At 69.5% G+C, this 56,233-nt stretch carries 52 protein-coding genes (1 of these 52 cut by a window edge); 18 read left to right on the plus strand and 34 right to left on the minus strand.

Annotation, left to right across the window (positions count from 1 at the left end; all coding sequences use genetic code 11):
• Positions 1-132: 132 nt before the first annotated feature.
• Positions 133-1,242, minus strand: coding sequence for a THUMP domain-containing class I SAM-dependent RNA methyltransferase (locus GF068_RS40205; RefSeq protein WP_153824856.1), 1,110 nt, complete (start codon positions 1,240-1,242; stop codon positions 133-135).
• A 142-nt stretch (positions 1,243-1,384) separates the two neighbouring features.
• On the opposite strand from GF068_RS40205, the gene GF068_RS40210 reads away from it, so the two are divergent.
• Genes GF068_RS40210 through GF068_RS40220 form a run of 3 tightly spaced genes read left to right on the plus strand, consistent with a single transcriptional unit; the run spans position 1,385 to position 3,860 of the window.
• Positions 1,385-1,903: a peptidylprolyl isomerase gene (locus tag GF068_RS40210; RefSeq protein WP_153824857.1), complete on the plus strand. Its 519-nt coding sequence runs from the start codon at positions 1,385-1,387 to the stop codon at positions 1,901-1,903.
• The gene (locus tag GF068_RS40215; protein ID WP_153824858.1) at positions 1,903-2,832 is read left to right on the plus strand and encodes a hypothetical protein; all 930 of its coding nucleotides are present in this window, start codon (positions 1,903-1,905) and stop codon (positions 2,830-2,832) included. The genes GF068_RS40210 and GF068_RS40215 overlap by 1 nt, the downstream gene beginning before the upstream one ends.
• A 26-nt stretch (positions 2,833-2,858) precedes the next feature.
• Positions 2,859-3,860 (plus strand): dipeptidase, encoded by a 1,002-nt coding sequence (locus tag GF068_RS40220; RefSeq protein WP_153824859.1) that lies wholly within the window; start codon positions 2,859-2,861, stop codon positions 3,858-3,860.
• Between the two features lie 56 nt (positions 3,861-3,916).
• Here the strand turns inward: GF068_RS40220 and GF068_RS40225 are convergent, their stop codons facing one another.
• The 4 genes from GF068_RS40225 to nudC form a co-directional block, all read right to left on the minus strand.
• A complete protein-coding gene (locus tag GF068_RS40225) occupies positions 3,917-5,239 on the minus strand; it encodes a DUF1552 domain-containing protein (protein ID WP_338046769.1) in 1,323 nt (440 codons plus the stop codon).
• Positions 5,236-7,290 carry a DUF1592 domain-containing protein gene (locus tag GF068_RS40230; RefSeq protein WP_153824860.1) on the minus strand — a complete coding sequence of 685 codons (2,055 nt, stop codon included), beginning with the start codon at positions 7,288-7,290 and terminating at the stop codon, positions 5,236-5,238. Before GF068_RS40230 ends, GF068_RS40225 begins: the two co-directional genes overlap by 4 nt.
• A 120-nt stretch (positions 7,291-7,410) precedes the next feature.
• A complete protein-coding gene (locus tag GF068_RS40235) occupies positions 7,411-8,889 on the minus strand; it encodes a hypothetical protein (protein ID WP_153824861.1) in 1,479 nt (492 codons plus the stop codon).
• A gap of 202 nt (positions 8,890-9,091) precedes the next feature.
• Positions 9,092-9,937 carry an NAD(+) diphosphatase gene (nudC, locus tag GF068_RS40240; RefSeq protein ID WP_153824862.1) on the minus strand — a complete coding sequence of 282 codons (846 nt, stop codon included), beginning with the start codon at positions 9,935-9,937 and terminating at the stop codon, positions 9,092-9,094.
• Positions 9,938-10,048: 111 nt separating this feature from the next.
• On the opposite strand from nudC, the gene GF068_RS40245 reads away from it, so the two are divergent.
• Complete coding sequence (locus GF068_RS40245; protein WP_153824863.1) at positions 10,049-11,530, plus strand: sensor histidine kinase; 1,482 nt, start codon at positions 10,049-10,051, stop codon at positions 11,528-11,530.
• Between the two features lie 8 nt (positions 11,531-11,538).
• On the opposite strand, the gene GF068_RS40250 is transcribed toward GF068_RS40245, so the two are convergent.
• Genes GF068_RS40250 through GF068_RS40265 form a run of 4 tightly spaced genes read right to left on the minus strand, consistent with a single transcriptional unit; the run spans position 11,539 to position 15,786 of the window.
• Positions 11,539-12,255 (minus strand): SDR family NAD(P)-dependent oxidoreductase, encoded by a 717-nt coding sequence (locus GF068_RS40250; protein WP_153824864.1) that lies wholly within the window; start codon positions 12,253-12,255, stop codon positions 11,539-11,541.
• Positions 12,252-13,559, minus strand: a complete 1,308-nt coding sequence (locus GF068_RS40255) for an aminotransferase class III-fold pyridoxal phosphate-dependent enzyme (protein ID WP_170319975.1) — start codon at positions 13,557-13,559, stop codon at positions 12,252-12,254. Before GF068_RS40255 ends, GF068_RS40250 begins: the two co-directional genes overlap by 4 nt.
• Entirely contained in the window at positions 13,559-14,302 is a 744-nt protein-coding gene (locus GF068_RS40260; protein ID WP_153824866.1) for an SDR family NAD(P)-dependent oxidoreductase, read from the minus strand. The genes GF068_RS40255 and GF068_RS40260 overlap by 1 nt, the downstream gene beginning before the upstream one ends.
• On the minus strand, positions 14,299-15,786 hold the full coding sequence (locus GF068_RS40265; protein ID WP_153824867.1) for a radical SAM protein: 1,488 nt from the start codon (positions 15,784-15,786) through the stop codon (positions 14,299-14,301). Before GF068_RS40265 ends, GF068_RS40260 begins: the two co-directional genes overlap by 4 nt.
• A 53-nt stretch (positions 15,787-15,839) precedes the next feature.
• Between GF068_RS40265 and GF068_RS40270 the strand changes: the two genes are divergently transcribed.
• The 3 genes from GF068_RS40270 to GF068_RS40280 are packed head-to-tail and all read left to right on the plus strand — an operon-like array spanning position 15,840 to position 18,252.
• A complete protein-coding gene (locus tag GF068_RS40270) occupies positions 15,840-16,610 on the plus strand; it encodes an ABC transporter ATP-binding protein (protein ID WP_153824868.1) in 771 nt (256 codons plus the stop codon).
• Positions 16,607-17,638: an ABC transporter permease gene (locus GF068_RS40275; RefSeq protein ID WP_153824869.1), complete on the plus strand. Its 1,032-nt coding sequence runs from the start codon at positions 16,607-16,609 to the stop codon at positions 17,636-17,638. The genes GF068_RS40270 and GF068_RS40275 overlap by 4 nt, the downstream gene beginning before the upstream one ends.
• On the plus strand, positions 17,635-18,252 hold the full coding sequence (locus GF068_RS40280) for a hypothetical protein (protein ID WP_153824870.1): 618 nt from the start codon (positions 17,635-17,637) through the stop codon (positions 18,250-18,252). The genes GF068_RS40275 and GF068_RS40280 overlap by 4 nt, the downstream gene beginning before the upstream one ends.
• 3 nt (positions 18,253-18,255) lie before the next feature.
• On the opposite strand, the gene GF068_RS40285 is transcribed toward GF068_RS40280, so the two are convergent.
• The 9 genes from GF068_RS40285 to GF068_RS40325 are packed head-to-tail and all read right to left on the minus strand — an operon-like array spanning position 18,256 to position 27,284.
• Positions 18,256-19,389: an alpha-hydroxy acid oxidase gene (locus tag GF068_RS40285; protein WP_153824871.1), complete on the minus strand. Its 1,134-nt coding sequence runs from the start codon at positions 19,387-19,389 to the stop codon at positions 18,256-18,258.
• 29 nt (positions 19,390-19,418) lie between these two features.
• A complete protein-coding gene (locus GF068_RS40290; protein ID WP_153824872.1) occupies positions 19,419-21,101 on the minus strand; it encodes a hypothetical protein in 1,683 nt (560 codons plus the stop codon).
• Entirely contained in the window at positions 21,098-22,354 is a 1,257-nt protein-coding gene (locus tag GF068_RS40295; RefSeq protein ID WP_153824873.1) for a hypothetical protein, read from the minus strand. The genes GF068_RS40290 and GF068_RS40295 overlap by 4 nt, the downstream gene beginning before the upstream one ends.
• A 26-nt stretch (positions 22,355-22,380) precedes the next feature.
• Complete coding sequence (gene cysC, locus GF068_RS40300) at positions 22,381-24,072, minus strand: adenylyl-sulfate kinase (protein ID WP_153824874.1); 1,692 nt, start codon at positions 24,070-24,072, stop codon at positions 22,381-22,383.
• The gene (locus GF068_RS40305; protein WP_153824875.1) at positions 24,065-24,613 is read right to left on the minus strand and encodes a M67 family metallopeptidase; all 549 of its coding nucleotides are present in this window, start codon (positions 24,611-24,613) and stop codon (positions 24,065-24,067) included. The genes cysC and GF068_RS40305 overlap by 8 nt, the downstream gene beginning before the upstream one ends.
• Complete coding sequence (locus GF068_RS40310; protein ID WP_153824876.1) at positions 24,607-25,557, minus strand: PLP-dependent cysteine synthase family protein; 951 nt, start codon at positions 25,555-25,557, stop codon at positions 24,607-24,609. The genes GF068_RS40305 and GF068_RS40310 overlap by 7 nt, the downstream gene beginning before the upstream one ends.
• A gap of 10 nt (positions 25,558-25,567) precedes the next feature.
• Positions 25,568-25,837: a MoaD/ThiS family protein gene (locus tag GF068_RS40315; protein WP_153824877.1), complete on the minus strand. Its 270-nt coding sequence runs from the start codon at positions 25,835-25,837 to the stop codon at positions 25,568-25,570.
• Between the two features lie 27 nt (positions 25,838-25,864).
• A complete protein-coding gene (gene cysK, locus GF068_RS40320; protein ID WP_153824878.1) occupies positions 25,865-26,830 on the minus strand; it encodes a cysteine synthase A in 966 nt (321 codons plus the stop codon).
• A gap of 7 nt (positions 26,831-26,837) precedes the next feature.
• Complete coding sequence (locus tag GF068_RS40325) at positions 26,838-27,284, minus strand: Rrf2 family transcriptional regulator (RefSeq protein WP_206079660.1); 447 nt, start codon at positions 27,282-27,284, stop codon at positions 26,838-26,840.
• 64 nt (positions 27,285-27,348) lie between these two features.
• Here GF068_RS40325 and GF068_RS40330 point away from each other — a divergent pair, with 64 nt between their 5' ends.
• The 7 genes from GF068_RS40330 to GF068_RS40360 all read left to right on the plus strand — a co-directional run bounded on the left by GF068_RS40330 (position 27,349) and on the right by GF068_RS40360 (position 32,465).
• Entirely contained in the window at positions 27,349-27,603 is a 255-nt protein-coding gene (locus GF068_RS40330) for a hypothetical protein (protein WP_153824879.1), read from the plus strand.
• A 173-nt stretch (positions 27,604-27,776) separates the two neighbouring features.
• The gene (locus tag GF068_RS40335) at positions 27,777-28,316 is read left to right on the plus strand and encodes a hypothetical protein (protein ID WP_153824880.1); all 540 of its coding nucleotides are present in this window, start codon (positions 27,777-27,779) and stop codon (positions 28,314-28,316) included.
• Positions 28,317-28,462: 146 nt separating this feature from the next.
• The gene (locus tag GF068_RS40340; RefSeq protein WP_153824881.1) at positions 28,463-28,921 is read left to right on the plus strand and encodes a DUF6978 family protein; all 459 of its coding nucleotides are present in this window, start codon (positions 28,463-28,465) and stop codon (positions 28,919-28,921) included.
• Positions 28,918-29,694: a DUF1828 domain-containing protein gene (locus tag GF068_RS40345; protein WP_153824882.1), complete on the plus strand. Its 777-nt coding sequence runs from the start codon at positions 28,918-28,920 to the stop codon at positions 29,692-29,694. The genes GF068_RS40340 and GF068_RS40345 overlap by 4 nt, the downstream gene beginning before the upstream one ends.
• 132 nt (positions 29,695-29,826) lie before the next feature.
• Positions 29,827-30,300, plus strand: coding sequence for an NUDIX domain-containing protein (locus GF068_RS40350; RefSeq protein ID WP_338046770.1), 474 nt, complete (start codon positions 29,827-29,829; stop codon positions 30,298-30,300).
• Between the two features lie 48 nt (positions 30,301-30,348).
• A complete protein-coding gene (locus GF068_RS40355) occupies positions 30,349-32,040 on the plus strand; it encodes an acyl-CoA dehydrogenase family protein (protein WP_153824883.1) in 1,692 nt (563 codons plus the stop codon).
• A gap of 98 nt (positions 32,041-32,138) precedes the next feature.
• A complete protein-coding gene (locus GF068_RS40360; RefSeq protein WP_153824884.1) occupies positions 32,139-32,465 on the plus strand; it encodes a hypothetical protein in 327 nt (108 codons plus the stop codon).
• A gap of 7 nt (positions 32,466-32,472) precedes the next feature.
• Here the strand turns inward: GF068_RS40360 and GF068_RS40365 are convergent, their stop codons facing one another.
• From GF068_RS40365 to GF068_RS40400, 8 genes are all read right to left on the minus strand, one after another.
• A complete protein-coding gene (locus GF068_RS40365; RefSeq protein WP_153824885.1) occupies positions 32,473-33,408 on the minus strand; it encodes an RpnC/YadD family protein in 936 nt (311 codons plus the stop codon).
• Between the two features lie 98 nt (positions 33,409-33,506).
• The gene (locus GF068_RS40370; RefSeq protein WP_153824886.1) at positions 33,507-35,024 is read right to left on the minus strand and encodes an ATP-binding protein; all 1,518 of its coding nucleotides are present in this window, start codon (positions 35,022-35,024) and stop codon (positions 33,507-33,509) included.
• Positions 35,025-35,067: 43 nt separating this feature from the next.
• Positions 35,068-36,480: an inorganic phosphate transporter gene (locus GF068_RS40375; protein WP_153824887.1), complete on the minus strand. Its 1,413-nt coding sequence runs from the start codon at positions 36,478-36,480 to the stop codon at positions 35,068-35,070.
• 230 nt (positions 36,481-36,710) lie between these two features.
• Entirely contained in the window at positions 36,711-37,640 is a 930-nt protein-coding gene (locus GF068_RS40380; protein WP_153824888.1) for a DUF4397 domain-containing protein, read from the minus strand.
• A 119-nt stretch (positions 37,641-37,759) separates the two neighbouring features.
• On the minus strand, positions 37,760-38,725 hold the full coding sequence (locus GF068_RS40385; RefSeq protein WP_153824889.1) for a tetratricopeptide repeat protein: 966 nt from the start codon (positions 38,723-38,725) through the stop codon (positions 37,760-37,762).
• A gap of 13 nt (positions 38,726-38,738) precedes the next feature.
• Positions 38,739-40,547 (minus strand): DUF885 domain-containing protein, encoded by a 1,809-nt coding sequence (locus GF068_RS40390; RefSeq protein WP_153824890.1) that lies wholly within the window; start codon positions 40,545-40,547, stop codon positions 38,739-38,741.
• A gap of 92 nt (positions 40,548-40,639) precedes the next feature.
• Positions 40,640-41,845, minus strand: coding sequence for a hypothetical protein (locus GF068_RS40395; protein WP_153824891.1), 1,206 nt, complete (start codon positions 41,843-41,845; stop codon positions 40,640-40,642).
• Between the two features lie 158 nt (positions 41,846-42,003).
• Positions 42,004-43,461 (minus strand): sigma-54-dependent transcriptional regulator, encoded by a 1,458-nt coding sequence (locus GF068_RS40400; protein ID WP_153824892.1) that lies wholly within the window; start codon positions 43,459-43,461, stop codon positions 42,004-42,006.
• A 228-nt stretch (positions 43,462-43,689) separates the two neighbouring features.
• On the opposite strand from GF068_RS40400, the gene frr reads away from it, so the two are divergent.
• Both frr and GF068_RS40410 read left to right on the plus strand, forming a co-directional pair.
• Entirely contained in the window at positions 43,690-44,247 is a 558-nt protein-coding gene (frr, locus tag GF068_RS40405) for a ribosome recycling factor (RefSeq protein ID WP_153824893.1), read from the plus strand.
• Positions 44,248-44,439: 192 nt separating this feature from the next.
• Positions 44,440-45,288: a Stp1/IreP family PP2C-type Ser/Thr phosphatase gene (locus GF068_RS40410; protein WP_153824894.1), complete on the plus strand. Its 849-nt coding sequence runs from the start codon at positions 44,440-44,442 to the stop codon at positions 45,286-45,288.
• A gap of 111 nt (positions 45,289-45,399) precedes the next feature.
• Here the strand turns inward: GF068_RS40410 and GF068_RS40415 are convergent, their stop codons facing one another.
• The 4 genes from GF068_RS40415 to GF068_RS40430 are packed head-to-tail and all read right to left on the minus strand — an operon-like array spanning position 45,400 to position 50,296.
• Positions 45,400-45,945 carry a hypothetical protein gene (locus GF068_RS40415; protein ID WP_153824895.1) on the minus strand — a complete coding sequence of 182 codons (546 nt, stop codon included), beginning with the start codon at positions 45,943-45,945 and terminating at the stop codon, positions 45,400-45,402.
• Between the two features lie 58 nt (positions 45,946-46,003).
• On the minus strand, positions 46,004-47,170 hold the full coding sequence (locus GF068_RS40420) for a cystathionine gamma-synthase (RefSeq protein WP_153824896.1): 1,167 nt from the start codon (positions 47,168-47,170) through the stop codon (positions 46,004-46,006).
• A 17-nt stretch (positions 47,171-47,187) separates the two neighbouring features.
• On the minus strand, positions 47,188-48,045 hold the full coding sequence (locus GF068_RS40425; RefSeq protein ID WP_338046771.1) for a protein kinase domain-containing protein: 858 nt from the start codon (positions 48,043-48,045) through the stop codon (positions 47,188-47,190).
• Positions 48,046-48,064: 19 nt separating this feature from the next.
• Positions 48,065-50,296, minus strand: a complete 2,232-nt coding sequence (locus tag GF068_RS40430; RefSeq protein ID WP_153824897.1) for a DVUA0089 family protein — start codon at positions 50,294-50,296, stop codon at positions 48,065-48,067.
• Between the two features lie 133 nt (positions 50,297-50,429).
• On the opposite strand from GF068_RS40430, the gene GF068_RS40435 reads away from it, so the two are divergent.
• Together GF068_RS40435 and GF068_RS40440 are read left to right on the plus strand one after the other, a co-directional pair.
• On the plus strand, positions 50,430-50,822 hold the full coding sequence (locus tag GF068_RS40435; protein WP_170319976.1) for a sigma-70 domain-containing protein: 393 nt from the start codon (positions 50,430-50,432) through the stop codon (positions 50,820-50,822).
• Positions 50,823-50,839: 17 nt separating this feature from the next.
• Positions 50,840-51,310 carry an LptA/OstA family protein gene (locus tag GF068_RS40440; protein WP_153824899.1) on the plus strand — a complete coding sequence of 157 codons (471 nt, stop codon included), beginning with the start codon at positions 50,840-50,842 and terminating at the stop codon, positions 51,308-51,310.
• Positions 51,311-51,319: 9 nt separating this feature from the next.
• Here GF068_RS40440 and GF068_RS40445 read toward each other — a convergent pair whose 3' ends face one another.
• From GF068_RS40445 to GF068_RS40460, 4 genes are all read right to left on the minus strand, one after another.
• Positions 51,320-52,141 (minus strand): hypothetical protein, encoded by an 822-nt coding sequence (locus GF068_RS40445; RefSeq protein ID WP_153824900.1) that lies wholly within the window; start codon positions 52,139-52,141, stop codon positions 51,320-51,322.
• Between the two features lie 101 nt (positions 52,142-52,242).
• A complete protein-coding gene (locus GF068_RS40450; RefSeq protein WP_153824901.1) occupies positions 52,243-53,646 on the minus strand; it encodes a hypothetical protein in 1,404 nt (467 codons plus the stop codon).
• 507 nt (positions 53,647-54,153) lie between these two features.
• Positions 54,154-54,867 (minus strand): hypothetical protein, encoded by a 714-nt coding sequence (locus tag GF068_RS40455; protein ID WP_153824902.1) that lies wholly within the window; start codon positions 54,865-54,867, stop codon positions 54,154-54,156.
• Between the two features lie 143 nt (positions 54,868-55,010).
• On the minus strand, positions 55,011-56,233 hold the 3' end of the coding sequence (locus tag GF068_RS40460; RefSeq protein ID WP_206079661.1) for a DNA methyltransferase. 1,651 nt of this gene lie beyond the right edge of the window; 1,223 of the gene's 2,874 nt are visible here — the last part of the coding sequence; its start codon lies beyond the right edge, outside the window; it ends in the stop codon at positions 55,011-55,013.

Consider the following 56,233-nt stretch of genomic DNA (forward strand, 5'->3'; position numbering starts at 1 on the left):
CCTTCACGGGCGTGGGTGGTGGGTCCTGCTGTTCGAGGGCCCGCAGGGCCCGAGTTCGGGGGGACCACCCACGCCCGTGAAGGCCCGGCCCGGCGCCGATCCCCCGCCCAGCAGCCGCCCCATCCCGCCCTTTCACCGAATCGAATACGAAAACAACCTGCACTCGATCGGCCCATTCCAGACCGTGTGCTCCATCATCGGCCGGATCCGCATCGCCCGCGGGATCTCCGGCGTCCCCGCCAGGATCACCACCGTGTGCCCTGACAACCTCCGAAACGCCTCCGCCATCCCCCGGTAAAGCTCCTCGCCCCCGGCCAGCCGCTCCCCGTACGGCGGGTTCGTCACGATGAAGCCCGCCGGCTCCGTCGCCTCCACGTCCCGCACCTCCGCGCGCGAGAAATGCAGCCGCACCCCTGCCGCCTTCGCGTTTTGCTTCGCCGTCTCGATCGCCTGCGCCGACACGTCGCTCCCCGCGATGAACGGCCCCTCGCTCTTCATGCGCGCTCGCGCCGCCTCGCGCATCTCTGCGATTCGCCGCTTCCGCGTCTCGTCGTGGCTCGGCCACCGCTCGAAGCCGTGCCGCGGCCGGAGCAGCCCCGGCGCCACGTCGCGCGCCCAGAGCGCCGCCTCGATCGGGATCGTCCCCGAGCCGCACATCGGGTCCACGAGCGGAGTCGCGCGGTCCCAGCCCGCGAGGCGCAGCATCGCCGCGGCCAGCGTCTCCTTGAGCGGCGCCTCCTCGATGCGCTTGCGGTAGCCACGCCGGTGCAAGGACTCCCCCGCGAGATCCACGTACAGGGTCGCTCGATCCCGCACCACGTGCACGAACACCCCGAGATCCGGGTCGTCGAGATCCACGTTCGACCGCGCGCCGTACTGCCTGCGTTGCTCGTCGACGATCGCGTCCTTCGTCTTCTGCGCGATGTACTGCGTGTGCGTGAGGCGGCTGTCCTTGCAGGCGGCGCGCACCGCGAGCGTGCGCTTCGGCTCCAGGTAGTAGCTGAGATCCACGGCCTTCACGCCCTCGTAGAGCGCGTCCTCGTTCGGCGCCTCGAACTCGGCGAGCTGCGCGAGGATACGCACCGCGATGCGTGACTCCAGGCACGCCCGCATGCCCTCCTCGATCGGCCCTTCGAAGTGCACGCCGCCTCGGTCCGCGCGCACCTCGCGGAAGCGCGCCTCGCGTAACTCGTCGCGCAGCGCGCCCTCCGTGCCCGCCGCCGCGGTCGCGAAGAAACGCATCGGTTCGCCCCGGTTCTTCCGCTCGGTTCGCATGTCGTCGGTCCGGGGCGTACGCTTGTGGAGACCAACACGCAAGGGGTTGTTCGTGTCGCCCTCGTCGCCCCTTGCCGAACTCGCCCGAGAGGGCCTACGCTTCGCGCTCATGGCAAACCCGACTGCGCTCCTCGAGACCTCCCTCGGCAACATCAAGGTCGAGCTCCTCGTCGACAAGATGCCGATCACGGCCAATAACTTCATCAAGCTCGCGAAGAGCGGTTTTTACGATGGTCTGCATTTCCATCGCGTGATCAACAACTTCATGATCCAGTTCGGCTGCCCGCACAGCCGCGACCCGAAGAGCCCGCGCGCGGGCACGGGCGACGGGCCTGACGGCACGATCAAGGACGAGCACCCCGCGGACGCCAGGATCTCGAACGAGCCCGGCACCCTCTCGATGGCGAACACCGGCGAGCCCAACAGCGGCTCCTGCCAGTTCTTCATCAACACCGTGCACAACCATTACCTCGACTGGTTCACGCCCGGGCCCTCGAAGCACCCCGTCTTCGCCCGCGTCATCGAGGGCATGGACGTCGTGCGCAAGATCGAGACGACGCGCACCGACCGCGACGATCGCCCCGTCACGCCCGTCCGCATGAACCGCGTCACCGTCGACGGGGTTTGATGTCCGAGGCCGCTCGCCCGTTCGCCCTCCTCGCGGCGTCGTTCGTGCTGGCCCTCGGCTGCGGCGCGAGCCGCCCGACCTTGGCGCCTGCCGTCGAGCTCGCCGCGGGGCCTCGGGCCGCGCCGCCCGAGGCCGATGGCGAGGGAGAGATCCTCGTCTGGGGCACGGTGAACGGCAGGACGCGGACGACGTTTCGCGTGGCGGGCGACGGGCAGGTGCTCGGCGAGCAGTCGGGCGTCGTCCTCGCGACGAGCCGCGGCGAGCTCGTCTGGCGTGAGCGCGAGCAGGAGGTGAAGCTCGGCGGCTGCGAGGGGGGCGCGCCGGAGGAGGCCCTCGAGCCCGGCAAGGTGACGCAGGCCTGGCTCGCGCCGCGTGACGCGCAGGCGCGGCAGGTGGTCGTCGATCCGAGCAGCGACGGCGACGGCATGGCGGAGCTCTCGCACGGCGTGGAGCTGCTCGGCAGCGTCGGGCCGTACCTCTTCGTGCACGAGAGCGTGTACATCTTCGCGTGCGGCGCGCACGGCAACTCCGTGTCGAGTTTCACCTTGTGGGACGCGGAGGCCGGAAAGCCGCTCGATCTCCTGCTCGAGCTGCCGAACAAGGAAGCCCTCGCGAGGCGCGCCGAGCCGATGCTCGACGAGGGCGACCAGGATCCGGAGGAGGCGCGCAAGCAGGAGGATCTGCCGGAGCTCGTGCAGATCATGCCCGTGTATGGCCTGCGGGGCGGGCTCCGCGTGGACGCGCAGTTCATGCGCGGCGATTGTTATGCGTGCAGCGACGGCCTCTGGAGCTCGTACACGCGCAGCGCCGTCCTTCCGAGTGATGGGATGCCCGAGAGGTTCGCGCCGTGGTCGACCCCGCCCGTCGCGCTGGTGAAGTTCCTGCAATCACGCGCGGGCTTCGTGCTCGGCGGTTGGTCGCGGCGCTAGCGATTTTTTGCTAGGCTCGGCGCGCCATGCACGGCTCCCCCGAAGCGCGCGCGCTCCACGACCTCTACCCCGCGATCGATTTGCATGCCGACAGCCTGATGTGGTCGCGCTGGGTGAACTACGACCTGCACGCTCGCCACGAGCCGCCGCTTCCGTTCGCCGCGCTCGGCGGGCACGTCGACGTGCCGCGCATGAAAGAGGGCGGGATGGGGGCGCAGTTTTTTGGCCTCGTCTCGCTGCCGATCGGCCAGCGGCACGGGCTCGCGCGGGTCATCGACGAGCAGATCGACGCGCTCGAGGGGCAGATCTCGCGCGCCCCGCACCGCATCATCAAGGTGCGCACGGCCGCCGAGATCGAGGCGGCGCGCGCGCGCGGGCAGGTCGGCGCGCTGCTCGGCATCGAGGGCGGGCACGCGCTCGAAGGTTCACTCGACAAACTCGCTCATTTTGCGCGACGTGGGGTGCGTTATCTCAGCCTCTGCCATTTCAGCCGGAATGAGCTCTGTTATCCCGCGTATGGCCGCGGGCGGCAGGACGACGCGGGGCTCACGCAGTTCGGCCGCGAGGTCGTCGCGGCTTGCGAGGATCTCGGCGTCGTCGTCGACCTCGCGCACATCAATCGCGCGGGGTTCCTCGAGGCCTGCGCGATGGCGAAGCGCCCGCCGATCGTCAGCCATACGGGCGTCATTGGCGCCTTCGAGCACTGGCGCAACGTGGACGACGCGCAGCTCCGCGCCATCGCCGACAAGGGCGGCGTCGTGGGCGTCATCTTTTGCCCGCAGTTCCTCGGCGGGGACGGGCTCGCGCCCGTCGTGAAGCACCTGAAGCACATCATCGACGTATGCGGCGAGGATACGCCCGCGCTCGGGTCGGACTGGGACGGCTTCATCGTCCCGACCCGGGATCTCTGCGACGCCGCGCGATTGCCATTGCTCACGGACGCGCTGCTCGCCTCGGGGATGCGGCCCGAGGCGATCGGGAAGATCCTGCGGGGCAATGTGATGCGGGTGCTCGCGGACGTGCCGTGAGGGGCGGGAGGCGCGGGCGACGGGGGGGATTCGCCGCCCGCGCCTCCGGAGGACGATCACAGGTTCGGCAGCGGGCCCGTGCCGTTGTCGCCGAACGTGGTCGTCGGGACGCCGACGCCGTTCAGCATTGAAATGAAGAGGTTCGCGAGCGGCGTATCGTCGGGATAGACGACGTGCCTGCCGGGCTCGAAGACCCCGCCGAGGCTGCCGCCGACGAGGACCGGCAGGTTCGTGTGCCTGTGGGCATTGCCGTCCTCGATCTCGCTGGAGAAAAAGACGGCGGAGGTGTCGAGCGCGCTCAGCCCGTTGCCCTCGTCGATCGCCTGGAGCTTGCCGAGCAGGTAGCCGAATTGCTCGACCTCCCACCGGTCGATCGTCGTGAGCTTCTCGAAATTCTCGGGGATGTTCTGGTGGTGCGAGATCTCGTGGTGCCCCTCGTTCACCAGGAGGAACGGATAACTCCGGCCGCTGCCGGCGTTGCCGAGCATGAAGCTCACGACGCGCGTGGCGTCGCATTGCACGGCGAGCGCGATGAGGTCGAGCATCATCTTCACGTGCTCGGGGTAGGGCAGGTCGCCGGGCGGGCGGTCCATCGGCGTGCATTGCGGGCCGCTGCCCGTCTTCTGGATCTTCTTCTCGAGCTCGCCGATGCCCGTCATGTATTCGTCGAGCTTGCGCCGGTCCGTCGTGCCGAGCTTGCCGGAGAGCGAGTTCGCCTCCTCGAGCACGTAATCGAGGACGCTCGTGCGGTAGAGCTGCTGCCGCGCCTGCTCCTCGGCCGTGGCCTTGGGGTCGAAGCCGCCGAAGAGGATGTCCCAGACGACCTGCGGGTTCACCGCCTTCGGCAAGGGTTGCGTCTCCGAGGCCCAGGAGATGTTGCGCGCGTAAGCGCAGCTATACCCCGAGTCGCAATCGCCCGCGGAGGAGCCGCCGTCGATGCCGAGCTGGAGCGAGGGGATCCGCGTGAACTGGCCGAGGTGCGCCGCGGCGACCTGGTCCATCGAGATGCCGTTCTTGATGTTCGCGCCCTCGGTCTTCACGACGTGGCGGCAGGTGAGAAAACCCGCCGTGCCCGCCGCGTGATCCCCGGGCCCGTCCGGCCGCGCGGGCGTGTTTGCCAGGCCCGTGAGCACGAGCAGTTTGTCCCGGATCGGGCCGAGCGGCTCGAGGATGGTGGGTAGCTGGTAATCGGCGCCCTCCGCCTGCGGCGTCCAGGCCGGCATGTGGATACCGTTTGGCACGTAAAACGTGATGATGCGCTTGAGGTCGCTCGGCTCGGCCTTCGCGTCCTTCGAGGAGAACATCTCGAGCGCCGGCAGGGCGAGGAGCGCGCCGGCTCCGCCGAGGAAGGCGCGTCGTGACAGCTTGAAACGTTTCACTTTGCACCTCCCGGCGCCTCTCCGCGCCGCATCCGGAACGGCTCGCTCGTCGCGACGAGCTTGATCAGTTCGGCGAACGTCTCTCCGCGGTCGCCGAGCTCCTTCGTCATGTGCTCGAGGTCGTCCGCGTCGGCCGCCTCGTGGCCGCGGCCGAGCGCGTAGGTGAGCATCTGCTCGGAGACGCAATGCAAGAAGCGCGGGTCCTCGGCGAGGATGCCGCTGAGCTCCGCGAGCCCGTCGAACGTCTTGCCGCCGGGCAGGACGCCGCTCGAATCGACGGGGAAGCCGAGGTCCACCGTGCGGAACGAGCCGATGCCGTCGAAGTTCTCGAAGCCGAAGCCGAGGTTGTCCATCTCCTCGTGGCAGCCGGCGCAGATCGGGTTCGCGCGGTGGATCTCGAGGCGCTGCCGGATCGAGCCCGTGGGCACCTCCTCGGTGACGAGCCCCTCGACGCCCGGGGGCGGCGCGTCGGGCTCGGTGCAGAGCATCTGCGTCATGATCCATTTGCCGCGCTTCACGGGCGAGGTGCGCGTCGGGAAGGACGTGACCGTGAGGATGGAGCCCTGCGCGAGCAGGCCCTTCCGGTTCGGATCCTGGAGCGTGACCCGGACGAAGCCCTCCCCCTGGAAATCCTTGATCTCGTAATGCGTCGCCAGCGCCTGGTCGATGTACGTGAAATCGGCGGTGAGCATCCGGGGGATCGGCAGGTCGCTCCGCAAGAACTCCTCGAAGAAGAGGCGGGTCTCCTGCCGCATCGACTCGCGCAGCGTGGCGTTCCACTTGGGGAAGGCGTGATAATCGGGCTGGTGATCGTCGAGGGCCCGGGTGAAGAGCCATTGCCCGGCGAAGTTGTCGACGAGCGCCTCGGCCTTCGGGTCCGCGAGCATGCGCTCGACCTGCGCCTCGATCTCGGCCGGATCTTGCAATTTGCCCTCCCGCGCGGCCGCGAAGAGCTCCTCGTCGGGCATGCTGCTCCAGAGGAAATAGGAGAGCCGCGAGGCGAGCTCGAAATCGTTCAGCGGGTGCGCGGGGGCGTCGGCGTTGGGGTCGGGATCGAGCTCGGGGCGGAACAGGAAATGGGGCGAGGTGAGGATGGCGCGCAGCGCGATCTCGATGCCGTCGGAGGGGGTTTGTCCCTGCGCCTCCGCGAGCGCGACCACGCCCACGAGCTTGTCGATCTCGGCCTCGCCGACGGGCCGGCGGAAGGCCCGCTCGGCGAATTTCTGGAGGATCTCCCGTACGCACGTGGCGCCGCTCGTGGGATCGCAGACCACGATACGCTCGCGGATCGGGTTTTTCCCGACGACCCCGAGCGGGCCCTCGATCTCGATCCAGTCGACGTGGAGGTTCCGGTCCGCGCCCAGGTCGGGATCGTAATAATCGTTCGTGAACTCGACCGAGACCACCTGCGTGCCGGCGTTGGCGCTGGCCTCGGCCTCGACGACCACGGCATTGGCGCTCGTCGCGCTGACGTCGAAGCTCCCGGCGATGGCGCCGCCGACGACGAGGTTCATCTTCACGGGATCGGGGCCCGCTTGATCACCCCAGACGCGCGCGGCGATTCGATACGTCCCCGTGGAGGGGAACTCGTGCGTGAGCGGCAATTCGCCGCCGCTCCACAGGTTCCAGTCGTCGCCGGAGGCCTGGCCGACCTGGCCGGTGAGCGTCTCCGCCTCGACCCGCAGCGTCGTGGAGGGCGAGGGGAGGTGCATCGCCTCGCGGGCCAGATCCTCGGCCGCGCGCGCATAAAGTTCGGCCTGGAGCGGCGAGATCGAGAGCACGTCCGCGATGTTGTCGAAGCCGTATCCGCGATCGTCGGCGGGGAAATCGTCCGCGGGCCGCAGCGTCGTGCCGAGCAGGTCGCGGACCGTATTGTTGTACTCGGCGCGGTTCAGCCGGTGCATCGTGACGCGCCCCGGATCCGTTCCGGGCGTGGCGGCGTCGTCGGAGCATCCAAATGCGGCCGGCGCGAGGACGGCCACGAGGACGAGCGGTGGAATGGGGAATCCGCGCCGTTTGTGGCGCGGCTCTCTGGGAATCGAACGAGGCATCGTCTTCCTCCTGGTCAAGGAGGTTACCGGATGCCGCCGATCGGATGGGCAGGAAATGGGGAGACGGGCGGCGAAATCAGCCTCGCCGGTGGAATCTTTCGGCGAGGGCCGACGTGGGGTTCACTCGAGCGGGGCGAGGCTCAGCGAGCAGTAGTAATACGTGCCGGTGTTGGACGGATCCTGGGAATCGGTCTTGACCTGCATCTTGACCTGGGTCGCGCCCGCCGTGATGAGCGCGCCGTCGATCCAGAGGGCGTGGTCCTGGCCCTCGGCGCCGCTGCCGTTCTTCAGGAACTGATCATTGCCGTCGAGCAACGAGACCTGCAGGCCGCGGAGGCCCGAGCCGCTGCGCTCCGCCGTGCAATACGCGCTCGCGAGGCCCATGCCCTCCGGGACGGGCACGACGAAGGTGTCGACGTCGCCGGCCGCGAGGTCGCCCGTGATGGCCGTGACGCGGCCGGTCATGTCCTCCGTCGGCGTGAGCTCGAGGCCCTGGGCGGCGCTGTCGTTCGGCTCGGTCTCCACGAGGTTCGAGCCCGCCTGGACGTGCGAGAAGAAATAAAAATCGTTCGCGCCGCCCGTGATGCCGTCGGGCCGCGCGAGGGTGATGAGGTAACTCTTGCCCTTCCCGCAGGGCATCGTGAGGCTCGGCAGCTCCGGATAACCAAACGAGACGTCGAGGACCGTCATATCGGTCCGGGCGAGCACGACGTTCGGCGCGCTCGCGTCGGCCACGCTCACGAGGACGCCGTTCGTCGCGGTCGAGCCGCTCCCGTCGGGGCCGGCGGGGGCCCAGAAATCGAAGATGCAGAGCGCGCGGCTGCCCGGATCGACGGGGAAATCACCCGCCACGGTGAATTCGTAGACGTCCTTGTCCGAGACCGCGGAGAAGGTGCCCCAGCCAATCGACTGGTAACCGGAGATGGGGCCGCCATTGGGGAAGGAGACGGTCTTGACGGTCGTGGATTGCGCGGGCGTCTCGTTCGGCTCGCCGTCGACCGTGATCAGCGGCGCGTCCGGGTTGAGCTCGAACACGCTCACGTTGTAATCGACGTTCGTGATGTTCTCGGCCGGCGCGCAGAAATCGGGGCCGAAGACGGTGCCGCACTCGGAGACCTCGAGGCAATACGTGCCGCTCTCGGGGACGAGGTAAAGCAGCTCGCTGTCGTTGCTGCCCGACATGTCGTCGTTCTGGGCGATCTGCGTCTTCCCGTCGGCCGAAAAGAGCGTGATGACCGTATCGGGGTACGTCTCGTTGTACGGATCCTCCTCGGGCTTGCTCGTCGCGCCGAGATAAATCGCCTGGCCCTTCGTGAGCTCCACCTTGTAGTAATCCCTGTCGGACGCGACCGGGTCGAGCTTCGACGGGACATCCATCCCCAGGAGATCGAGCACCTCCGCGGTATCGCAGCTCGTGTTCCCGTCGGCGTCGGGGCCGCCGCCGCCGCTGCCGCCATTTCCGCCCGCGCCGCCGCTGCCGCCTTGCGCGCCGCTGCCCGCCGTGCCTCCGGGATCGTCACCGCACCCGATCCCCATGGAGCTCACGGCCACGAGGGAGAGCGTCGAGAGCAAGAGTCCGAAGAGATGCCTGGATCGCATGGTGCCTCCGCCAATCGAGACCAAGGAATGTGCGAGCCGAACATGGGGTCGCACGGGTCCACCAGAACATTCCTACAACCACGCCGAGCCGCCATCAAGACCGGCATTGGTGGTCAGGAGAGCGACCAGAGAGCGATCACACGAATGCAGTGCATTATGGAGGCGGGACGTACGTCGCGACGCGCGTCGGTATGCCCGAGCGTCAGGGCCGGCGCGCGAGCCATTCGTCGATGAGCCTGCGCGCAATGCTCATCGGCGGCGGGAGCTTGGGCAAGGCCCCGCGGTCGAACCACGCGGCGTCCTCGAGCTCGGTCCGGTCGACGACGAGCTCGCCGCCCGTGCGTCGCGCGAAGAACCCGATCATGATCTGGTGCGGAAAAGGCCAGGGCTGGCTATCGAAATATCGGATATCGTCGATCTCGATGCCCGTCTCCTCGCGGGTCTCGCGCCTGGCGCAGGCCTCGAGCGTCTCGCCGGGCTCGACGAACCCCGCGACGAGGCCGTACATGCCCGGAGGAAAACGAGGCTGGCGCGTCATCAAGATACGCGGGCCGTCCTCGACGAGGACGATGATGGCGGGCGTGACGTGCGGGAAATGCTGGTGCGCGCAGCCGGTGCAGCGCTTCGAACGACGCCCCTCTTCGATCACGAGCGGCGCGCCGCACGTGCCGCAGAACTGGTGCGTCCGATCCCAGTATTGCACCTGGAACGCCGTGCCCGCGGCGGCCTCGAAGTCCGGATCGAGGCGGCCGTGCAGGCGGCGCAGCGAGACGTACACAAAGCCGGGCGGGACGGGCGCGTCTCTCGCGAGCTCGGCCGATCGGCACGGGACGGCGTCGAGCCAGCCGAGCGGCTGGACGCGCACGGGATCGAGGCCGAGCGCGCCGAGGCTCTCGAGGGCGGGCACGTCGTAAGGAAACGGCGGCGCGGGCGCGTCGCTCTCCGCGAGGCGAACGAGCAGCTCGTCGCCGCGAAACGCGAACCAGAGGCCGAGCGGAGGCGCGCCGCGGAGCGCGGGGTCGCCGCGGAAACGAGGTGTCTTGTTCATGCGCGAGGAGCCCTCGGGCCCCATCGTAGCAAGGTCGCGCTTTCCCGCGGGCGCGACGAGGTCGTCCGTCGATGCGGTTGGCACTCGGTCCCGCCGGATCATGTTCGTCCCATGGGTGACGTTCGTGATTCACGAGGGAACCGGAGACGACCGCTGCGGCTGAGCCAGCTCCTCTCGCTGGGCGTCGCCGCGTTGTCGTTCCTCGTCGTCCTTTCGGCGTTGTCGCTGATTTTTTTGACCACGATCCTCCACCAGACCACGGTGCGCCTCGACAATGCCATCGCGGGGGCCGGGCTCGCGCGGGACGTGGAGCTCGAGCTCCTCGATTATGGGCGCCTGGCCCAGCACGCCGCCGAGCGGGAAGGGGACGCGCAGGACGAGGAGCGAGCGGCCGTGTATCGCTCCGTCCGCGAGCGGCTGGTCGAGGCCGAGGCGCACATCGGGACCGATACGGAGAGGGCGGTTTTGCATGAGCTCTCCCGGCGGCTCGAGACGTATTTCGGCGCGCGGGACAGGCTGGAGCGGGCCGGCGTGCCGCTCGGCCTGGCGCTCCGGCAGACCCAGGTCGATTTCGGCGAGATGATGTCGAAGGCCGGCGAGCTCGTCACGATCAACCACGCGGACGCGGCCGCGGCGCGTGATCGCGCGGGGTACTGGGACGAGGTGGCGAACGTGATGAGCCTCGTGGTCGTCGCCGGGCTCGTCGTGTTCGTCATCGGCCTCGCGCAAGGGGCGCGCTCGCAGATCTACGTCCCGCTCTCCGCGCTCCGGGACGCCATCGAGCGATTCGCGAGCGGCGACGAGCGTTCGCGCGCCCCCGCCATCGGGCCCGTCGAGATCCGCGAGCTCGCGGAGGAGTTCAATGACATGGCCGCGTCGATCGCCCGGAAACGCGAGGAGCAAATCGCCGTGCTGGCGGCCGTCGCGCACGACCTCCGCAATCCGCTCGCGGCCATCAAATTGTCCTCGGCCGCGCTCGGGCGAGGCGCGCCTCTCACGGATCCGCGGGTGCTCCGCACGCTCGCGGTCGTCGATCGGCAGATCGATCGCCTGAGTCGAATGACCGACGATCTCCTGCAGGCGACGCGGATCCAGGCCGGCCAGCTCGAGCTGGCCAGGAAGCCCTCGGATCTCGGAAAGATCCTGCGCGAATCCGTCGATCTGTATGCCTCGACGTCGCCGAATCACCGCCTCTCGCTCTCGGTCCCCGAGGGATCGCTCGTATGCAATGTCGACGAGGCGCGGGTCGCTCAGGTCCTCGACAACCTGATCAGCAATGCGATCAAGTATTCACCCACCGGCGGCGAGATCCGGATCGTGGCGCGCCCCGAGGGGGAAGAGGTGGTCGTGGCCATCTCGGACCAGGGCGTCGGAATGGCGGCCGAGGACCTGCGCCACATCTTCGAGCCGTTCCATCGCGCGGCCTCCACGCGGAAGGTGGTGCACGGGGTCGGGCTCGGGCTCTCGGTCGCGAGGAAGATCGTCCACGCCCACGGCGGGCGCATCGACGTGGAGAGCCGGCTCGGGGAGGGCACGACGTTCCACGTGCGCCTGCCCATGTGGAGGCACGAAGCCGCGCAGCGCTCTGCTTGAAGGACGGCTCAGATGCCCCCGTTCGCGCTGATCACCTTGCCATTCATGTAGGTATTGTGCAGGGCGATCCAGGTGATCGTCCTCGCCGCCTCCTCGGGCGCGCCGAGGCGCCGGAGCGCGCTGAAGCTCTTGTATTCGTCGGCGAGCTTCGGATCGAGCTCCTTGCCGATGCCGGCGTCGAGCAGGCCGAGGGCCACGCCGTTCACGCGCACGCCGCGCGGGCCGAGGTCCTTCGCCGCGGCCATGACGAGCGCGGCGACGAGCCCTTGCGAGGCGGCGAAGACCGCGGGGACGGGGAGGGATTGCGCGCGGTCGAGCGCGGAGACGAAGACGAGGTCGCCGCCGCGGCCCGAGAGCCGCCGGCCGAATTCGCGGCAGACCTGGAAGACCGAGCGGGCATTGACGGCCATCGTGGCCTCCCAGTCGTCGTCCGTCGCCTCGAAGACGGGCGCGGGGCGGACGATGGCGGCGCAATGAATCACCACGTCCGGCAGCGCGCCCTCGGCTTCGAGCGAGGCCGCGAGGCCCCCCATGGCCGCGGCATCGACGAGATCGAGCCGGAGGGGGCGCGCCGCGTGTGCTTCGGCGAGCGCGCGGGCGCGCGCCTCGGCGTGGTGGTACGTGAAGGCCGCGGGGACGCCCGCGCGCGCGAGCTCCGCGAGGACGGCGCTGCCGACCGCGCCGGTGCCGCCGAGCACGAGCGCTCTTCGTTTCGGTTCGTTCATCCGAGCCCCTCGATGTATTCGAGCTCCTCGGCCACGGCCGCGACGAACGCGTCGAGCTTCTCCTCGGGGATGTCGAAGCGCGGCTGGAGCCGGAAGAGGCTCCAGTCGTGGCCGCAGGTGAAGCAGAAGAAGCCGCGGCGATAGAGCCTGTGGCAGACGAGCGGGGAGATGATCGATTTCTGTCCGAGGCCGTCGTAGCCGAAATGTTCGAACGAGAGCCAGGGGTGATCGGGGCTGCTGAGCGCGACGCCCTGCATGAAGCCCGCGCCGCGCGCCTCGCGGAAGAGCGGTGAACGCGTGAGCGTCTCCGACAAACCGTTTTTGAGCTTCTCGCCGAGCCGCGCGACGCGGCCGATGAGCTCGTCGGTGAGGAGGTCGAGGGCGGCGAGGGCGGCGACGCAGGAGAGGGCATTGAAGCCCATCGTCGTGTTGTGGCTCTCCCCCGAGGCGAAATGGTCGCCATAGGCGCGGAGGAAGGTCTCGCGCCTCGTGAGCATGGCGGAGATCGGCGTGATGCCGCCGCCGAGGTGTTTGGCGAGGAGAACCACGTCGGGGCGGCGCGGCCAATGGGCGGTGGCGAGGAAGCCGCGGCCCGTGCGGCCGAGCGCGGTCTGGACCTCGTCGGCGACGAGCAGGGTGCCGTGTCTCTCCGTGAGCTCGCAGAGCGCCTCGACGAAAGGCGGGGGCAATTCACGCACGCCGCCTTCGCCCTGGATGGGCTCGACGACGATCGCGGCCACGTCGCCGGGCGCGAGGGCCCTCGCGAGGGCGTCGATGTCGCCGAAGGGGACGTGCTCGGCGCCCTCGACGAAGGGGGCGAACGGGTCGCGGAGGTAACCCTTCGTCATGAGCGAGACGCTGCCGAAGGTGCAGCCGTGATAGGCGCCTTCGAGGCCGAGCAGGCGCGGGCGTTTCGTGAGGGCGCGGGCGAGCTTCAGGGCGGCCTCGACGGCGTCGCTGCCGGTGCAGGCGAAGAAGGCATTGTCGTAAAAACCGGCGCGCTCGCAGAGCCTCCGCGCGAGGCGGCCGGCGAAGGGGTTGACCCGCGCCGGATACCAGGAGGGCGCGTCCGAGTCGAGGTAGCGCCGGATCGCGTCCGCGATATACGGATTTCGATGGCCGAAGGCCTGGGTGCCGTGAAAATCCTCGACCGCGTGGCCCTGCTCGTCGAAGAGGATCCCGCCCTCGGCGCGGACGAGCTTGATGGGCTCGCCGGCGAGCGCGGCGCGCTGCGCGATGAGGGGGTTCACGAACTCGCGGTATTCGTCGAACCCGCGCCGCAGGATGTCGTCGTACGCGTCCACTAGAGCCCTCCGTCGAGCACCACCTTGGAGCCCGTCATGAAGGTGTTCGAATCGGAGACGAGGAACGCGGCCATCTCGGCGACCTCGCCGGGCCGCGCGAGGCGGCCGAGGGGGCATTTGTCGAGGTACTCCTTTTGCCGGTGCTGCGGCAGGCCCTGCGCCATGCCGACCTCGGCGAGCCCCGGCGCGAGCAGGTTCACCCGGATCGAATACCGCCCGACCTCACGCGCGAGCGCCTCCGTGAGCCCGCGGAGCGCCGATTTCGAGGCGGCGTAATGGATCGGCGATTCGATGACGCGCTCCGAGGCGAAATTGCCGATGTTGAGGATGCTCCCCTTCTTCGCCCGGATCATGTGGCGCAGGGCGGCGCGGCTGTAGAGGTAGACGCCCTTCACGTTGACGTCCATGAGCTCGTCCCAGTCCGACTCCTCCAGCAGCGAGATGGGCAGGACCTGCGTGATGGCCGCGTTGTTCACGAGCACGTCGACGCCGCCGAACGCCGAGACGACCGCGGCGACCGTCGCTTTGACGTGCGCGCTGTCCGCGACCGATCCTTTGAAGACCAAAGGTTCGTCCCCGACCGCGGCGACCGCGCGCCTCGCGTCCTCGGCGCTCGCGTCGTCCTTGTGGTACGTGAGCGCCACGCGGGCCCCGTGGCGCGCGAAGGCGACGCTCATGGCGAGGCCGAGGCCACGCGTGCCGCCCGTCACGATGCAACGTTTTCCCTCGAGGAGGCGCGTCATGTCACGCGCCCACGCTGGAGGAGGGGGAGCGACCGCCTCCCCGCGCGTTCACCCCAGGCGCGTGGCTCCTGCATGAAGCGCGGCTCCTTCTCCCGGTAGAGGATGTTGTAATTGCAGACGGGGATCGTCGAGCCGTCCGCATAACAGTTGGAATCGCAACATTGATACGTGCGCTCCACGTCGAACGTCTCCTCGTCCATGTGCGAGTGCACGTAGACGGCCTTGGCCGCTCGCTCCGAGATACGCAGCGCCTCGGCCGGCGAGAGGCGTTTGTCTTTCGGGAACAATTTCCGGACGAGTTTGTCGAGGAGCGCGAGGCCCCGCTCGTCGCCCGGCTCGCCGCGCGCCCAGAGCATGTCGATCGCGTCCTGCAGCGCCCGCTCGAGGCGCGTCCCCGGCTCCAGGTAGAGGTGATCGGCGAGGCAGTCGTACATGGTCTCGTGATCGAGGAACCGCAAGAAGGGCAGGGCCGGGCCGCCCTCGTCGTCGAGCAGGAGATAGGCGATCTGGTAGCAGAGCGGGTGCGCGCTCGGCGAGGGGACGAAATCGGAGACGCGTAACATGCCGCCCGTCGTCTCCTCGATGGCCTCGAGGACCTCGAGCATGGAGATGCGGCCGTCGCGATCGAACGAGGCACCGCCCTGGCCCGTGTACGTGATCGTGTGGATCTCGAGGTGGCGCACGCACGAGAGCTCGAGGCCCATGCGGATGATGCGGCCGACCTCCTTGTCGTTGTAGCCACGCGTCATCACGGGGATGAGCGTCGTGTCGACCTGATGTTTGTCGAGCAGCTCGAGGACCTTCACCTTGAGGTCGACGAGCGTCGCGCCTTGCAGGGCGCGGTCCGTGTGTTTGTCGAAGGTGTCGAAGGAGAGCGCGATCCGCGCGCCGTGATCGGCGAGGCGCTTGACGAGGTCCTCGTCGCGCGCGAGGCGCACGCCGTTCGAGCACACGCTGACGCGGTGGATGCCGCGCGCGCGGGCCATCGAGACGAGATCGAGCAGGTGCGGGTGCAGGAGCGGCTCGCCACCCGTGAGGTTGACGATGTCGAGGTCGCCTCCGTGATCCTCGACGAGGTGATCGAGGACGCGGGAGAACTCCTCCCGGCTCATGTGGAACGCGTCTTCGTTCTTGTTGTGGACGTAGCAGATCGGGCAATCGAGGTCGCACGCGCTCGTGATGGTCACGACGGGCAAGCGGACCTTCTGCGTGTGGCTCTCGCAGGGGCCGCAGTCGAAGGGACAGCCGTGCTCGATCGGCCTTCGCACCTTCGCGGGCCTCGCTTCCCTGGGCACGATGGCGCGCGTGCGCTCGTACCACGTGGCGCTCGTCGAGAGCCGCACCTCCTGCGCGCCGTGCGTCGGGCAGCGCTTCTGCATCCAGGCTTCGCCGCTCGGCGTGGCGACGACACGCGCCGGCAGGGCGGCCTTGCACACCTTGCAGAGGCTCGTGGTCTCGTGGAGGAGTCGCGCTTCGGCCTGCATGTCCGTTCGAGGATACGCGAAGAGCGGGGCGGATCGGATAGGCTTCGAGGCGCATGAACGAGGGGCGCGCCGCGGAGATCGTCGCTGCCGTCGGGCTCACGAAGCGCTTCGGCGACACCGTGGCGCTCGACGACGTGAGCTTCGCCGTCGAAGGGCCGGGGCTCTGCGCCGTGCTCGGCCCGAACGGCGCGGGGAAGACGACGCTGCTCGACATCCTCCTCGGCCTCGCGGAGCCGACGCGCGGGACGTTCCGGCTCTTCGGCGACGCGCCGCGGCCCTACCCGCGTCGCCGCGTGGGCGTGGTGATGCAGAAGGAGGCGCAGATCGAGCGGGTGACGGCGCGCGAGTACGCCGAGCTCTTCTCGGCGATCTACGGCGTGCGCGGCGGGGAAGCGCGGATCCTCGCGCGCGCGCGGCTCGAGCACCGCGCCCGCACGGCCGTGACGCGGCTCTCGGGCGGCGAGGCGGCGCGGCTCTTCATCGCGACGGCGGTGGTGCACGATCCCGCGCTGGTGTTCCTGGACGAACCCACGGCGCACCTCGACCCGGAGAACAAGCGGCTCGTGGGGGAGATGCTGCGCGAGATCGCGGAGGAGCGGACGCTGCTCATGACGACACACGATCTGCGCGAGGCGGACGCGCTCGCCGATCGGCTGCTCTTCCTCGTGGGCGGGCGCGTGCGCGCGAGCGGGACGAAGGCGGAGCTCGCCCGGGCCGTGCCCGAGGCGGAGCGGCGCGGGCTCCCGGTCGAGGACGCGTTTTTCCATTTCTGCGCGATCGAGATCCACGAGGGCCAGGCGACGCGGCGCGGAGCGGCGACATGAGCGCATTCCTCGTGCTCGTACGGATGCGGCTCCTCGACACGCTGCGGAACCGGAGCTCGATCGGGTTCACCTTGATCTTCCCGGTCGTGCTGCTCGGCGTGCTGGGGCTCGTGTTCATGCACGGCCACCCGTTCGAGCGGCGGTACGTCGCCGTGATCTCGCCGGGCGCAGGGGGCGCGGAGAGCGCGGCGATCGAGCAGTGCGTCGCGGAGCTCTCCGCGTTCGAGGAGGTGCGCGTGGGGCGCGAGGCGACCGAGGCCGAGGCGCTCGGGAAGTTACGCGCGCGGATGGCGAGCGCGGTGCTCTCGGCTTCGCCCGAGGGCGTGACGCTGCGCGTGGGGACGCGGGATCGGATCTTCGGCGGAGGGCTCGTGTCTGCGCTCTCGGCGCGCCCGCGCCTCGAGGTCGTCGAGGGGCCCGCGTGGGGGTATGTGCACTACCTCTTCCCGGGGATCCTCGCGTTTTCGGTGCTGGCGTCGGGCCTCTTCGGGATGGGGTATCCGATGGCCCTGTTCCGGCAGAACCTGTTCCTGAAGAAGCTCGCGACGACGCCGCTGCGCAAGGGCACGTTCATCGCGGCGAACGTCGCGGCGAGGTCGTCGATCGTGCTCGTGCAGGTCGTCTTGCTCGTCGGCGCGGCGTGGCTCTTCTTCGATCTGCCTCTCGACCTCGTCTCGTTCGGCTGGCTGCTCGTGATCTCGATGCTCGGCGTGATCACGTTCCTCGGCGTGGGCTTCGCGCTCGCGGCGGCGATCGACAACGCCGAGCTCGTCGTCGACGTGATCAGCGCGATCAACATGCCGATCGTCTTCCTGTCGGAGATGTTCTTCCCGCTCGCGTCGCTTCCGCGCCTCCTGTCGACGATCGGCGCGCTCTTGCCCTCGACCGAGATGGTGCGCCTCTCGCGCGCGGTGCTGCTCTACGGCGTGACCGACGCGTCGCGCCTCGCGGGAGGGCTCGGCGTGATGGCGCTCTGGGCGGCGGCGACGTTCGCCGTTAGCCTCGGGTTCTTCAAATGGCACAGATGAACACGCCCCTCGCCTCTCGCCTGCTCGCGCTCGGGGCGCTCTGCGCCTGGGCGCTCACGGCAGGCGCTTGTCGGTCGAAGGAGTGCGTGCCGGGGCAGCAGGTCGCGTGCGCGTGTGCAGCGGGCGCGCAAGGGACGCAGGTCTGCGACGACGAAGGGGCGCGGTATTTGCCGTGTGTCTGCGGAGCGCCGGCCGCGGCGACGCCCGGCGCGCGGGCAGGCGTCGGGGAGCCGCCGCGGCCGAGGCCGGTGCTCGCGAAGAAGCAAATTCGTTGCGGGACAAACGTTTGCGAGACCGCGTGTTGCGCGACGTACGAGCCGCCGACGTGTACACAGGACGGCAGGTCGTGCCCGAGGACCGCGAGCGGGGAGGGCGTGATCTTCGAGTGCGACGGGCCCGAGGACTGCGGCGCGGAGGCGTGTTGTCTGATCCCGGGTGACCGGACGATCGCGGCGGTCTGCGCGCCGAGAGGCGAGTGCCGAGGGACGTTCACGCACCCGCGGCTGGGGACGACGGTCGCGCCGCGGGTGGTGTGTCACGCAAACCAGGACTGCGCGCTCTCGGAGATATGCTCGCCGGCGGGCGCGGTGGCGGGGATTTTGGTGTGCAAGTAGGGGTCACCGCGGCCGTCGTTCGACGAGCGTGTTGTCGATCGACGCGAGCGAGGGGCAACCGGCGAGCGCCATGGCCGTCGCGAGCTCGTCGCGGAGGATCTCGAGGACCCGGAAGACGCCCGCCTCACCGGCGGCCGCGAGGCCCCAGAGAATGGGCCGGCCGAGCATGACGGCGTTCGCGCCGAGCGCGAGGGCCTTGAGCACGTCCGTCCCCCAGCGCACGCCGCCGTCGACGAGCACGGGGACGCGGCCCGCCGCGGCCTCGACGACACGCGGAAGGACGTCGAGCGTGGCCGGCGCGGCGTCGAGCTGACGGGCGCCGTGGTTCGAGACGATGATGCCGGCGGCGCCCGCGTCGATGGCGAGCAATGTATCGTCCGGACGAACGATCCCCTTGAGCAGCAAGGGCAACCGGGTGATGCCGCGCAGCCAATCGACGTCGCGCCAGGAGAGCGAGGCGTCGTGTCGCGACGCGATGTACTGCTGGAGGGCCGAGCCCGCGGCGTCGACAGCGAGATTGGCGTCCACGAGGTTCGCCATGACGAGGCCGTCCGGCAGGCAGAACCCGTTACGAACGTCGCGGAGGCGTCGGCCGAGGACGGGGGTGTCGACAGTGAGGACGAGGGCGCGAAAACCGGCGGTCTCGGCGCGCTCGACGAGGGAGCGGCTGAGGCCGCGGTCCTTGTGTACGTAGAGCTGGAACCAGAGCGGGCCGCTCGAGGCGCGCGTGATGTCTTCGAGGGAGGTCGTGGCGAGCGTGGAGACGGTGTAAAGGGTGCCCGCGCGGGCGGCGGCGCGCGCGGTCGCGAGCTCGCCCTCGGGGTGCGCGAGCTTGTGGTAGGCCGTCGGCGCGACGAGGATCGGCATCGAGACGGGCACGCCGAGGATCTCGGTCTCGAGCGTCAGGCGCGAGACGTCGACGAGGACGCGGGAATGGATCTGCCAGCGGCGAAAGGCGCGCAGGTTCTCGCGCAGCGCGCGCTCGGCGTCGGCGCCGGAGCGATAATAATCGTACGCCATGGCCGGGAGCGAGGCGCGCGCGGCCTTCTCGAAATCACGCACGGTGAGCAAGCCCGAGGAGGCTTCCTTTTGCGGGGCGTGGAGGAGGGTCTTCCCGGGATCGTCGCTCGAATGCATGGCGAGATTTTAGTACGTGCCTCACCTGCTCAGGGCGGGAGCGCGCGCACGAGCACGAGGGCGTCGGCTTTGCCGGCGAGCAGGCGGAGCTCGGCGTTACCCTTGGCCCCCGCGTCGCCGGCGCAGAGGCGATCGGTCGAGACGAACCGGCCGCGGGTGACCGTGTTCTCGCCCGTGGAGGCGTCGGCGAGGCGGAGATCGAGGCCCGTGCCGCCACGATCGAGCGCAGCCACGACCTCGACGCAGCCACGCGCAGGGACGTCGAAGGGCAAGGCCACGCGCGCGCCCGCGTCGAGCGAGACGACCTGGGCCGAGGAGGCCGCTGCGGCCGAGGCGCGCGCGCCGCCCGCGTCGAGCACGGCGAGCAGGCGCGCCGCCGCGAGGGGATGCGCGACGAGCGAGGCCGGCGCGGCGTCGTCCTTGCGCAGCTCGACGGCGAAGGGGCCAGGGCGCGCGAGGGCCTCGACGTCGATCCGCGCCGGTCCACCCGCGCCACAAGCGAAGAGCGTGACGCCCGCGCCGCCGCGGCCCTCGGCGAGCAGCGCGCCCCGATCGGTCCAGAGCGAGGCCGAGGCGTCGGCGAGGGGCTTGCCCGCGACGACGTCGATCCGCGCGCAGCCAGCAGGCAAGTCGAGCGAGGTGGCGGTGCGGCTGCCGAGCCTGGCGGAGCCGGTGAACACGGTCTTCGCGGGGCCGAGGCCCTTGCCGGCGAGGTCCTTGGCGAGGGCCGCGCGCGTCGCGGCGAGCTCGCGGGTCTCGGTGACGTGCTCCGCGCGGGCAGACACGTCGAGGGAAGCGCCCGCGCCCGGCGCCGAGCGGCTCGCCACGACGGCGGCGACGCCCGCCGAGGCGCGCGGCCGGATCGCCACCGTGACCTCGACCGTGGTCGCCGAGCAGAGCACGATCGATCGATCGCGGCCGCGCTCCTTGCCACGCGCGAGGATGCGGCCCGCGGCGTCCTCGACGACGACCTCGAGGGAGCCGAGCTCGTCACTCGGGGAGACGAAGACGTCGAGGCAACGGCCCGCCTCGACGGCGGCGGTGAGGCGCGTGGCGGCACGCGGCGCGACGGGCACGGCCGCGCGGCGCACGTCCTCCCAGCGGCCGCCGAGCCAGGCGCGATGCGCGAGGAGCTTCGCTTCGAGCCCCGGCCAGGCTTCGAGCCGGCCCGTCTCGCCGCCGGAGAGGCCCCGCGCGCCGGCCGCTTGCTCGACCGCGGCCGTCGCGGTCGTGGGCACGCTGTGCACGCCGAGGCCGACGAGCCCCGAGCCCGACACGACACGCGCCGCGACCCAGAGCCGCTTCGGGTGCGGCGGGCAGATCAGGACCGCGGGGCGCGCGTCGGTGGACTCGTCGACGGCGAAGCTCGCGCCGTCGTCCTCGTAGGCGAAGAGATCGACGTCGACGACGGAGGGGGATCCACGCGCCATGACGAGCGCACACGCGTCGTGCGGGACCTCGACGAACGCGCCGAGCTTGTCGCCCTCGGACAGGTACTCCGAGGCGATGACCACGAGCGCGCCCGCGCCCGCCGCCTGCACCCGCGCGGCGTCCGCGGCGAGCAGCGCGCGTCCATCGGCCTTGCCCGGCAGGACACGAGGCGGCGCGGGCTTCGTCGCCGCCGGCTTCGCGGGCTTCGCGGGCGCGGGGCCGCAGCCGGCGACGAGCGCCACGAGGGCGAGCGCGCAGGCCTTCGCAGAGCGTCGCGTCAAGGCTCGCCCCCGCCGAGCGCGAAGAGCGCGAACGTCCACCACACGCCCGCGCCGCGCGCCTCGACGTCGATCCGCGCCGCCTCCTCGCTCTCGGCGCAGAACGCGAGCGCGGCGCCCTCGGGACGATCGACCACCTCGTCGCGCACGTAACGATCCCCCACCGTCGCCGAGAGCCGCAGGCCCCGCGACTCGCCACGCGCGACGGCGATGGCCGCGAGGTAACACCGCCCCGGCTCCAGCGTGACCGGCACCATCGTCGGGCCCGTGACGCCGAGCGACTCGGCCACGGGCGGAGACGTCGGCTCGGGCGCGTTGCGCCTCCGGAGCGCGAGCGCGAAGCCGGCGCGGGTGCGCGCGCCCCAGTGGTTCGGGACGGCGCGCGCGATGGGCCAGACGGCGTCCATCGCGATCGTCGGCACCAGACCCGCCGCGCCCGCGTACGGCACGGTGACACGAGTCGCCTCGCCGAGGCAGAAGTCGAGCCGCGCGTCCGGGCTCTCGCTGCGATCCCGCGCGAGCACGCGGCCCGCATCGTCGCGCGCCTCGGCGTCGACGTCGGTCGCGCGATGCGGGAACGTCGTCGGCACCGCGGCCATGATCTGCACGCGGTGGCAACCTTCGCCGAGGCGGAGCTGGTACTCGCCCGCGCCCTCGGGCGAGGCGATCATGGGCACCCGCGTGAACCGCGTCGCGCCCTCGGCGCGCGCCTGCTCCTCGGCCTTCACGGTGCGCTCGGCGAGCGGCCCCGGCTCGATGGGCCTGCCCGGGTTGCCGCGCGGCGCGACGAGGCCGAAGGCGCGCTCGGGCAAGGCGTCGCGTACATCGCCGAGCGGGTCGGGCGAGCGCGCCACGACGAGCTCGATCGCGCCGCGGCTCGAGCGCATCGCCACGACGAGCCGCGCGAGATCGGCGCGGCGTGTCCCGCACCGGACGAGCGACACGGCGCCGAGCGAGCTCCTCGTGCCGCGCTCTGCCGTGTCGATCGTGGGATGGCCCTGCGGCAAGAGGCCGGCGGGCAAGGACGGGGCGTCGGCCTCGGAGGCCGTGAGCACGGCGAAGTCCGCGTTGGGCGCGCCGAGCAGCACGACCGTCGTGCAGCCGGGGACCTCGTCCTCGTGGGGCTCCTTCGCGACGACGATGCGGCCGCTCCGGCCGTGCTCGAGGAAAACCGGCGAGAGGCGCGTGGTCTCGGCGCCGCGGGCTCTCCAGGTCTTCGCGAGGCGATCGGCGTCCTCGACGAGATCGGCCTTCACCTCCGGCGCGACGAGGAGCGACGTGATCAGGGCCGCGAGCGAGGCCCCGCGAGCAGCACGTGCGCGACCTCGGGCCGCAGCAGCTCCGGCGGGGGCGTCGCCTCGCCGCGCGTGATCATGTCGAGGATCTCGGCCTCGGTGGCCGTGATCCACGTGGACGTGTCCCCGGGGGCGCTCCGTGGGGTCGCCATCGAGTTCGTCCGGGTGGAGTAAAACGCGTCCTCGAAGCAAAGTGGCACGACCCCGAGCTCTCCGGGAGCATAGACGCGGAAGGCCCGCTCTGCACCGCCCACGCCGCCGACGTAGGTCGATCCGACCAGGATGGCGTGGGAACAGCCGTGGTTCTGGCACACGATCGCGTCGAGCACCGCGCGCCGCCCCCCGCCCGACCACGTCGCGAGGCCCGCCGACAGGACCACCCGTTCGACCGGGAAGTATCGCTCGACGAGGACCTCGTGGCACCGCAGCCGCGACGGCAGGCCGACCGCCTCCGTCTCCCGCTCCCCTTCGAACGTCTCCAGGATCTGGAACCAGAGCCCGCCCGTGATCTCCAGCGCGACCTTGGCGAGGTGCTCCTCGGCCCGCCGCGGCAGCGAGCGCGTGCGTGTGCCCGCGACGGTCACGAAACCTCGTGTCGCCAGCATCGCCCGCGTCGTGGCCGGATCATAGATCGGGAGCCCGTGTGGCCGGGCGCGCCGCTCGAACACGTGCACCTCGCCGCCCACGAGCACGGGCCCGCGCGCCTCGTGCCGCGCGAGATCCGGATCGACCTCCCCGAGCGGCCCCACGAGCCCTCTCGTGGGCCGGTAGAGGTCGTTCACCTCGATCACCGCGACGAGCCGCCCGTCGCGCGTCCGGAGCGCGGCCTCCGCGCCGATGCGCAAGGCCCCGGCCGCCTCCTCGCTCACCGGCAGCGTGATCGGCAAAGGCCAGGGCAGGCCGTTTTCGAGGCGCATCTCCCGCACCACGCGCAGGAAATCTTTCTCGCCGAGGAACCCCTTCAGCGGCGAGTACGTGCCCTTCGCGAAGTGCTCGACGTCGATCTCGGCCTCTGCGTCGAGCTCGATCACCGGCAGCACGCGCGCGTGTTCCGCGAGCGCCTCCCGCAGGGCCGGCGCGACCGCGCGGAGCACGAGCTCGCCGCCGTGCGGACGCACGAGCAGCGTCGAGGGCTGCTGCGCGCGCCCGCCTGCGCGCACGTGGCCGAGCTCTTCGAGCTTGCCGAGGATCTTCGCGAGGCTCTCCTCCTTGGTCTCGCGATCCGTGTACACCGTGACCTCGGGCGAGACGGGCGGCTCGTACGGATCGTCGATGCCCGAAAACCCCTTGATCTCGCCCGCCAGCGCCTTGCGGTAGAGCCCCTTCGGATCCCGCTCCGCGAGCGCGTCGATCGTCGCCGCGCAGTACACCTCGACGAACCTCTCGATCTGCGCGCGTTGCTCGTCGCGGATCGCCCGGAACGGGCTGATCGCGCCGGTGATCGCGCACGCCCCGCTCCGCGCCACGAGCTTCGCCACGAAGCCGATGCGGCGCACGTTCGTGTCGCGATCCTCGCGCGAGAAGCCGAGCCCCTTCGACAGATGCGTGCGCACCTCGTCGCCGTCGAGCACCTCGACGTGCAGCCCGCGCGCGCGTAGCTCCGCCGCGAGCATCGCCCCGAGCGTGCTCTTGCCGGCGCCCGAGAGGCCCGTGAACCAGACGACGAAGCCGCTACCCATCAACGACGGTGATGCCGCGCGGCACGAAGCCCCGCGCCTCCGCGTCCCACACGAAGAGCCGGTGCTCCTCGATCACGCCCGCGCGTACGCTCGTCACCAGGAACGCGAGTGGCCACGCGGGCCCGGGGCCCATCGTGATCACGCCGCCCTCCTCGGCGGGCGGCTCGCCCAGACTCATCACGGCCGCGTCCGTCGGGCTGAAGTACGCGCCCGCGTCGAGGTGCGAGTGGTAGAGGATCTTCACGGGCCGCCCTTCCTGCGCGGCGGCGCGGACCGCGTCGTCGAACTTCTTCTCGTTGAACGAGAAAAACGTGCGCGCCGTCCGGAAGTACCGCTCGGGATCGATCGCGTGCAGCTTGTTCGCGACGTTCTGCATCGGCACGGCCTCGTCGCAGACGAGCGGGCTCTCGGCGGGGCCACGCAGGTACCCACACGCCTCCTCGTCGGCCGCGTAGCCGCGGAGCGCGTCCTCCTCGACGACGGCGAGCGCGGCGCGCGTGATCGTGAGATCCGCGCGTGTCCACGGAGGATCCGTCACCATAAATAACGCTTCTCCCACTTCATCGGCGCGAAGTAACGATCGCCGCGGTCGCAGACGATGGCAACCACGCAGCCGCCTCCCGCCGTCCGGTGCAGCTCCTTGGCGATCTCCACGGCCGCGAACACGTTCGCCCCGCTCGAGTGCCCGACGTGTAGCGCCTCCTCCCGCGCGAGCCGGTCGGCCATGTCCCAGCCCTCCTCCGTGCTCACGCGGAACGTCTCGTCGTAGGCGCTCGCGTCGTGGATCGCCGGCACGAGCGAGCTCGCGAGGTGCTTCAACCCCTCGAGCCCGTGCAAGGGCTCCGTCGGCTCGACGGCGACGCAGCGGATGGGACGCGTGTGCTCCTTCAGCCTGCGCGACGTGCCCACGATCGTCCCGCTCGTCCCGATGCCCGCGACGAAGTGCGTGAGCCTGTCGCCGAGCGCGTCGAGGATCTCCACGGCCGTGCCGTGGTAGTGCGCGAGCGGGTTGTTCGGGTTCGAGTACTGATCCGGGTAGAAGTACGTCTCCGGGTCCTTCGCCACGATCTCGCGCACGTGCCGGATCGCGCCGTCGGAGCCCTCCATCGGATCGCTGAAGATGATCTCGGTGCCGAACGCGCGCGTGATGTCCTTGCGCGCCCGGCTCACGTTCGAGGGCATCACGAGGCGCACGGGCACGCCGAGCGCCGCGCCGAAGATCGAGTAGGCGACGCCCGTGTTGCCGCTCGTCGAGTCGATGAGGATCTTCCCCCCGCCGAGCTCTCCCGCCTCGATCGCCTTCGTCATCATCCGCTTCGCGGCCCGGTCCTTCACCGAGCCGCCGGGGTTCGCGAACTCGAGCTTCGCGTACACCTCGACGCTCGGCGCCTCCCGGGCCACGCGATCGAGCCGGACGAGCGGCGTGTCCCCGACGGCCTCGATCACCGAAGCGAGGCGGCGCGATCGCACGAGCGACGAGCGCATCCTGCCTTCCTCAGCCGCCCGCGATCGCGGGCACGATCGAGATCTGGTCCGTGGCCTTGAGCTCCGTCTTCAGGCCCTCGAGGAAGCGGATGTCCTCGTCGCCGACGAAGATGTTCACGAAGCGGCGGACGCCCTTCTCGTCGAGCAGACGATCGCGGATGCCCGGGTGGCGCTTCTCGAGGTCCTCGATCAGCTCGGCGACGGTCGCGCCCGTCGCCTCGACCTCGTCTTTGCTTCCGGTGAGCGTGCGCAGGGGGGTGGGGATTCGAACGAGGGGCATGATGGTTTGTCTCCGTTTCGTGTGTCGTTACTTGAAGTACTCGTCGAGGCTGAAATAACGCTCGCCCGTGTCACAAAGCACGGTGACCACGTTGGCCTGGGGGCCGAGCGCGCGCGCGACATCGAGCGCGACACGCACGGCCGCGCCCGCGCTGATGCCCACGAGCAGCCCCTCCTCGCGGGCGAGCGCGACCTTCGTCTCGTAGGCCGCGCGTTCGCTCACCGTGCGCACCTCGTCGACGTGCTCGCGGTGATAGTTCCTCGGCACGAACCCCGGCGCGAGGCCCTGGATCTTCGTCGGTCCGCGCTCGCCGCGCGAGATCGTGGCGCAGGCCTCGGGCTCGACGGCGATGATACGCGGGCTCGGCTTCCTCCGGCGCAGCACCTCGCCGACGCCGCTCACCGTGCCGCCCGTGCCGACGCCGGCGACGAACGCGTGGATCGGCTCGTTCGCCATGGCGTGCAGGATCTCGCGGGCCGTCGTCTCGCCGTGGGCGCGTGGGTTCTCGGGGTTGTCGAACTGGCCCGGCATGAAGGCGCCCTTCGTCGTCCGGACGATCTCGCGGGCCTTCTCGATCGCGCCTTCCATCTGCGCCTCGGCCTCGGTGAGGATCACCTCGGCGCCGTACGCTTCGAGGAGCTGCCTTCGCTCGAGGCTCATGCTCGCGGGCATCGTGAGCACGCAGCGATACCCCTTCGCCGCGCAGACGAGCGCGAGCCCGATCCCCGTATTGCCGCTCGTCGGCTCCACGACGACGCCGCCCGGCCCGAGGGCGCCGCTCGCCTCGGCGGCCTCGATCATCACGAGGCAGATGCGGTCCTTCACCGATCCGCCCGGGTTCTGCTGCTCGGCCTTCGCGAAGACGCGGCCACGTGGCCCTTCACGGTCGAGCTTTCGAATCTCGAAGAGCGGCGTGTCGCCGACGAGGTCGAGCACCGAGCCGACCACGCGCGGGTGCGAGGGCAATGCGGGTTTCTGGGCGGGCTCGGCCATCACGCTCCTAGATGACGTAATCGACCCGATCGGCCTCGCCGCGGCGGAGACCGAGGGCCTCGCCGCGCTCGACGACGTCGGCGATCGAGATGTCGTCGAAGGCCTTCTCGATGGCGACCGCGAGGTCCTTGAAGATGGCCGCCGTGGCGTCCGGCCCGCCGCGCTCGCCTTCGTCCTCGGCGGGGCAGACGACGATCGGGCCTTCGAGCGCGCGGAAGACGTCGCCGAGCGTGATCTCGGCGGCGGGCCTCGCGAGGTGATACCCTCCGCGTGGACCACGCTTGGCGCCCAGGATCCCGGCCTTCTTCAGGTCCTGGAAGATCTGCTCCAGGAACCGCGCGGGGATCGTCTCGCGCTCGGCGATCTCCCGGATCTGCGTGGGCCCGCCGTCGTCGTGGAAGGCGATGTCGAACAACGCGCGCACCCCGTAGCGGCCCTTGTTGGACAACTTCACAGCGCACGGGTGTAAGTTGTTGCATCGGAATAGTCAAGAACCCGCGCCGTCGACCCGGTCCGAGGTGGGCTCGAACACGTGGGGTGACCCTGCGGACCCGGTCGTCGAGCTGTTCGACCCGATCGCAGACCTGCTCGCCCCGGTCGTCGACCTGCTCGACCCGGTCGTCGAGCTGTTCGACCCGATCGCAGACCTGCTCGCCCCGGTCGTCGACCTGCTCGACCCGGTCGTCGAGCTGTTCGACCCGATCACGGACCAGCTCGACCCGATCGTCGACCGGGTGGACCCGATCGATCGACCGCCTCGACCCCTTCGATGAAACAGCAAGTTTCCGTCTGTATGACCCTTCGAGCCATCGCGTCGAAAGACCACGCATCGATTCCGCAGGCTCGATAACCCCATCGACGCCCCTTCGGGATCCAGAATGGCCCTCCGCGCCTCGATGCGTGTTTCGCGGGGGTCTGATCCTGGAGAGGGAACACGGAGAATGCCATGCCCGCCACGCCCATCCCCGTCGGTTCGCTCGTCATCGATTGTTCGAAGCAGGGTTCGTTTCTCGTGGACCTGCCGCATCGCGGTCTACGCGGTCTGCTCGTCGAGCGCGCCGGGTTCATCGAGGTGCTCGGAGAGATCCTCGCCAATCAGGCGACGGTCGGCCCCAAGGCCGGCGTCACGCAGGACGACGTCGACGGGATCCTGCTCGACAATGCGTACATCGACGAAATCGACGCGATCCTGCCCGCCGCCCGCAAGCTCGTCGAGCTGCTCGTGGAGAGCCGCGCGTTTTATGACGACGACAGGCAGCGCAGAGTCCACGCCATCGCGAACCTCATCGAGGGCCGCGCGCGTACGACCGGCGTTATCGAATTGTTGGCGAAATACGAAAAGACCCGCACGTACCGCTCGGCCACCGGCGTGAAGGGCGCCAAGACACGCAAGGCGAAGGCGAAGGCGAAGGCGCAGCAGGCGCAGACGCAGACGCAGACGCCCCCCATCGTCACCCCGCCGTTCGTCCCGGCCGGTACGCAATAACGGTCGGCTGGACTCCCTCCCTCCCCGAACACCCGGCTTCGCGGCCGGGTGTTTGCCTTGCCCATCCGAAGCCTGAGTCTTCATCCCTTCCGCCCTTGACAGGAACTCCGACTTGTTGTGTGGATGATGCCGCTCGAGGAGAAGGCATGCTCACCCAGTCGGAGTTCGAGGCCATGATTGCCGACGCCAGCAAGCGCATCGAAGGCGACATCTCTTGGCGTGAGGACGAGGATCATTCTCCCGCTGTCGAGTTCCGGGTGGAGGTTCTGTCCAACGCTGGGCACCCGCTAACCTTGAAAGGTAGCTACAATCCGCTCGCCGGGTCCCTGTCCTACACGCTCATCCACCGTGCGGCCGGACGGGTCTATGCTCTCGACATGGGCAAGGACCACCGAAATCCTTCGGGCGTGCTCGTCGGGGAGAAACACAAACATCGGTGGAAAGAGAAATATCGAGATAAGGAAGCGTACGTTCCGGATGACATCACCGCTCCGTTGACCCAGCCTGTTCAGGTCTGGTCTCAGTTCTGTGCCGAGGCCAAGATTACCCACCAAGGCATGCTGCACCAGCCGCCCTCAGCAAGTGAAATGGACCCGTTCTCATGAACATCGAACCGTGCAGGCTGGTCGCTGAGCAACTGGGAGCGCTTTTTGTCTGCACTCCCCACGATGCGTACATCCGGATGCGCACGCCGCTGCTCTACCCTGATGGGGATGTCATCGACATCTTCGTCCGCCCGCAGGGAAACAGGATGCTCGTTACGGACCTTGGGGAGAGCCTTCGGTGGCTACGGACGCAAACGGCCAGCGCGAGCCGGAGGTCGCCCAAGCAGCAGACGATGATCCAGGACGTTTGCCAAACGCACGGAATCGAGCTGTTCAAGGGCATGCTGGTATTACGAGACGTGGAACCAACGAGGTTGGCAGAAGCTGTTTTGCGGCTGGGGCAGGCCGCAAGCCGAGTAGGCGACCTCTGGTTCACGATGCGCACGAGAACGGCGCAGTCGGTAACCGACGAAGTGGAAGATCTTCTTCGCGCGAACGATCTGCCCTTCGAGCGGGGCAGAAAGATGCGTGGGGGTTCCGGTCGCGATTACAACGTCGACTTCGAAGTGCATGCCCCGAAGCATCTGTCCTTGGTTCAGGTTCTCAGTACGGGAAGCCGCGCCGCTACCGCGGGTTTGGTTGAACACACCTATACCCTATGGTCGGAACTCGCATACCACAAGGCGCCTGGCAACCCAATGAAGTTCGTATCGCTGTTGGATGATACCGTCGATGTGTGGGCCAGAGAAGACTTCAGGCTGCTCGAGACTGTCTCGGATCAAATCGTGATGTGGTCGCGCCCAGACGCGGTGGTTCAGGCATTGGTCGCGTAGTTTGGCTTACCAATGACGCCTGGACGCATGATCGCGAACACGTGAGGTTGTCCCCCCAACCATCGCGGCCGGGTGTTTGCCTTGCCCATCCGAAGCCTTCCCCTCCTCCCTCGCGCCGGGTATCCTGCGCGCGTGTCCCGCAGGCCGATCCCCACCTGGTTCTTCGCGATGGTCGTCGTGCGGCGCGCTGACGAGTTCCTGCTCGTGCACGAGCGCGGGCACGGGCAAACGTGGTACCTGCCCGGCGGGCGCGTCGAGCCGGGCGAGCGGATCGTCGACGCCGCGGTCCGCGAGACACTCGAGGAGGCCGGCGTACGCGCCGCGATCCAGGGCGTGCTCCGCGTCGAGCACTCGCCGCACCCGAGCGGCACGGCGCGCTGCCGCGTGTTTTTCCTGGCGAGGCCCGAGGGCGACCCGACCCCGAAGATCGAGCCGGACGAGCACTCGCTCGGCGCCCGATGGGTGAAGCTCGACGAGCTCCAGGGTTTGCCCCTGCGCGGCGAAGAGGCCCGCGAGATCCTGAATGCGGTCGCGGCCGGCGCCCCGTCCTATCCGCTCTCCGTGCTCACCTACGAGGGGGCCGCGTGGGGGCCGCGCCGCGTGTAGATTCTGCGTAACGCCGGGCGCCGAATCTGCGTATACTCCCGGCGCGCCATGGCCTTCTACCAAGCTCCCCCCGCGATCGGGAACCAGTACGACGACGACCGCGTCCTCCGCTCGTACCTCGGGCGTATCCTGCCGGCCGACGTCCTCGGCCGCGTCGAGCCCGAGCTACGCGAGATGGGCGAGCTCGCCGGCGGCGAACTCTACCGGCTCCAGCTCGAGGACCGCCTGAACGAGCCCAAGCTGACGCAGTGGGACGCGTGGGGGCGCCGCGTCGATCAGATCGAGGTCACGCCGCTCTGGAAGCGGGCCGCGCGGATCGCCACCGAAAAAGGCGTGGTCGCGACGGCCTACGAGAAGCGGAGCGGCGAGCTCTCGCGCGTGCACCAGTTTGCCCTGGTCTACCTCTTCGATTCCTCGACCGACGTCTACACCTGCCCGCTCGCGATGACCGACGGCGCCGCCAAGACGCTGCTGTCGCACCGCGACGTGCGTGACGAGGCCGATTTCGCGGCCCGCGCTTTCGCGCGGCTGACGAGCCGGGATCCGGCGCTCGCGTGGACGAGTGGGCAATGGATGACCGAGCGCACGGGCGGGAGCGACGTGGGGCTCTCGGAGACGGAGGCGCGGCGGGACGCGGAGGGCCATTACCGGCTCCACGGGACGAAATGGTTCACCTCGGCGACGACCTCGCAGATGGCCCTGACGCTGGGCCGGCCCGAGGGCAACCCGCCCGGCGGCCGCGGGCTCGCGCTGTTTTACGTCGAGGTCTTCGGGCCGGACGGGCGGATGAACGGGATCGAGGTCAATCGATTGAAGGACAAACTCGGCACGCGCAAGGTGCCGACGGCCGAGCTCACGCTCGCGGGCGCGCTGGCCGTGCCGGTGAAGGGGCTGTCGGACGGGATCCGTAACATCTCGCCGATGCTGAACGTGACGCGGACGTGGAACGCGGTCTGCGCGGCGGCGGGCATGCGGCGCGGGCTCGCGCTCGCCCGCGATTACGCGCGCCGCCGGGTGCAGTTCGGCGCGCCGCTCTCGGACAAACCCTTGCACGTCGACACGCTCGCCGACCTCGCGGCGGAGTCGGAGGGCGCTTTCCACCTCGCGTTCCGCGCCGTCGAGCTGCTCGGGCGCGAGGAGGCGGGCGTGATCACGGAGTCGGAGGCGCGCCTCTTGCGGCTAGTGACGCCGCTCGCGAAGCTCACGACGGGCAAGCAGGCGGTCACGGTGCTGAGCGAGGTGCTCGAATGCTTCGGCGGCGCCGGCTACGTGGAGGACACGGGGATCCCGCGCCTCTATCGCGACGCGCAGGTTCTGCCGATCTGGGAGGGCACGACGAACGTGCTCTCGCTCGATACGCTCCGGGCCCTGCAAAAGGAGGGTCCGCTCGAGGATCTGCTGGCCGACATTCGATCCCTCGTGGCCACGGCGTCGGACGAGGCGCTGCGGAGGGCGGGCGAGGGGGCGATCGCCGCGGCGACCCACGCGGCGCGCTGGCTCGTCGAGTCGTTCCAGAAGGATCCGCTCGGGGTCGAGGCGGGCGCGCGGCGGTTCGCGCTGACGCTCGGCCGCGCCTACGAGCTCGCGCTGCTCGTGCGCCACGCGTCACACGCGCTCGCGAAGGAGGGAGAGACGCGCCCGCGCGCCGCGGCGCTGCGATTTTACGCGCGCGGCGTGGATCTCGTGCGGGACGAGGAGGATCGCGCGCTCGCCGCCGCGCTGGCGAACGACGTCGGCTGACGCGACGTGTCAGGTCCGGGCGTGACCTCTTTTGGATTTCGTGCAACCTCGGCAGGGCTTAGGATGCCGACCTTCCGTTTCAGAAGGGAGCCCGGATCATGTACGTTGCGCGTTGGCAGTTCACGGCTCGGTTCGGTCGCAAGGACGAGTGTCTGAAGGTGCTGCGGAAGTGGTACGTCGACGTGGCCCAGCGTATTGGCTGGCGCTCGCTCCGCGTGCTCGCCGGCAGCATCGGCGGGCCCGAGTCGCAGGTCGAGCTCGAGGTGCCGCTCGATAACGTGGAAGACCTCGAGGCCGCATGGCGTGACATGGCCGCTGTCCCGTACCACGCCGAGTATCAGAAGCAGCTCGGCGAGCTGATCGTGCACGGCACCGAACGCTGGACGATCCACCGGGTGGCGGATCTGACGCCGTCCGAGTCCTGAAGCGGGCCTACGCCACGACGTCCTCGGGTGTCTTCGCCACGAGGACACGCGCCGTCCACGAATCGAGCGTGGCCGAATCCGCTGCCTCGATACGGGCCACGACAGCCTGGGGCAACTCGCCGAAGCGAAGGCGCAAGAGCTGCAGCATGGTGTGGCGTTGCCCTTCGAGCTGTCCTTCCTGGCGTCCTTCCCGGCGTCCTTCCTGGCGTCCTTCCTGGCGTCCTTCCTGGCGTCCTTCCTGGCGTCCTTCCTGGCGTCCCAGGTCCTTGGCCTGGCGCTCCCACATCTCCATGATTTCTTGCGTGTTCATGAGCAGCTCCTCGTCCGTGGGGGTGACAGGGTCGGTCGCGGCTTCGATACGGTAGCGTATCAGGATCGGCAGGGCGATGCATCGCTCGAAGTCGTCCGCCCGCAGTGTCTTGAGCTCCTCGAGGGCTCGCCGAAGGGTTCGTCCGCGTCCCATGAGCCGGAGAAGCAGGGTCGAGCGGTCCTCCGGGAGCTCACGGGTGACGACGACCGACGTGTGCAGGCCAGGCGCGAACGCATAGATGCCCCGCGGCCAGGTCCGCTTGCTGCGCGCCGCGAGCGCGCGCAGGCCTTTCGTGGGGCGTCCAGCGGAGAGGACCCATAGATGAGGTAACGGCGGAGGTGCCTCGCGTCCGAGGAGGACATGCCTCAGGTTGAGTTGCTTGCGGACGCACGCGACGATCTCGATGTCGTCGGGGGTCTCGGAGAAGACCTCGAACGTGCACGCCGAGCGGCTCATTCGACCGAGGAGGCTCGCGCCCAAGGAGGACGAAGGAGGGCGCGTCGGATCGGGGACGAACCAGCCATCGACGCGCTGCGGGTCGGGGCTCACCTCGACCTCGGGCGTGAAGACCCCGAGGGGCGCGAGCGCCGCGCGGAGGAGCTGCTTGAAAGCCTGGTCGTAACGCGTGTGCACGACGGGCACTCTTCCATGCGAGGGGCCCGCGGGCAAACCGGTGTGCCCCCGTCAGGGTTCGTCCGCGAAATTTGGTTTGGCTCAGCCAAACCTCCACCCTACGCCCTGAGCACCCGCGCCGACCGTCCCTTCGCCGTCGTCGTCTCCTCGAGCTTCACGCGCTCCCCCGCGGCACGTTTGCCCCGGCGGTCGAAGACCACGACCGTGCCGCCCCCGAGCCCCTCCGCGTCGAGCAGGTCCTCCAGAAAGCCGAGCGCGCGCGCCTTCGCCCCCGGCTCTCCTTTGCGGCGTGACACGAGGACGAATGCCTCGTTTTGCGGGTCTCCCCCCGAGAGCGGTACACGCACCGTCACGTCGATCCGGCCGCGCGAGCCGCCCCAGCGCACGTCCACCCAGCCGCGCGGCTCCACCATCCGGTACAGATACCCCAGAAACACGAGCTCGGGCGCGACCCCCTCGTACGCCACGTCCGTCACGAGGTGGCGAGCGTGTGTCGCGTAAAACACGGCGAACGCGTGGAGGAGCGCCCCCACGTCGAGGGCGCCGTCTGTCTTGTAAAACCGCGCCGGATCCCCCGCGACGGCGCGCCCCGCGCCCGAGGCGAGCAGGCGCGGGACGAGCGCGCGGTGGAGGCCGCCGAGGACACGCGCAGGGTCGTCCTCGGCGAGCAAGCCGAGGTCGCGGGTATGGCGGACGTCGTCCTCGTGCGCCCGCGCCACGAGCGCCGTGCCCGCGAGCAGAGGCTCGATCACGCGGCGGACCCGAGGCTCGGCGAGGCGCGCGGCGAGGGCGTCGATCGGCGTCACGCGGCGATCGACGAGGCGCCGGAGCGCCGCGTGGACGTGCCCCTCGTGAATGGATTCGGCGCGCGGGACGTGCGTCACGAGCTCGCGGCCGAGCGCCTGCACGAGGAATGGATGGCCCGCCGTCGCCGCGCGCGCCGCGCGAATCGCGCCTTCGTCGAAGGCCTGCCCCGTCTCGTGGGTGTGCTGCGTATACAGCGCGCGAATCTCGTCCTCGGTGAAGCTGCGCAGGGATCCGGAAGACGCCGCGATCGTGAAGGGGCCCGGTGATTCGAGGCGCAAATCGTGGTCGGCCGCGAGGGCGATCGACCAGGGGAACGCCGCGGGGCGGCGCGGAGACCCGGCCTCGAGCTGGCGCAAGACCGTCCGGAGCGCGGCGCCGTGCAGGGTGTCCACGCCGTCGAAGAAGAGGACGAGCGGGCGAGGACAACCCCGCGCCCACGCCGAGAGCGCCGCCCATATCCGCGCGCCCTCCGCCGAGGCGGGGAAGGGCGGCGGGCAGAGCGCGGGCGGCAAATCGTGCTCCGCGGAGAGGCGGAGCGAGGCGAGCAATACCTCTTCGGCGCGGGCGAGGTCCTCGCCGAGGGGCTCGCCGATCTCGGCGGAGATCACGAGCGCGGCATATCGACCCGACGCCGTGAGCTCGGCCGCGAGGGCCCGCAAGGTCGTGGTCTTGCCCGTGCGCCGCGGCGCTCGCACCAGGAAATACGCGCCCTCGTCGACGAGGCCGAGGCCCTCGGCGAGCCGCGGCGCCCGGGGCAGGTGGTAGTGGCGCGCAGGATCGCAGGGACCCTCGGTGGTGAAGGTGCGCATGAGCGAGGCGCAGGATATCGAAGGGCGCCTCGGCCGAGAACCGTCAGCCGAGGATCGCGCGGAGGAGCAGGAAAAACAGCCCCGAGAGGGTCATCGACGCGGGCAGGGTGAGCACCCACGCGAGGCCGATGTTCCGCACCGTCGAGCTCTGCAGGCCCGACTGCTGCGCGACCATCGTGCCGGCGATGCCCGAGGAGAGCACGTGTGTCGTGCTCACGGGCAGCCCGAGCCAGGCCGAGACGCCGATCGTGCTCGCCGCGACGATCTCCGCCGAGGCGCCTTGCGCGTACGTGAGGTGGCTCTTGCCGATCTTCTCGCCGACCGTCACGACGATACGCTTCCAGCCGACCATCGTGCCGATGCCGAGCGAGAGCGCGATCGCCACGAGGACCCAGCTCGGCGCGTACTCGGTGAGCCCACGCAGGGCCTTGCGCTCCTCCGCGAGCTTCTTCGCCTCGGCGGGCGTGAGGCCGAGGTGGCCGCCCTTCTGCATGTTGTCGATGGACTTGTCCGCGAGCAGGAGATCCTGCCGGAACTTGAAGCGATCCATCGCCGGGATCTCGTGCGCCGACGCGCGACCTTCGAGGCAATGGTGGAGCTCGTCGAGGCGCGCGAGCGTCTTCTCGGCCTCCACCTTGGAGTGCTGATCGTAGTGGCCGCGGACGAGCGCGGCGACGTTGTCCGTCGCGCGCAGCGTGCGCTCGAGCTCCGCGGGGCTCGCGTTCATGTTGATCGCGAAGCCCGCGGGGACGAGGCCGATCAGGATGAGCATCACGAGGCCCACGCCCTTCTGGCCGTCGTTCGAGCCGTGCGCGAAGCTCACGGCCGCGCAGGTCGAGACGAGCAGGGCGCGGGTGCCGGGCGGCGGAGGCGCGTCCTTCGGCGGCGCCTCGAGCAGCTTCTTGTTCGTCGTGTACCGCTTGATCAGCACGACGAGCAGCGCCGCGAGGCTGAAGCCGAAGAGGGGCGAGACGAGCAACGCGACGCCGATGTCGGCGGCCTTGCTCCAGCTCACGCCGTCGCCGAACCTGTGGCCGGGCAAGAGCGAGTTGGCGATGCCGACGCCGAGGATCGCGCCGATGAGGGTGTGCGAGCTCGACGCGGGCAGGCCGAGGTACCAGGTGCCGAGGTTCCAGGAGATCGCCGCGAGCAGGAGCGCGAGCACCATCGCGAGGCCCGCGCCCACGCCGCTCGAGACGAGCAGCTCCACGGGCAGGAGCTTCATGATGCCCATCGCGACCGCGATGCCGCCGAGGAAGACGCCGACGAAGTTGCAGACGCCGGAGAGGACGACGGCGACGTGGGGCTTCAGGGAGTTCGTGTAGATGACCGTCGCGACCGCGTTGGCGGTGTCGTGAAAGCCGTTCACGAACTCGAAGCCGAGGGCGATCAAGAGGCAGAGCACGAGGAGCACGCGCACCCCGTTGCCGAGCGACGGATCGAGAAGAGCCTCCATGAAAACGAGTGCCTTTCGGCGCCCCGAGGCCGTCCTTCCGCGCCATGTCCCGAAGGGCATCACGCGTCGGAGACGCGGGGCGTCGTCTCCTTACTGGAACGGGCATGCGCACGCTAGGTGCACGACCGTCACAGCACCGTGACAAGCGGGTGTCTGGCGGATGGAAGTGCAGGAGGAACGAACGCGTCAGCGTGCTGGCTTCCTGCGCCAGCCAGGAGGGAGCGGCGCGGTCAGGGCGCGACGTTGCAGGTGGTCAGGAGGTCCGTCGGCATGTTGTCCACGCAGACGAGGGCCTTGAGGGGCGCGTTCGGGGCGCCTGCGAGCTTGCCGATGGCCCAGGCCGTCACGATGGCGCCGCCCGGCACGTCGACGGGCTCGATCGTGAGCACGTCGTCGTTCATGTTCGCGACACGGACGGAGACGGCCGCGCCCGCGATCGGATCGGTCTCGAGGTAGGCCTTGCCGTCGATCATGCCCTCCATCGGGTAGGGGACGTCGGCGAAGAGCTTCGTGAAGGTGTCTCCCTTGCCGAGGCCCACGTCGACGTTCGGCGCGTCGGGCGACGTGTGGACGAAGCGGAGCTTGACCTTGCCCGCCGCGGGCACGCCGTCGTCGACGAAGGCCTTCACCTCGAACGCGTTCTGCGCGCCCGCCGCGAGCTCGCCGATGGCCGCGAGCGTGTAGAACTCGCCGCCCGTGACCTTGACGCCGGGGATGTCGGGCAGACCCGCGAGCGACTGCGTGCAGTCGGCCGCGTTGGGCGCGACGAGGCGCGCCGTGTACGTGGTCTCGTCGAGCTCGAGGTACCTGGTCACGTTCGGGTACGGGAGCCCCTCGGTCGCGCCGAGCGACTTCAGCACGGGGCCGACGAACTCGCCGCCCTCGGGCTGGACGCAGAAGTCCACCGCCGGGGCGTCCGGCGCGAGGTGCGCGACACGCACGTTGGCCTTGGCGCCGCCGCCGCCGCCGCCGCCCGCGCCGCCCATGCCACCGACGCCGCCCGCGCCGCCCGCGCCGCCCGTACCGCCCGTGCCGCCCGTACCGCCCGCTGCGCCGCTGCCGCCGTTGCCCCCCGTACCGGCGGGGTCATCGCCGCAGCCGGCGGCGGCAAGAAGAGCAAGGATCGAGGTGAAACCAACGAGCATTCCAAGAGTCTTCACCAGACAACCTCCAAGACGAAGTCCACCGGGGCTCCTTGCCCCGGCAGGTTCGACCTAGAGCGTTGTTCAAGGTTGGCAAGTCCTTGTTCAACGTTTGAAGCAAAGGTTCGACGCCCAGGTCAAGGCGCGGGCGCCGTGGCGTCGAGGAACGCGCGGATTCCAGCGGTGATCGAATGATCTACCCCGAAATCCCGCGCGGCGAGGGCGTAGGCCCGCTCGTAAAAGGGACGCGCTTCGCCCGCGCGGCCCTTGGCGACGAGCAGGTGGCCGAGGCGCACCAGCGTCGGGCGGACGTCTGCATGTTCATGGTCTGTCGAAGCTTCGTACGTGGCCAGCGCCTCGCGGTACATGGCCTCGGCCTCCTCGGCGCGGCCCTCCGCCTCGAGGACCGTCGCGAGGTTGTGCTGAGCCGCGCCGAGGAGCGCGGGGCGCGGCGCATGCTCCCCGAGGATGCCGATCGCGCGGCGTAACGATCGCGCGGCGTCGTCGCGCCGGCCCGCCGCCGCGAGCACGGTGCCGAGGTTGTAGAGGACCTCGGCGGAAGGACGCGAGCGCGCGCCGTGGACACGTTCGGTGATGGAGAGCGCGCGGCCGAGGAGGAGCTCGGCCTCCGCAGCTTGTTTCTGCTTGCCGAGGAGCAAGCCGAGCCGGCCCGCGACGTCGGCGATCGCAGCCTCGTCGGGCGTGCGCATGCGCTCGTAGCCCGCGAGCAGTCGGCGGTAGAGGCGGATGGTCTCGTCGAACGTTCCCGCGCGCTCGTGGATCGCCGCGGCGAGCTCGTAGAGCTTCGGCAAGCGGGGCTCGGTGGGCGCGCCGGCGAGCGCCTCGGCGATGCGGATGGCGCGCGTGCACGCGGCGAGCGCGTCGTCGGTGCGACCCGCGGAGAGACGCGCCGCCGCCATCACGTAGAGCGGCGTCGTGAGTTCGGCGGCCTCCGCGCCGAAGACCTCCTCGCCGATCACGAGCGCAGCTTCGGCCTCGGACTCGGCCTCGGCGGCGCGCTCGCCTTCGAGCAGCGCGGGCAAGGCCGAGAGCTTCTGCTCGAACGCCCGCCTTCGCAGGGCGCGACGCAGGCGCCGGAGCATGCCGCGCGCCTCCCTACGGCCGGACGAGCGCCCGCAGGTGGCGCATCGAGGGCGAGCCGAAGCTCAGGACTTTGTCGTGGAACGTCCTCTCCGTGAAGCCCGGCGCGCCTTCGTTTTCGGCGCGCAGCTTCATCATCTCGGTGAAGCCGTAGTAGTACGTCGTGAGCTGCGCGCTCGTGAGCCGCGCGCGTTTCCACTTGCCCACGGCCTCGCCCTCCTCCTGGAACGCCTCGTTCGTCATGAGCGCGAGCCCCTCGGCTTCGGTCATCGCGCCGGCGTGCACGCCGTGGTCGAGCAGCGCGTTGACCGCGAGCCGCAGGACCATCTTCTCGCGCTGGATCCGCACCTTCGGGCCGCCGAAGCCGTGCTTGGCCATGACCCACTCGCTGTAGACGGCCCAGCCCTCGACGAAGGGGCCGCTCGAGAAGACGGCGCGTAGCTTCGAGGGGAAGCGGTTGTTGTGCATGAGCTGCAGGAAATGCCCGGGCATCGCCTCGTGCACGGTGAGGTCGGCGAGCATGCTGCGGTTGTACTCGCGGTAGAACGAGAGCCTCCGCTTGTCGTCCCAGTCGTTCGGCGTGGGCGCGATGGCGTAGAAGGTCTCGGCGCGTGGCTCGAGCGGGCCCGAGGCGTCGCAATACGCGACGGCCACGCCGCGCCGGTACTCGGGCATCTCGATGACCTGACACGCCTCCTCGGGCATGCGCACGAGGTCGCGCTCGCGGACGAACACCGTCGCCTTTTGCAGGAGCTCACGCGCCTCGGCGACGATGCTCTCGTTCGTCGGATGATCGTCGCCGAGCGCCGCGAGGACCTCGCGGACGAGCGCCTTGCGGTCGACGAGCGTCGTCGTGGTCGGCAACTTCCGCTTCGGGAAGAGCGTCGGCCAGAGCTCCTTCGAGGTCTCGACCATCTCGGCCTGCGTGCGCTCGAGCAGCGCGCGGGCGCCCTTGGCGAGGGCGTCGACGTCGACGTCGTCGTCGAGGTAGAAGCGGAGCTTCTTCTCGAAGCGGGCGCGGCCGAGGCGGATCTCGCCGTCGCTGCGGGGCAGGAGGTCCTTCTCGAGGAAGGCCTGGAAGTCCTCGAGCGCCTTCGCCGCCCGCTCGCTCGCGGCGGCGAGCTCGGAGACGAGCGCCGCGTCGGGGAGCTTTCCGTACGGGGCGAGGACGTCGCCGCGGCAGAGTGAGACGAGGCCGCGGTTCTGCACGACGGCCGTCTCGGTGTGCAGGCGCGGCGGACGACGGAGCCGCTTCTTCGCGACCGCGACGATCGCGGGGATCCCTTCGAGCCTGCCCACGAGGCTCCGGGCGCGGGACAGCGGCGTGCCGAAGCTCCGCGTGACCAGCGGATCGAGGCCGTCGCCGACGAGGCGCGTGTAGTAGAGCGGGCTCTCTTCGGCCTCGCGCAGCTCGTCGATCGCGAAGAGCGCGTAACGGAGCTGGTTCTGGAGCATCGCATGATCCACGCGGCCCTGTGGGTCGAGCGCCGAGGTGGGGATCTTGCCGAGCTCGTCGAGCACGCCGACGTAGAAGCGTCGCGCCTCGGCCTCGCCCTCCTCGCTGCGATCGGGCCAGCGCGCGTCGTGCGCATGTTCGCCCGCCTCGGTGGACGCGACGGGCTCGCGCGCGAGGTAGCCCTTCAGGAACCGCTCCGCGAGCGCGGCGAAGGCGCGATCGGGCGCGTCGGGCGGGGCAGGGGGATCGGTCGGGCCGGGCGCGGAGGCGCTGCTGCCCGACGAGGCGACGCCGTCGGGGCGGACGGGCGGCGCTCCGCCGCCCGCCGGAGAGCACGACAGCACGGAGACCGAGGAGAAGGTGGACATGGCGGCGATCGCAAGGAGACGTCGGACGGACGCGGGGAGCACGATCGACGCTCTAGCCTTTCGCGAGCGCGAAGGGAACGGCGCTCGGGCGCTCAGATGCCCGTCGCGTCCCTGGCGAAGGTCGCGGCGACGGCCATGTCCTCCTCGACCGACGTGACGAGCGGGGCGAGCGCGGCCGCGAGCTGCGACGCGTCGCCGTGGCCGACGACCTCGACGAGGTGATTGCAGAGCGCGGGCACGAAGTCCTCCGCGGGCAACGAGACGTAACGCGCCATCTCGAGGACCGTGCCGCGCTCACCCGCGAACGCCGACGGCGCGGCCTCCTGCAGGATCGGCAGGCCGACGCTCGGGGGCACGCCGAGCCGGCCGAGCGCCATGTGCGCGAGGTAGATGGCCGCGACCTGGCTCTCGCGGCGCACGCGCTGGAAGACGCCCTCGCCGAAGGCATTTTGCCAGCGCCCGAGCTCGGCCGTGCGGCTGGCCTCGTAGCCGCCGAGCGGCGCGTCGGAGACGGGGACGAGCGCGGCGAGCACCTCGGCCGAGCCTTCTTCGAGCGCGAGGCCGCGGAGCGTGAGCAGGTCGTAGGCGCGGAGGAAGCCGACGAGGATGCGGCCCGCGCAGTCACGCACGAAGGGCCCGAGCGACTGGCCGATCGCCTCGGGAGGCGCGCCGGCCGCGAGCATCATGCCCGGGATGATCGCGCGCATCCGCCCGAGCGTGCCGCGGCGCGTGGGCGGGGCCGAGGAGCGAGGGCTCGGCGTGGAGACGGGCCCGCTCGCGGGCCCCGCGCTCGAGAGCGGCGCGCGGAAGCTGCCCGAGGGCGAGGCGCCGAGCTGCGCGACGCGGAAGCTGCCCGAGGCGCTGTCGCCGGCCGGGGGCATCGTCGAGGGGGAGGCGCCACGCGTCGTGATCGGCGACGGCGTGGAGACGGGCGCCGTCACGGCGCGCATGCTGGTCGTCGACGCGCGCCGGAGCGCCGCCGACGTGCCCGGATCTCCGACGAGGTGCAGCGCGGCGATGTCGATCGATCGGATCGTGGGGAACCGCGGCGGCAGTCGGAGCCGGAGCGCGGCGGCGAGCTCGGCCTCGGCGCCGATGACCTGCTCGTGATCCAGCGCCTCCCAGAGCAGCTCCTCCACGAGGGTCGCGGCGCGATCGGCCGCGTCGTCGGCGCTCCCCTGCGTCTGCGCCTCCGCGAAGTGCAAGGTCAGCTTGCCTCGCACGCGGCGATCGTTCTTCGTCTTCGCCGTGACGACGCGCGAAACGAGCTCCACATCGGCCGTGCTCCAGAAAGCCATCGCCTCTCGTCGTCCCCCTCGCGGCGCCACGGCGGCGCTCCGGAAATACGGGAAACCACGGGATCATCGCGCAGGCAAGGAGGATCCGTCAACTCTTCGGAGGCGCGGGAGGAAGGCGACGCTGCGTGTTCGACCGCGACGCAGGGCGCCTTCGCCCCCTACACATCGATCCCGAGGCGCTTCAGGCGGTAGTAGAGCGTCGTCCGTTGCACGCCGAGCAGGCGAGCCATCTCGGCCTTGTTGCCGCTACAGCGCTCGAGCGCGGCGAGCATCTCGCGGCGCTCGATCTCCTCGAGCTGCGAGTCGAGGTTCTGCCTCCGCGCGCCCGCGTCCGTGTCGCGCGGCAGGGCAGGGGTCGCAGGGGACGGCGCGGCCGACGGCGCCTTCTCCCACGAGGGGACATGCGGCACGAAGGCGAGGTGCTCGGGCTGGATCACGTCGCCGCGCGCGAGGATGGCCGCGCGCTCGACGACGTTCTCGAGCTCGCGCACGTTGCCCGGGAACGTGCACGCCTCGAGCAGCGCCAGCGCCTCGTTCGAGAGGGCGCGCGCGGCGCGTGTGTTGCGGCGCGTGTACTTGCGGAGGAAGTGCTCGGCGAGCGGGCGGATGTCCTCGCGGCGCTCGCAGAGCGGCGGCAGGCGAATGGGGAAGACGGAGAGGCGCGAAACGAGCTCGGGCAGCACCTCGCGGCCCCACGCTTCGTCGAGGTCGGGCGTGACGGAGACGACGAGGCGCACGTCGAGGCTCCGCGACTCGGCGTCGCCCACGCGCTCGGCCTCGCCCGTGGCGAGCAGGCGAACGAGACGCGCCTGCAGGGCCGCGTTCGGCGGGCCGGGGTCTTCGAGGTAGAGCGTGCCGCCGTGCGCGAGCTCCACGCGCCCCGCGCGATCGGCCGTCGCGCCCTCGAACGCGCCGCGCCGGTAGCCGAAGATCTCCCGCTCGAGCGCCTCGCCGCGGAACGCCGCGCACGTGACCTTGACGAAGGGCCGCTCCTCGCGCGGCGAGCCGACGTGGATGGCGCGCGCGACGATCTCCTTCTCGGCGCCGACCCGGCCCTCGACGAGCACGTGTGTCGAGGTCGGAGCGACCTCGCCGATGCGCGCCGACACCTCCTTCATCGCGGCGGAGTTGCAGATGAGCTCGCCGAAGTCGATGGGGTCGCGCTGCTCGCGCTCGAGGTAGCCTGCGTAGTGCGCGAGCTGATCACGCAGCCGCTTGTTCTCGCGCATCGTGGCGAACACGCTGATCCCTTGTCGCAGGATGGCGGCGAGCTCGCTGCCGTCCCAGGGCTTCTGCACGTAGCGGTAGACCGTGCCCGAGTTCAGCGCGTCGACCAGCACCGGCAGATCCGCGTACGCCGTCAGAAGGATCCCGAGCGCGTCGGGCCGCATCTGCTTGGCGCGGCGCAAGAGCTCGAGCCCGCTCATCCCTGGCATGCGCTGGTCCGTCACGATGAGGGCCGGGTCGAGCCGCGCGAGCTCCTCGAGCGCCTGCGTCCCGCCGAGGGCGTAGTGGAGCGAGAACGTCTTTCGGAAGGCAAAACGGAAGGCGTCGAGGTTGTCCTGCTCGTCGTCCACGACCAGGACGTCGAAGCTCTTCCAGTCGAGATCACGCATTGCGCCTCCCCTACACCTACTACGGGCGCGCGCCCTGGGGCAGCGGGCAGGGGCGGCCCTTTCGACGGAGCTCGAGATCCCGCGCCTGGCTGGCCTCGGCCGGCGCGCCTCGTCGGGGCCGCCCTGCTTCCGCGGCTTCGTTGCACGGGGCCCCTCCGCAACTGCCCCCTCTTGCACAAAAGAGAGCTAAGCTCGCCCCCGCCGCACGAGACCCCAGGAGAGATCGGCATGCTGGAAGACGTGATGAAGGACTTGCGGGCAGGCATCGAGAAATCCATCGAGGCGCTACGCCGCGATCTCACCCGCGTGCGCACCGGCCGCGCCCACGCCTCGATGCTCGATGGCGTGCGCGTCGACTACTACGGCGTCCCCACGCCCATCGCCCAGATGGCCACGGTGAGCGTCCCCGAGCCTCGGATGATCACCATCAAGCCCTGGGAGAAGAACCAGGTGAAGGCCGTGGACAAGGCGATCCGCGAGAGCGACCTGAACCTGAACCCTCAGGTCGACGCCGACCTCATCCGCATCCCCATCCCCGCGCTCACCGAGGAGCGGCGCAAGGAGATGGTGAAGATGACGAAGAAGTACGGCGAGGAGGCGCGCGTCGCGATCCGCAAGCATCGCCGGGACGCGAACGAGCTCGTCGACACCCTCGACAAGGACGGCGAGGTCAGCGGCGACGACGCCGACCGGGCGAAGAAGAAGGTCGAGGAGCTCGTCGCCGAGGGCATCAAGCAGGTCGACAGCGTCATCGCCGCCAAGGAGAAGGACATCCTGGAGGTGTAGGCGCCTTCGGACGAGGCAAAAGGAGGGGGTGAGACATGAGGACGGGCGGTCGAGAACCAAGCAAATCCAGGAGCGTCGGCGTCCGACCCGTGCTGCGCGCCTCCTCGTCGAGGAAGACGACTTGACAGCGGAAACGCTGCGTGAAACCGTGAAAATCGTCGGTTTTGACCCGGTTTACGGCTGCCGAGGTTTATGCGCGCATTTGCTTCCGGGATGACCGATGTCGGTCTCCAGCGCGATCACAACGAGGACAGCTACGCTGTCCTTCAGGAGTTCGATCTGTTCATCGTCGCCGATGGCATGGGGGGCCATCGCGCCGGCGACGTGGCCAGCCGGCTCGCGACCGACTCCATCACCGAGTTCTTCCGCTCCACGGCGAACGACGACGCGACGTGGCCGATCCACTTCGACGCGAACCTGACCGAGGACGAGAACCGCCTGCTCAGCGGCATCATGGTCGCGAACCGGCGCATCTTCGAGCGCAGCATCCGCTCGCGCGAGTGCGCCGGCATGGGCACCACCGTGGTCAGCGCGGTCTTCTCGCGGAGGCGCAACCGCCTCTACGTGGGCCACGTCGGTGACAGCCGCGCCTACCGCGTCCGTGGCGGCACGATCCAGCAGCTCACCCGCGATCACTCGCTGATCAACGACTACCTGATGGCGATGCCCGACCTCACCGAGGAGCAGCGGGCGGAGCTGCCGCGTAACGTGATCACGCGCGCGCTCGGCATGCAGGACAGCGTCGCGGTCGACCTCATGAGCGACGAGCCGCACCTCGGCGACGTCTACATCCTCTGCTCCGACGGCCTCTCCGGCATGCTCACCGACGAGCAGATCCGCGACATCGTCCAGACCTCGCAGGACACGTCCGAGATGTGCCGGCGCCTCATCGCCAAGGCGAACGAGCTCGGCGGCGAGGACAACATCACCGTGCTCGCGATCCGCTTCCTCCAGGACGACGTGGAGATCGGCGACGAGCCCACGCTGCAGGTGCCGCTGCATCGTATCGCCGCGACCGTAGGCGACGACAACGATCACTGAACGAGCCCCCCACCCCCTCTCCCCTCTCCTCCCCTCTCCACGGCGTGGAGAGGGGCTGGGGGTGAGGCTGAGGGTGAGGCTGCGGCTGAGGCTGAAGCTGAGGCTGAGCCTCTACTGCTCGCAGTTCTCGATGATCACGTGGCTCTCGGTGATGCCGCACTTGTTCTGCGACTCGACGACCTCCGGGCACGCGAACGAGACCCAGAGCTTGCCGGCCGCGACGCCCTGCCCCGTGCCTTCCTTGAAGTAGAAGTTGCACTGGGACGAGCTGAACGCGTCGCCCGCCGTCCTGTCCGAGAAGAACGAGAGCGCCCCCGTGGCCGGGCTCATCTCCGTCGCGCCCACGTTGATCGCGGGGATCGACAGGTTGATCCCGTCGCTGCCGAAGAAGATCTTCGCGCTCACGTCGAACGGCCCCGTGCCCGAGACCGAGCACGTCACCGAGGCGCCTTCCACGCCGTCGACGAGCACGGTCGTGCGCTTCGAAGCGTCGATGTCGCCGGCCTCGGACCTGTGCGACGCGATGGAGCAGTCGACGCCCGTGTCCGAGAATTGCACGCTGAACGCGCCTTGCGGCGTGGGGGGGACGGGGTCGCTGCAACCGCCGAGCAAGGCGAGCGCGACGAGCGGGAAAGCAAGACAGGCAACGCGCAGCATCGAAAACTCCCTGGTTCCGCGGCGCTCCGTCACGCCGCGTCCCAGGTTCTACCGCATTTCAGCCGAGCGCGTGTTCGAGATCCTTCCAGAGATCCTCGACCGCCTCGAGCCCCACCGACAGCCGCACGAGGCCGTCGGAGATGCCGAGCACCTTGCGCGTCTCCTCCGGGACCGACGCGTGCGTCATGATCGCGGGGTGCTCGGCGAGTGACTCCACGCCGCCGAGGCTCTCGGCGCACGAGAAGATGTGCAGCCGCTCCAGCACGCGCCGCGCCGCCGACATCCCGCCCGCGACCTCCACCGAGATCATGCCTCCGAACCCGCCGCGCATCTGCCGCGCCGCCACGGCGTGATCCGGGTGCGAGGCGAGGCCCGGGTAGTGCACGCGCTCCACGCGCGAATGCCGCGCGAGCCGCTCGGCCAGCGCGAGCGCCGCCGCGCTCTGGTGCCGTACGCGCACGGGCAGCGTCTTCAGGCCGCGCAGCACCATGTAACAATCGAACGGGCTCGGCACCGCGCCCATCGCGTTCTGCAAGAACCCGATCCGCTCGGCGAGCTTCGGGTTCGACGTCACGATGGCCCCGCCGACGACGTCCGAGTGCCCGTTCAGGTACTTCGTCACCGAGTGCACGACGACGTCCGCGCCGAGCTCGAGCGGCCGCTGGATCATGGGCGTGGCGAACGTGTTGTCGACGACGAAGGTGATCTTCGCCTCGCGCGCCACCTTCGCGAGCGCCGCGATGTCGAAGACCTTGAGCATCGGGTTCGTCGGCGTCTCGATCCAGAGCAGCTTCGTCGAGGGCCGGATGGCCGCGCGCACCGCCGCGGGATCACGCATGTCGACGAAGCTCGACGAGATCCCCATCGGCCCCATCACCTTGTCCATCAGGCGGAACGTCCCGCCGTAGACGTCGTCGCCGCAGAGGATGTGCGCCCCCGGCTCGAGCGTGTGCAGGAGCGTCGTCGTCGCCGCGAGCCCGCTCGCGAAGCTGTAGCCGTGCGTGCCGCCTTCGAGCGCCGCGAGGCACGCCTCGAGCGCGCGCCGCGTCGGGTTGCCGCTGCGCGAGTACTCGAAGCCCTTGTGCACCCCCGGGCTCTCCTGCGCGAACGTGCTGGCGAGCACGATGGGCATCATCACGGCGCCGCTCGTCGGATCGGGCTCCTGACCGGCGTGGATGGCGAGGGTGTCGAGGGAAACGGGGAAAGGCGCGTCCTTGTTTTTCATCGTCGCTGCGCGCGACTCTAGCGCAACCGCGGGGCGCGTGGCACCGGCGCGAACACGTCGCCGAGCTCCCGCGCCGACACGCGCCGCCGCGACGGATCCGGATCGAGCGCTTCGAAGAGCGCCTCGCGCTCCTTCGCCTCGAACGCCTCTGCCTGCGAGGCGAGCTCGCGCCGCAGCCCTCGTGTCGCCACCTCGGCGAGCTTCGCGGCCTCGCTCTCGGCCTCGCAGAGCCGCTCGCCCGTGGCGAGGAAAAGCAACGTCGCGGCCATCGCGTACACGTCGGTCGCTTGCGACGGCTTCGCCGCGCCCGAGACGATCTCCGGCGCCGCGTACGGCAGCGTGCCGCGATCGTCCGTCTCGAGCTCTGCTTCGAGCCCTCGAAACCGCGCGGCCCCGAGGTCCACGAAGCGCGCCTCGCCGAGCGGACCCATGAGCACGTGCGCGGGCCCGAGATCCCCGTGCACCACCTCGAGTGGCCCCTCCTCGTCTGCGAGCGCGTGGACCTCCGCGAGCGCCGCGAGCGCCTCGATCGCCACATGCCGCACGAGCGCCCTCGGCACCTGTTTGCCTCGCGCCTTCCAGCCTTCCACGAGCGACGCGACCGATGTCCCTCGCGCGAACGTCTCCAGGACGAACGGCCCGCGCGCGTCGCTCCCCACGCGCACGAGCGCGGGGAGCGCGGGGTGCTCGATCCTCGACAGGAGCCGCGCCTCGCGCACCATGGCCACGCGCCCCTCCCGCGCGGCGAGCGCGCGTGGCACGAGGCGCTTGCACACGAGCTCGTGATCACCCTCGCGCACGAGGGCCACCTCGAACACGCTCCCGCCGCCCAGCAGGCGGACGAGCTCCGTCCCTTTTGGCGCGACGAACGACACGCCTCGAGATCCTAGTGCATCACTCGAACACGAGGCTGAGCTCGTAGCCGTTGATCGTGCTGTTGTTGCCGTACTCCTCGACCCACACGTAGTACGTGCCGGGCGGCAGGCTGCCGAGCGCCGGGTCGAGCGCCTTCGACATCGTCGAGCACGTCCCCGGGCCGTCGTCGTCGTCCTCGAGGATCTCGACGCCGTTCGCGTCGACGAGGTGCATCACCGTGTCGCCGTTGCAGGTCGCGGGGTTGCCGAGCGCGTGCACCATGAGGTTCGGGCTCGCGCCGCCCGGCAGATCGAACACGAAGTAGTCGACGTCCGAGGCCGGATCGATCTTCGCGCGCCAGCTCGACGTCGCCGGCCAGAGCGGCGTCGCCGTCGCCGTCGTGTCGTTCGACTCGATCTCCCACGGCTCCTCGGCCAGGCACATCGCGTCGCAGCCGTCGCCCGGCGTGTTGTTCCCGTCGTCGCATTGCTCGGGCGGGTTCGAGAGCAGGCCGTCGCCGCAGCCCGGCGCGCTCGCCTTTACTTTGAGCACATACAAGGGCGAGGTCTCGTCGTTCAGGTACTCCTCCACCATCACCACGTACGTGCCGACGGGCAGGTTCTTCGCGGCCGTGTCGAGGATGGGGTTGATGAGCGAGCACGAGTCCACGCCGTCCTCGTCGTCCGACACGAGCAGCATGTTCGTGGGTGAGTAGAGGTAGATCTTCGAGTCGAAGCCGCTCGGGCAGCCGCCTTGTCCGTCCGTCACCTCGATGGTGACGCTCGAGCCCGGCGCGGTGACCTCGAAGCTGAAGTAGTCCTGATCCCCCGCGGGCGTGATCTGCGCGACGGCGCCGTCGAAGCCCACGAGCGAGTCGGCCTGGTTGTTCGGCTGGTTCGGCTCCGACTCCGTCAGGAAGTTTCCTTCGAACTGGCAGGTCGGCGAGCAGCCGTCGCCCGCGGCCGTGTTCCCGTCGTCGCATTGCTCCCCGACCTGCACCATGTTGTCGCCGCAGCCGGGTTCGAAGAGCTGGTAGGTGAGCTCGTACCAGGCCTGCGCCTCGTCGTTCGAAAACTCCTCGACCATCACCGCGTACTTGCCGGCGGGCAGGTTCGTGACCGAGGTGTCGACCATGGGATCGAGCAGCGAGCAGTTGTCGACCCCGTCGTCGTCGTCCGCCGCGATCTCCGCGCCTTGCGTGTCGTAGAGGTAGATCTTCGAGTCGAAGCCGCTCGGGCAGGCGTTCTGGCCGTTCGTGATCTCGAGCCGCACGCTCGTGCCGGGCACGGTCACTTCGAAGCTGAAGAAGTCCTGATCGCCGATGGGCTGGATCGCCGCGACCACGCCGTTCGTGCCGCTGATCGCGTTCGCCATGTTCTGCGGCTGGTTCGGCTCCATCTCGGTCGGGTAGTTGCCCTCGAGCTTGCAGTCGGCCGTGCAGCCGTCGCCGGGCGTCGTGTTGCCGTCGTCGCACTGCTCGGCGGCTTGCACGAGCCCGTCGCCGCAGCCGGGCGCCACGACCTGGATGTCGGCCACGTAGAACGGCAGCGCCGAGAACGACGCGCTCTCCACCTGCACCGAGTACGTGCCCACCGCGAGGTTGCCCATGGCGGGGTTGCTCGCGGGCAGGAGCTGCGAGCAGAGACCGGGCCCGCTGTTCGTGTCCTGCCCGATGAAGGCACCACCCGGCCCGAAGACACGCACGAGCGTGGCCACGCCGGCCGGGCAGCCGCCCATGCCGTCGCCCGTCGACACCTTGAGGACCGAGCCGGGCTCGGTCACCTCGATCGAGAACACGTCGACGTCACCCGTCGGGTGGATGGATGCCGTGAACCCGAGCGTCCCCGGCGCGACCGGATTCGCGGACGCGGGCAGGTTGTTCTGCTCCGTCTCCGCGGGGTAGTCCGCGGTGCCCACGGGTGGCTCGAACCCGCCGCCCGCGCCGCTCGACGAGCTCGACGAGGACGACGAGGACGACGACGCGCTCGACGAGCTCGACGACGACGCGCCGCCGCCGATGCCGCCCATGCCTCCGGCGCCGCCGACGTCGCTGCCTCCGGCGCCGCCGATGCCGCCCGTGCTTCCGCCGCCGCCGCCGATACCGCCCATGTTTCCGGCTCCCCCGGCGTCTCCGCCGTCTCCGCCTTCGCCGCCGACGCCGCCTGAGCTCACGGCCGTGGCGCAGCCCTGGAGCGTGGCGGCGGCGAGGAGGAGGCCCGTGGTCATCGAAGCGAGGGCAGCGAGTCGGAAGGTGCGGCGGAGTTGATTCATCGGTCGTTCCTCGGGGACTTCGGAGGACAAGAACACGCTCCGGCGCGCCCGTTCGGCGCGCCAAGCTGACTCAACGATTACGGTAGCCGCCGGGCCGGCGCAACGTCCGCGCGTGCTCGGTGAGCGGCGCCGCGTGGGTGCGGACGGCGCGTGGACGTGCCAAAACCTCGACGTGCGCCCCGTGATCCAGAGCATCATCGACGAGCTGTACGCACGTCATCACGAGTCCGGTCGGGTCGACCTCAACGACATCGCCGAGATCATCGGTACACACCACGTCTCGTACGAGGAGGTCGACCACATCGTCGATCGCCTGGAGGCGCAGGGCCTCGTGGTGGGCGAGCCGATCGACGCGGACGAGGTGACCGTGATGAAGCGCGTGCTCGGCGCCGCGCGTTCTCTGCGCGCCTCGCTCGGACGGAACCCGACGATCACCGAGATCGCTTTGTCCTCGGGCCACCCGGCGCACGTCGTGCGTCGCGCGCTCGAGCGAGGCGTGTCGCCGCGCGTGGTCAGGAGCTACTAGCCTGATAGAGTGAGGCCGTGCCCGTCGGCCCGCGCCTCGCTGTGTCTCTCGCTCTGCTCGCGACGACGATCGCGCCGCGCACGCTCGCCGAGCCTCCGAAGGCCGCGCCGCCGTCGAAGGAGGCGGTGGAGCTCTCGGCCGAGAAGCTCGACATCGACATCGCGGCGAAGCGCGCGGTGCTCGAGGGCCAGGTGCGCCTGACGAAGGGTGGCCTCGTGGTGCGCGCGCCGCGCGTGGAGGTGCGTTACGACGAGGTGCCCAACGTGACGTGGGCGAAGGGCACGGGCGGGGTCGTGGCGGAGGTGAAGGACGTCCGCGCGGAGGCGCCCGAGGTGGAGATCGACCTCGGCAAGCAGACGCTCTCGCTTCGAGGCGGGGTGCGGCTCGCGCGCGGGGCGGGGTGGATCCGCGCGGAGAAGGCGACGATCGATCTCGTGAGCCTGAAGGTGTCGCTCTCGGATGTGAAGGGAGCGATGCCGGTGCCGTAGCGCCTTGGCTCATTCCTCGACGACGCGGATGGGCATCCAGTCGAATCCGGTGACGCCTGCGTCGCGGAAGATGCGCCAGACCTTCGGGGTCACGAGAAACCAGGGGTAAGCGAGGACGGAGTCGGACACGTCACCGTTGAACTTCACGTAGCCGAACCATTCCCAGGTCACGTTCACGTCACAGGCATCCGCGAGGTCCGAGGCGCGGTAGGCGAGGCGGGGCGGGATCTCCCAGAAGGTGCCAAAGCAGCTCCGCCCGCACGGGCATGGTTGGGGGAGATCGATCCCAGTCGATCGAGGTGACATGCGGGGCAGCGTGTGCGTCGCGTATAGCTGCTGCCACGGAAGTTGAAATTGCGCCCGCTTCTCGAATGCCGCGAAGACGCCCCGGAAGGAGAGCCCCGTCGCGCCGCTGTCCGCGAGCGCGCCGGCCAGCTTTTCGTCGACGAGGATGTCGTGGTACCAGGTCGGCGCTGCGCGCTTGCCCTCGAGTGATTGGAGCCTTTCGCCATCGACGAACATGGCGGACGTCTGCCGGGCCCCAGAGCCACACGAGCTGCACGCCTCGGACATGTCGTACCGGGTGCCCACGCGCGGCCCCGCGAAAATACCATCCATCGCGTCGTGGACGTCCATGAAGATCAGGCGCGCCGCTTCGAGCTCGTCGTCCGTGTAGCGATCCCGGCGGAACTCCGACCATTTGACGCCATGCTGCTTCAGAAGCCCCAGGAGCCTGGGAAGTCGCTCGTCGCTGTCGTCGAGGGTGACCCATATTGGCAGCCTTTTGAGCACGGGGCCGAACATCTCGACGACGTCGGGTCCACAGCCCACGGATCGCATGAGGCTATGGGGATCGCCCATCAAACATGCCCCATCAAAATCAATCTTGACTTCGGTTCGCATATCGAAACCTGCTCGTATCGACGACTGGGTCACTTGCCGAAGTATGGCTTGATGGCATCGAGCCAGTGTGGATACGACTTGTACGCCTCTTCATACACCTTCCACAGATCGGCTTTGCTCCTGATCCCGGGTCGCGCCGCGATGAACATCCTATTGAAATCTCGGTGCTCCGCTACCGTCAAGATCACCGACGGTATCTTGTCAAGCTCCTTCGTGAGCCCGTGCGTGATCGCCTGGTTGACCTCCAGGATATGATGCGCCTCGTACCTCCCCTTCATGCCATCCGTGAACTTGCTCAGCACCTCGTACGGGGCGATGGTCTGGTTTTGCGCGAGCGCACTCGTAATCTCCTCCCCGTACTGCTTGGCCAGGAGCTCCGCCGTCTCCTTGGACAGCTCCTCGGCCCCCTCGATGATGAGCGGCGCCTTCTTCGCGCAAGCCTCCTCCAGCTTCTTCGCGAACGTCTCCGCCTGCCCGACGAGCACCCCCGAGGCGACCTGCGCAATCGCCGCCGCGGCCTGGACGATGGCGTTGTCGACGCCGTCCTCGCTGCTCCCGCCGATGATACCGAATCGCTTGCCGTCCTTGCGCGCGAGGTCGTGATTGAACTCGCCATTCAGCATCGCGGAGGCGATCGTCAGCTCACGGACCATCCGTTCGAGGGGCGTCAGCGCCTTTTGTTTGCCTGTCCCGTCGCCCGCGTCTTCGCCCTTGCACCCCTCCTTCGTCTGCTTGCAGGAGACCACACTCACGAGCGGTCGCCCCTGCCGATGCTGGATCTCCGGCAATGCGCCGCCGCGATCCACCATCGAGCAATGCTCATCCACGCATCTCGGCGGATGCACCTCGTCCCGCGAGGGCAAGACGCCTTCCTTGCTCAGGATCCCCTCCGACGGCAACACCATGTCCTTCGAGCGCGGGTCGTGAGGCGCAGGCTCCTTCCGCCTCGATTCCTCGGGCGGAATGCGATACTTCTCGACGCGCTGCTCGACGCTTCGGGGCTCGTCCGCGCCGCTGCCGCGACCGGTTCCGCCTCCGTCGTCCTCCGCTTCTTTCTTTGAGGCGGACGGCTTCTCGGGCGCGGGGGCGGGCGGAGGCGAAGGCTTTGGCCTGGGCGGGGGAGGCGGCTCGCAAGTCACCGCCTTTTCGTGAAACTTCATGGGCATCAAGCCCCGGTTCTTCAGGTCCGCGCGCGGATCGAACACGAAGAGCGGCAGGACATCGTGGCAGGCGACGAGCTGCCGAGCCGCAGGGCCGAGCACCGGATGGCCCGAGAAATCGTAGGTCCATTCGCTGTACGGGCCGTGCGGGTGCGCGCAGATGCCGATGTATCGGATCGGCGTCCTGCGCTTGCATTTTTGCCCGGACGCAGGCGACGTGAGCAGGACGAGCAGGATCAGCAGCAAACACGCGACGAAGACACGGCGAAGCATGGGCAGCCCCCCTCGATGAGCGCAGCCACGCCTCGTCACCCCCGCGGCGGTGAGCGGGGCCGCGCCTTTCCTGCCGATCCTTCTGCCGCAGACGTTGAACGCCCCGCAACAAAACCGCAAAAACGGCCGGATTTCGCCCTCGGAGGCCGGCAAATCACGCACCGAAAGCAGGTTCGAGCCTTCGGACACGCGCAAATCCCGCCCCGGTCCTCCTGCGGCCTCTTCGACATGCTCGAAGGATGCACAGGAAGTGTCGCGGGGCACATTTGAAAATGTCCAAACGATGCACAGGAAGCACGGCGCGGCGTTTGGACGTGCCCGAAGGCTCCCGCGGCGCCCGGCGCGACGATTTGACGATCACGAACCGCGCGCCGGTCGTCCGGCGCGTGTCTTTGGAATGTCGGAATGGTGGGTTTTGGGGCTCCTGCGCGTCATTCGAACATGCTCGAATGCAGGATCCCGAGCTCGGGGCGGAGTTTGCCAGTGACGGAGGCGATTTTCCGGCGCTCAGTCCTCGTCGCCCGCGCCGCCGCTCCCGCCGGCGGCCTTCTTGGCGGCGCGTTCGCGTCGCAAGAAAAACGACTCGACGAGCTTGCGTTGCCCTGGGAACGCGGTGCGGAGCATACCGTACGCCTTTTCGAGCGCCGCGCGGACCGCGAGCCGCGCCTGGATCTCGGCGTCGCCGGCCTTGTTCTCCGCCATCTCGGCCTCGTCGAGCGCGTCGCGGGCGATGAGGCTCTTCTGGAGCGCCTCGGCGAGGCCGGCTTGGGCGGCGGCCTTTCCAGGAAACTCCTCGACCCCGGCGAGGCGCTCCAGGATCCGATCGGCGAGCTCGGGCTCCTCGCGGAGCTTGGCCTCGGTGATCTCCCCGGCGCTGCCCTCCTGAAAGACGTGCTTGTACACCGGATTGTTACGGCTCCGCATGGCGGGGCCGTTCAAAATGGCGTCACTCACGCCCATGATACGCATGTCGAGGATGATGTCGCGAATACCATAACGCGCGCGGAGCTTTGTAGCGGACCTGCGGGACGCGCTCTCCGTGACGACGGCCCCGGCGAGCGCATCCGCGGCGACGGACACGACGGCCGCCGCCTCGACGATGGCCGCGCGTTGCGCCGTCGTCAGCGTCTCGGCGTCGGACCACCCCTCCGCCGCGCCGCGGAAATGATCGGTGTGCTTCTCGTAAACCTGGCTCGATGCATTCACGTCGGGCAATTGCATTTCGTCGGCCCCTCTCTCCCTCCGAGCGCGATGCACGCTCGGGGATGTGGCGGAGGAGGGTACGGCCGGGCACGCTTGGCCGTCAACAGCTAAATATTCGGGAGTTGCATCCTACCGGTAGGGGTCCCTCGCTCCGCGAGTCCTCACAGACTGGGGGGCTCTATCGCGTCCTTGGTGACAAGTCCCTTGGTCGGGATACCGGGGGGGAGTCCAGGGCCGGTAATCGTCTGGCCCTTGGCCTCGCGTGCGGCGCACGCTTGGTTCAGGTCGAGCAGGAACGCGAGCGGGTCCTTGCGGGCGCCCATCCCGTAGGCTGCGCGAACCGCGGCATCCAGCGAGGCGTGCGCGTCCTTCAGCGGATGCTTGCCTGGATCTTCCATCGAAGCGTACATTGCGCGCAGGCTCAGCTTGTCCCGCCTGGCAAGTTCTCGTCGTAGCTTGCGTAGTTCCACCGCGGCTTTCGCCACCGCGGCGACCTGCTTGGCGTCCGGAGTCTGCGGCCATGGGAAGCTGTCGAAGACCGTGTTCGATGTATACCGCCAGTCGCGTTTCAACGTGGAGCACCGCGCATTGAACCATGCCCAGTGGATCCCCGATTGGAGAACGCCGAAGGAGTAATCATCCTCCAAGGGAAATACCATGACGACGTCGCTGGGGCGGATGGCCGAAGAGACAAATTCAAAGATCGGGCGCTTCGTAAGACGTGAACACGCGATGTAGCGATTGATGTCACGTAGTTTGGTGATCAAATCCCGGCGTGGATAACTAAGTAACCACCAGCGACGCAGGAAATTCTCGTGATGCTTGTTCCCTCTTTTTTCGAGACCCTCGTTGTGCGCCTTTTCTCTAGCTGCAGCGTCTTCTCGATCCGGTAAGACTAGCTCCTTCACTCGCCTGAAGGGTAACTGGTAACGGCGCGCTTCGAGCTGGTCTCGCGGGTGGAAGTCGATCACCCATCGGCTGGGCTGTCCCGTACCGGTTAGGAGGTCGTCGCCGATGAGGTACGGAAATATGACCTCACGATTCGCCTGGGATGCGGCGATTGCTGCACGGGCATCATCGGGTGAAAGCAGGAACCCCTCGTGACCATGCGTCTGTCCCTGATAGCAGGCCTCTCCCTCTGCGTTTGCTCGCAGACCCTTGGCACCGGTCACGTCGAGGCTCGACGACAGGGACGAAGGGATGCGGTCCAGCATCACCTCCTTCCAAGGGCTATTGCGGTCATCACCCTCCTGCCATGACAGCTTCTTCAGCCCCTCCGCCTCACCCTTTCGCCAGTTGACGACGGAGACATGAACCACAGCTTCCCCCGGCCACACCATCGTCGAAACCGCTTCGGTAATGGTGCCCCCGTTCTTGACGATGT

Source organism: Polyangium spumosum (genome assembly GCF_009649845.1).
GTDB classification, from domain to species: domain Bacteria; phylum Myxococcota_A; class Polyangia; order Polyangiales; family Polyangiaceae; genus Polyangium; species Polyangium spumosum.

What these genes read in the sequence shown, in the direction of transcription:
- GF068_RS40335 (WP_153824880.1), top strand. Translation starts at nt 27,777, where the DNA reads ATGCCCGCCACGCCCATCCCCGTCGGTTCGCTCGTCATCGATTGTTCG.
- GF068_RS40455 (WP_153824902.1), bottom strand. Translation starts at nt 54,867, where the DNA reads ATGCAATTGCCCGACGTGAATGCATCGAGCCAGGTTTACGAGAAGCAC.
- GF068_RS40360 (WP_153824884.1), top strand. Translation starts at nt 32,139, where the DNA reads ATGTACGTTGCGCGTTGGCAGTTCACGGCTCGGTTCGGTCGCAAGGAC.
- GF068_RS40270 (WP_153824868.1), top strand. Translation starts at nt 15,840, where the DNA reads ATGAACGAGGGGCGCGCCGCGGAGATCGTCGCTGCCGTCGGGCTCACG.
- cysC (WP_153824874.1), bottom strand. Translation starts at nt 24,072, where the DNA reads ATGGGTAGCGGCTTCGTCGTCTGGTTCACGGGCCTCTCGGGCGCCGGC.
- GF068_RS40275 (WP_153824869.1), top strand. Translation starts at nt 16,607, where the DNA reads ATGAGCGCATTCCTCGTGCTCGTACGGATGCGGCTCCTCGACACGCTG.
- GF068_RS40265 (WP_153824867.1), bottom strand. Translation starts at nt 15,786, where the DNA reads ATGCAGGCCGAAGCGCGACTCCTCCACGAGACCACGAGCCTCTGCAAG.
- cysK (WP_153824878.1), bottom strand. Translation starts at nt 26,830, where the DNA reads ATGGCCGAGCCCGCCCAGAAACCCGCATTGCCCTCGCACCCGCGCGTG.
- GF068_RS40410 (WP_153824894.1), top strand. Translation starts at nt 44,440, where the DNA reads ATGCGCGCATTTGCTTCCGGGATGACCGATGTCGGTCTCCAGCGCGAT.
- GF068_RS40420 (WP_153824896.1), bottom strand. Translation starts at nt 47,170, where the DNA reads ATGAAAAACAAGGACGCGCCTTTCCCCGTTTCCCTCGACACCCTCGCC.
- GF068_RS40430 (WP_153824897.1), bottom strand. Translation starts at nt 50,296, where the DNA reads ATGAATCAACTCCGCCGCACCTTCCGACTCGCTGCCCTCGCTTCGATG.
- GF068_RS40345 (WP_153824882.1), top strand. Translation starts at nt 28,918, where the DNA reads ATGAACATCGAACCGTGCAGGCTGGTCGCTGAGCAACTGGGAGCGCTT.
- GF068_RS40245 (WP_153824863.1), top strand. Translation starts at nt 10,049, where the DNA reads ATGGGTGACGTTCGTGATTCACGAGGGAACCGGAGACGACCGCTGCGG.
- GF068_RS40340 (WP_153824881.1), top strand. Translation starts at nt 28,463, where the DNA reads ATGCTCACCCAGTCGGAGTTCGAGGCCATGATTGCCGACGCCAGCAAG.
- GF068_RS40280 (WP_153824870.1), top strand. Translation starts at nt 17,635, where the DNA reads ATGAACACGCCCCTCGCCTCTCGCCTGCTCGCGCTCGGGGCGCTCTGC.
- GF068_RS40285 (WP_153824871.1), bottom strand. Translation starts at nt 19,389, where the DNA reads ATGCATTCGAGCGACGATCCCGGGAAGACCCTCCTCCACGCCCCGCAA.
- GF068_RS40305 (WP_153824875.1), bottom strand. Translation starts at nt 24,613, where the DNA reads ATGGTGACGGATCCTCCGTGGACACGCGCGGATCTCACGATCACGCGC.
- GF068_RS40235 (WP_153824861.1), bottom strand. Translation starts at nt 8,889, where the DNA reads ATGCGATCCAGGCATCTCTTCGGACTCTTGCTCTCGACGCTCTCCCTC.
- frr (WP_153824893.1), top strand. Translation starts at nt 43,690, where the DNA reads ATGCTGGAAGACGTGATGAAGGACTTGCGGGCAGGCATCGAGAAATCC.
- GF068_RS40250 (WP_153824864.1), bottom strand. Translation starts at nt 12,255, where the DNA reads ATGAACGAACCGAAACGAAGAGCGCTCGTGCTCGGCGGCACCGGCGCG.
- GF068_RS40450 (WP_153824901.1), bottom strand. Translation starts at nt 53,646, where the DNA reads ATGCTTCGCCGTGTCTTCGTCGCGTGTTTGCTGCTGATCCTGCTCGTC.
- GF068_RS40260 (WP_153824866.1), bottom strand. Translation starts at nt 14,302, where the DNA reads ATGACGCGCCTCCTCGAGGGAAAACGTTGCATCGTGACGGGCGGCACG.
- GF068_RS40205 (WP_153824856.1), bottom strand. Translation starts at nt 1,242, where the DNA reads ATGCGTTTCTTCGCGACCGCGGCGGCGGGCACGGAGGGCGCGCTGCGC.
- GF068_RS40220 (WP_153824859.1), top strand. Translation starts at nt 2,859, where the DNA reads ATGCACGGCTCCCCCGAAGCGCGCGCGCTCCACGACCTCTACCCCGCG.
- GF068_RS40215 (WP_153824858.1), top strand. Translation starts at nt 1,903, where the DNA reads ATGTCCGAGGCCGCTCGCCCGTTCGCCCTCCTCGCGGCGTCGTTCGTG.
- GF068_RS40385 (WP_153824889.1), bottom strand. Translation starts at nt 38,725, where the DNA reads ATGCTCCGGCGCCTGCGTCGCGCCCTGCGAAGGCGGGCGTTCGAGCAG.
- GF068_RS40210 (WP_153824857.1), top strand. Translation starts at nt 1,385, where the DNA reads ATGGCAAACCCGACTGCGCTCCTCGAGACCTCCCTCGGCAACATCAAG.
- GF068_RS40375 (WP_153824887.1), bottom strand. Translation starts at nt 36,480, where the DNA reads ATGGAGGCTCTTCTCGATCCGTCGCTCGGCAACGGGGTGCGCGTGCTC.
- GF068_RS40370 (WP_153824886.1), bottom strand. Translation starts at nt 35,024, where the DNA reads ATGCGCACCTTCACCACCGAGGGTCCCTGCGATCCTGCGCGCCACTAC.
- GF068_RS40390 (WP_153824890.1), bottom strand. Translation starts at nt 40,547, where the DNA reads ATGTCCACCTTCTCCTCGGTCTCCGTGCTGTCGTGCTCTCCGGCGGGC.
- GF068_RS40395 (WP_153824891.1), bottom strand. Translation starts at nt 41,845, where the DNA reads ATGGCTTTCTGGAGCACGGCCGATGTGGAGCTCGTTTCGCGCGTCGTC.
- GF068_RS40315 (WP_153824877.1), bottom strand. Translation starts at nt 25,837, where the DNA reads ATGCCCCTCGTTCGAATCCCCACCCCCCTGCGCACGCTCACCGGAAGC.
- GF068_RS40400 (WP_153824892.1), bottom strand. Translation starts at nt 43,461, where the DNA reads ATGCGTGATCTCGACTGGAAGAGCTTCGACGTCCTGGTCGTGGACGAC.
- GF068_RS40230 (WP_153824860.1), bottom strand. Translation starts at nt 7,290, where the DNA reads ATGCCTCGTTCGATTCCCAGAGAGCCGCGCCACAAACGGCGCGGATTC.
- GF068_RS40310 (WP_153824876.1), bottom strand. Translation starts at nt 25,557, where the DNA reads ATGCGCTCGTCGCTCGTGCGATCGCGCCGCCTCGCTTCGGTGATCGAG.
- GF068_RS40355 (WP_153824883.1), top strand. Translation starts at nt 30,349, where the DNA reads ATGGCCTTCTACCAAGCTCCCCCCGCGATCGGGAACCAGTACGACGAC.
- GF068_RS40415 (WP_153824895.1), bottom strand. Translation starts at nt 45,945, where the DNA reads ATGCTGCGCGTTGCCTGTCTTGCTTTCCCGCTCGTCGCGCTCGCCTTG.
- nudC (WP_153824862.1), bottom strand. Translation starts at nt 9,937, where the DNA reads ATGAACAAGACACCTCGTTTCCGCGGCGACCCCGCGCTCCGCGGCGCG.